This is a genomic window from Clostridium sp. AM22-11AC, assembly GCF_003473545.1.
Lineage (GTDB): Bacteria > Bacillota > Clostridia > Lachnospirales > Lachnospiraceae > Enterocloster.
This window is the reverse complement of the sequence record NZ_QUCM01000024.1, coordinates 1-52,085: the sequence shown is the minus strand read 5'-3', so window position 1 is coordinate 52,085 and position 52,085 is coordinate 1. Positions and strand designations below refer to the sequence as shown.

General features: G+C 42.9%; 44 protein-coding genes and 1 riboswitch. Of the genes, 4 read left to right on the top strand and 40 right to left on the bottom strand.

The genetic code is table 11. The features are described from left to right. Window positions 1-107 precede the first annotated feature (107 nt). From trpA to DW251_RS15420, 5 genes are all read right to left on the bottom strand, one after another. Window positions 108-884, bottom strand: coding sequence for a tryptophan synthase subunit alpha (trpA, locus tag DW251_RS15440; protein ID WP_021871441.1), 777 nt, complete (start codon window positions 882-884; stop codon window positions 108-110). Then, window positions 877-2,067, bottom strand: coding sequence for a tryptophan synthase subunit beta (gene trpB, locus DW251_RS15435; RefSeq protein WP_118301669.1), 1,191 nt, complete (start codon window positions 2,065-2,067; stop codon window positions 877-879). Before trpB ends, trpA begins: the two co-directional genes overlap by 8 nt. Before the next feature lie 479 nt (window positions 2,068-2,546). Then, the gene (locus DW251_RS15430) at window positions 2,547-3,896 is read right to left on the bottom strand and encodes a M20/M25/M40 family metallo-hydrolase (protein ID WP_118301668.1); all 1,350 of its coding nucleotides are present in this window, start codon (window positions 3,894-3,896) and stop codon (window positions 2,547-2,549) included. An 11-nt stretch (window positions 3,897-3,907) separates the two neighbouring features. Continuing rightward, window positions 3,908-5,266, bottom strand: a complete 1,359-nt coding sequence (locus DW251_RS15425; protein ID WP_182433639.1) for a M20/M25/M40 family metallo-hydrolase — start codon at window positions 5,264-5,266, stop codon at window positions 3,908-3,910. Window positions 5,267-5,496: 230 nt separating this feature from the next. Then, entirely contained in the window at window positions 5,497-6,408 is a 912-nt protein-coding gene (locus DW251_RS15420; protein WP_021871437.1) for a LysR family transcriptional regulator, read from the bottom strand. A 205-nt stretch (window positions 6,409-6,613) separates the two neighbouring features. Between DW251_RS15420 and DW251_RS15415 the strand changes: the two genes are divergently transcribed. Continuing rightward, window positions 6,614-8,026: a Na+/H+ antiporter NhaC family protein gene (locus tag DW251_RS15415; RefSeq protein WP_118301665.1), complete on the top strand. Its 1,413-nt coding sequence runs from the start codon at window positions 6,614-6,616 to the stop codon at window positions 8,024-8,026. 105 nt (window positions 8,027-8,131) lie between these two features. On the opposite strand, the gene DW251_RS15410 is transcribed toward DW251_RS15415, so the two are convergent. The 3 genes from DW251_RS15410 to DW251_RS15400 form a co-directional block, all read right to left on the bottom strand. Further along, a complete protein-coding gene (locus DW251_RS15410) occupies window positions 8,132-9,565 on the bottom strand; it encodes a hypothetical protein (protein ID WP_118301664.1) in 1,434 nt (477 codons plus the stop codon). A gap of 163 nt (window positions 9,566-9,728) precedes the next feature. Continuing rightward, window positions 9,729-11,738 carry a molecular chaperone HtpG gene (gene htpG, locus DW251_RS15405; protein WP_118301663.1) on the bottom strand — a complete coding sequence of 670 codons (2,010 nt, stop codon included), beginning with the start codon at window positions 11,736-11,738 and terminating at the stop codon, window positions 9,729-9,731. A gap of 143 nt (window positions 11,739-11,881) precedes the next feature. Beyond that, entirely contained in the window at window positions 11,882-12,235 is a 354-nt protein-coding gene (locus DW251_RS15400) for a hypothetical protein (RefSeq protein ID WP_118301662.1), read from the bottom strand. A 403-nt stretch (window positions 12,236-12,638) separates the two neighbouring features. On the opposite strand from DW251_RS15400, the gene DW251_RS15395 reads away from it, so the two are divergent. Continuing rightward, window positions 12,639-12,845: a DUF6061 family protein gene (locus DW251_RS15395; RefSeq protein WP_118301661.1), complete on the top strand. Its 207-nt coding sequence runs from the start codon at window positions 12,639-12,641 to the stop codon at window positions 12,843-12,845. A 104-nt stretch (window positions 12,846-12,949) separates the two neighbouring features. On the opposite strand, the gene DW251_RS15390 is transcribed toward DW251_RS15395, so the two are convergent. The 9 genes from DW251_RS15390 to DW251_RS15345 form a co-directional block, all read right to left on the bottom strand. Next, entirely contained in the window at window positions 12,950-13,714 is a 765-nt protein-coding gene (locus DW251_RS15390) for a protein-ADP-ribose hydrolase (RefSeq protein ID WP_118301660.1), read from the bottom strand. Continuing rightward, a complete protein-coding gene (locus tag DW251_RS15385) occupies window positions 13,711-14,655 on the bottom strand; it encodes a Sir2 silent information regulator family NAD-dependent deacetylase (RefSeq protein ID WP_118301659.1) in 945 nt (314 codons plus the stop codon). Before DW251_RS15385 ends, DW251_RS15390 begins: the two co-directional genes overlap by 4 nt. A gap of 2 nt (window positions 14,656-14,657) precedes the next feature. After that, window positions 14,658-15,266: a 4Fe-4S binding protein gene (locus DW251_RS15380; protein ID WP_118301658.1), complete on the bottom strand. Its 609-nt coding sequence runs from the start codon at window positions 15,264-15,266 to the stop codon at window positions 14,658-14,660. After that, window positions 15,263-15,886 (bottom strand): ECF transporter S component, encoded by a 624-nt coding sequence (locus tag DW251_RS15375; RefSeq protein WP_118301657.1) that lies wholly within the window; start codon window positions 15,884-15,886, stop codon window positions 15,263-15,265. The genes DW251_RS15380 and DW251_RS15375 overlap by 4 nt, the downstream gene beginning before the upstream one ends. Before the next feature lie 74 nt (window positions 15,887-15,960). Next, window positions 15,961-16,073, bottom strand: a riboswitch (FMN riboswitch). 22 nt (window positions 16,074-16,095) lie between these two features. Beyond that, the gene (locus DW251_RS15370; protein WP_005337265.1) at window positions 16,096-16,491 is read right to left on the bottom strand and encodes a pyridoxamine 5'-phosphate oxidase family protein; all 396 of its coding nucleotides are present in this window, start codon (window positions 16,489-16,491) and stop codon (window positions 16,096-16,098) included. A 212-nt stretch (window positions 16,492-16,703) separates the two neighbouring features. Next, the gene (locus DW251_RS15365; RefSeq protein WP_005337264.1) at window positions 16,704-17,138 is read right to left on the bottom strand and encodes an Rrf2 family transcriptional regulator; all 435 of its coding nucleotides are present in this window, start codon (window positions 17,136-17,138) and stop codon (window positions 16,704-16,706) included. 203 nt (window positions 17,139-17,341) lie between these two features. After that, window positions 17,342-17,884: a cyclophilin-like fold protein gene (locus tag DW251_RS15360; protein WP_118301656.1), complete on the bottom strand. Its 543-nt coding sequence runs from the start codon at window positions 17,882-17,884 to the stop codon at window positions 17,342-17,344. A gap of 2 nt (window positions 17,885-17,886) precedes the next feature. Then, window positions 17,887-18,429: a flavodoxin family protein gene (locus DW251_RS15355; RefSeq protein ID WP_118301655.1), complete on the bottom strand. Its 543-nt coding sequence runs from the start codon at window positions 18,427-18,429 to the stop codon at window positions 17,887-17,889. 113 nt (window positions 18,430-18,542) lie between these two features. Then, the gene (locus tag DW251_RS15345; protein WP_347474680.1) at window positions 18,543-19,538 is read right to left on the bottom strand and encodes an alpha/beta hydrolase; all 996 of its coding nucleotides are present in this window, start codon (window positions 19,536-19,538) and stop codon (window positions 18,543-18,545) included. 120 nt (window positions 19,539-19,658) lie between these two features. Between DW251_RS15345 and DW251_RS15340 the strand changes: the two genes are divergently transcribed. Then, complete coding sequence (locus tag DW251_RS15340) at window positions 19,659-20,096, top strand: MerR family transcriptional regulator (RefSeq protein ID WP_118301653.1); 438 nt, start codon at window positions 19,659-19,661, stop codon at window positions 20,094-20,096. Between the two features lie 464 nt (window positions 20,097-20,560). Here DW251_RS15340 and DW251_RS15335 read toward each other — a convergent pair whose 3' ends face one another. From DW251_RS15335 to DW251_RS15230, 21 genes are all read right to left on the bottom strand, one after another. After that, window positions 20,561-21,772 carry a sigma-70 family RNA polymerase sigma factor gene (locus DW251_RS15335; RefSeq protein WP_118301652.1) on the bottom strand — a complete coding sequence of 404 codons (1,212 nt, stop codon included), beginning with the start codon at window positions 21,770-21,772 and terminating at the stop codon, window positions 20,561-20,563. A gap of 136 nt (window positions 21,773-21,908) precedes the next feature. Continuing rightward, window positions 21,909-22,415: a DUF5721 family protein gene (locus tag DW251_RS15330; RefSeq protein WP_118301651.1), complete on the bottom strand. Its 507-nt coding sequence runs from the start codon at window positions 22,413-22,415 to the stop codon at window positions 21,909-21,911. A gap of 236 nt (window positions 22,416-22,651) precedes the next feature. Then, the gene (locus DW251_RS15325; RefSeq protein WP_021871431.1) at window positions 22,652-25,699 is read right to left on the bottom strand and encodes an efflux RND transporter permease subunit; all 3,048 of its coding nucleotides are present in this window, start codon (window positions 25,697-25,699) and stop codon (window positions 22,652-22,654) included. A 3-nt stretch (window positions 25,700-25,702) separates the two neighbouring features. Next, on the bottom strand, window positions 25,703-26,839 hold the full coding sequence (locus tag DW251_RS15320; RefSeq protein WP_118301650.1) for an efflux RND transporter periplasmic adaptor subunit: 1,137 nt from the start codon (window positions 26,837-26,839) through the stop codon (window positions 25,703-25,705). 38 nt (window positions 26,840-26,877) lie between these two features. Continuing rightward, window positions 26,878-27,495 carry a TetR/AcrR family transcriptional regulator gene (locus tag DW251_RS15315; protein WP_021871429.1) on the bottom strand — a complete coding sequence of 206 codons (618 nt, stop codon included), beginning with the start codon at window positions 27,493-27,495 and terminating at the stop codon, window positions 26,878-26,880. Window positions 27,496-27,721: 226 nt separating this feature from the next. Beyond that, entirely contained in the window at window positions 27,722-28,300 is a 579-nt protein-coding gene (locus DW251_RS15310) for a TetR/AcrR family transcriptional regulator (RefSeq protein WP_021871428.1), read from the bottom strand. Between the two features lie 188 nt (window positions 28,301-28,488). After that, window positions 28,489-29,976: a glutamate synthase subunit beta gene (locus DW251_RS15305; protein ID WP_118301649.1), complete on the bottom strand. Its 1,488-nt coding sequence runs from the start codon at window positions 29,974-29,976 to the stop codon at window positions 28,489-28,491. A gap of 14 nt (window positions 29,977-29,990) precedes the next feature. Further along, a complete protein-coding gene (gltB, locus tag DW251_RS15300) occupies window positions 29,991-34,532 on the bottom strand; it encodes a glutamate synthase large subunit (RefSeq protein WP_118301648.1) in 4,542 nt (1,513 codons plus the stop codon). Window positions 34,533-35,112: 580 nt separating this feature from the next. After that, entirely contained in the window at window positions 35,113-35,379 is a 267-nt protein-coding gene (locus DW251_RS15295) for an HPr family phosphocarrier protein (protein ID WP_021871425.1), read from the bottom strand. A gap of 156 nt (window positions 35,380-35,535) precedes the next feature. Then, complete coding sequence (locus DW251_RS15290; RefSeq protein ID WP_118301647.1) at window positions 35,536-36,192, bottom strand: epoxyqueuosine reductase QueH; 657 nt, start codon at window positions 36,190-36,192, stop codon at window positions 35,536-35,538. A 250-nt stretch (window positions 36,193-36,442) separates the two neighbouring features. After that, window positions 36,443-37,585, bottom strand: a complete 1,143-nt coding sequence (gene rpoD, locus DW251_RS15280; RefSeq protein WP_021871423.1) for an RNA polymerase sigma factor RpoD — start codon at window positions 37,583-37,585, stop codon at window positions 36,443-36,445. Window positions 37,586-37,702: 117 nt separating this feature from the next. Beyond that, window positions 37,703-38,599: a YegS/Rv2252/BmrU family lipid kinase gene (locus DW251_RS15275; protein WP_118301645.1), complete on the bottom strand. Its 897-nt coding sequence runs from the start codon at window positions 38,597-38,599 to the stop codon at window positions 37,703-37,705. Window positions 38,600-38,640: 41 nt separating this feature from the next. Continuing rightward, window positions 38,641-39,825: an A/G-specific adenine glycosylase gene (mutY, locus tag DW251_RS15270; protein ID WP_118301644.1), complete on the bottom strand. Its 1,185-nt coding sequence runs from the start codon at window positions 39,823-39,825 to the stop codon at window positions 38,641-38,643. Further along, the gene (locus DW251_RS15265; protein ID WP_021871420.1) at window positions 39,818-40,798 is read right to left on the bottom strand and encodes a biotin--[acetyl-CoA-carboxylase] ligase; all 981 of its coding nucleotides are present in this window, start codon (window positions 40,796-40,798) and stop codon (window positions 39,818-39,820) included. The genes mutY and DW251_RS15265 overlap by 8 nt, the downstream gene beginning before the upstream one ends. A 40-nt stretch (window positions 40,799-40,838) precedes the next feature. Beyond that, a complete protein-coding gene (locus DW251_RS15260; RefSeq protein ID WP_021871419.1) occupies window positions 40,839-41,141 on the bottom strand; it encodes a DUF6637 family protein in 303 nt (100 codons plus the stop codon). 59 nt (window positions 41,142-41,200) lie between these two features. Next, a complete protein-coding gene (gene argF / locus DW251_RS15255; RefSeq protein ID WP_118301643.1) occupies window positions 41,201-42,190 on the bottom strand; it encodes an ornithine carbamoyltransferase in 990 nt (329 codons plus the stop codon). Window positions 42,191-42,265: 75 nt separating this feature from the next. After that, complete coding sequence (locus DW251_RS15250; protein WP_118301642.1) at window positions 42,266-43,426, bottom strand: patatin-like phospholipase family protein; 1,161 nt, start codon at window positions 43,424-43,426, stop codon at window positions 42,266-42,268. After that, window positions 43,401-43,703: a hypothetical protein gene (locus DW251_RS15245; protein ID WP_021871416.1), complete on the bottom strand. Its 303-nt coding sequence runs from the start codon at window positions 43,701-43,703 to the stop codon at window positions 43,401-43,403. Before DW251_RS15245 ends, DW251_RS15250 begins: the two co-directional genes overlap by 26 nt. Before the next feature lie 30 nt (window positions 43,704-43,733). Further along, window positions 43,734-44,519, bottom strand: a complete 786-nt coding sequence (locus DW251_RS15240; protein WP_021871415.1) for an RNA methyltransferase — start codon at window positions 44,517-44,519, stop codon at window positions 43,734-43,736. A 1-nt stretch (window position 44,520) separates the two neighbouring features. Further along, window positions 44,521-46,491 carry an NAD(+) synthase gene (locus DW251_RS15235; RefSeq protein WP_118301641.1) on the bottom strand — a complete coding sequence of 657 codons (1,971 nt, stop codon included), beginning with the start codon at window positions 46,489-46,491 and terminating at the stop codon, window positions 44,521-44,523. A 375-nt stretch (window positions 46,492-46,866) separates the two neighbouring features. Further along, window positions 46,867-47,775 (bottom strand): YitT family protein, encoded by a 909-nt coding sequence (locus tag DW251_RS15230; protein WP_118301640.1) that lies wholly within the window; start codon window positions 47,773-47,775, stop codon window positions 46,867-46,869. 489 nt (window positions 47,776-48,264) lie between these two features. On the opposite strand from DW251_RS15230, the gene DW251_RS15225 reads away from it, so the two are divergent. After that, a complete protein-coding gene (locus tag DW251_RS15225; protein ID WP_118301639.1) occupies window positions 48,265-49,686 on the top strand; it encodes a spore germination protein in 1,422 nt (473 codons plus the stop codon). Window positions 49,687-49,784: 98 nt separating this feature from the next. On the opposite strand, the gene galT is transcribed toward DW251_RS15225, so the two are convergent. Beyond that, window positions 49,785-51,311: a UDP-glucose--hexose-1-phosphate uridylyltransferase gene (gene galT, locus DW251_RS15220; protein ID WP_118301638.1), complete on the bottom strand. Its 1,527-nt coding sequence runs from the start codon at window positions 51,309-51,311 to the stop codon at window positions 49,785-49,787. 105 nt (window positions 51,312-51,416) lie between these two features. After that, window positions 51,417-51,956, bottom strand: coding sequence for a phosphatase PAP2 family protein (locus tag DW251_RS15215; RefSeq protein WP_118301637.1), 540 nt, complete (start codon window positions 51,954-51,956; stop codon window positions 51,417-51,419). Window positions 51,957-52,085 lie beyond the last annotated feature (129 nt).

The window sequence follows — 52,085 nt, the reverse complement described above, 5'->3', positions numbered from 1 at the left end:
GCAGGTCGTGCCTTTTTGTGTACTAGGGAGTTCCAACGGAATTTCCTAGTACACAAAAAAGGCTGCTGCAAAAGGATTTCTCCCTCTGCAGCAGCCTTTGGGGCGCCTTATGCTTCCCTTACAGCCTGTTTCATTTCCTTTACATATTCCGCTACATAAGGAACGCAGTCTTTTCCATATTTTGCGATCCGTTTTACAACGGCACTTCCTACAATGGCTCCGTCTGACAGCCCAGCCATCTTCTTTGCCTGCTCCGGCTCAGAGATACCAAAACCTACTGCGCACGGAACATCGGTGACCGCACGGATCTGCTCTACTAAAGCACCGATATCTGTCTTGATCTCGCTTCTTACACCGGTAACACCTAAGGAAGATACTACATAGATAAATCCTGTCGCTTCTTTTGCTACCATTGCAATTCTGTGGTCAGAAGTTGGTGCGATCATGGAGATCAGGTCCAGACCATATTTCTTGCAGATCGGTTCAAATTCTTCTTTTTCCTCATATGGCACATCCGGAAGGATCAGACCGTTGATGCCGATCTCTGCAGCCTTGGAGATAAAACGCTCAGAGCCATAGGAAAATACTACATTTGCATAGGTCATAAACACAAGCGAGATCTTTACTGTCTTTCTGATACGGACAACCATATCAAAGATCTTATCTGTGGTAGTTCCTGCAGACAGTGCTCTTACATTTGCTTCCTGGATCACAGGTCCTTCTGCTGTCGGATCAGAAAACGGGATCCCCAGTTCGATCAGGTCTGCACCTGCCTCTGCCATAGCGCATACCAGTTTTTCAGTAGTCTCCAGATCCGGGTCTCCACAGGTTAAAAACGGAATAAATGCCTTGCCATCTTTAAATGCATCTCTTATCTTAGTCATAAATATTCTCCCCTCTGTAGCGTGCGATCGCTGCGCAGTCTTTGTCTCCTCTTCCGGAAATGTTGATAACGATGATCTGGTCTTTTCCCATAGTCGGCGCCAGCTTCTTTGCATAGGCAACTGCATGGGCAGACTCAATGGCAGGAATGATGCCTTCGGTTCTTGACAGGTATTCAAAAGCATCTACTGCTTCATCATCGGTTACAGGTACATAGGTTGCACGGCCGGTATCATGTAACATAGCATGTTCCGGTCCGATGCCCGGATAATCAAGTCCTGCGGAAATAGAATATACAGGAGCAATCTGTCCGTATTCATCCTGGCAGAAATAAGATTTCATGCCATGGAAAATTCCCAGACGGCCGGTAGCAATGGTCGCTGCTGTTTCCGGTGTATCCGCGCCCCGTCCTGCTGCCTCGCAACCGATCAGCTTAACAGACGGATCGTTGATAAAGTTATAAAATGCGCCAATAGCATTGGAACCGCCGCCTACGCAGGCAAGCACTGCATCCGGAAGCTTTCCTTCTTTTTCCATCAGCTGTTCCTTGATCTCCTTGGAGATAACTGCCTGGAAGTCTCTTACGATAGTCGGGAACGGATGTGGTCCCATAACAGAACCAAGGCAGTAATGGGTATCGCTGATGCGGTTGGTCCACTCTCTGAAGCATGCAGAGCAGGCATCCTTTAAGGTTCCGGTACCTGTAGTTACAGGGATAACGGTTGCTCCTAGCAGTCTCATACGGTATACGTTTAAAGCCTGACGCTCGGTGTCTTCCTTACCCATATAAACCACACATTCCATTCCCATAAGAGCTGCTGCTGTAGCGGTTGCAACACCGTGCTGTCCTGCGCCGGTCTCAGCGATGAGGCGGGTCTTGCCCATTTTCTTGGCTAACAGCGCCTGTCCTAAAACATTGTTGATCTTGTGAGCGCCAGTATGGTTTAAGTCCTCTCTCTTTAAGTAGATCTTGGCTCCGCCCAGGTCTTTGGTCATCTTTTCTGCATAATACAGACGGCTTGGACGACCTGCATACTCATTTAACAATTCAGTCAGCTCCGCCTGAAACTGAGGATCATCTTTGTAATGATTGTAAGCCTCTTCCAGTTCGATCACTGCGTTCATCAGTGTTTCCGGAATATACTGGCCACCATGGATTCCGAAACGTCCTTTTGCATTTGACATATTTTTTTCCTCCTCTTGCCTTTCATGTACCATTTGTACACTTATCTGTGTCTGTTGTACATTTACCTGTGTTTTTTCCTTCTTTTCCTTCATCTGACGGGGCAGTTGTCAATGTTTCGTGCAAACACGGACTTTGACCGGCTGCTCACGCAAAAAAGTCCCTGACGATATAAATATCATCAGGGACGGAATAAACCGCGGTGCCACCTCTGTTTCACATAAGCTGTGCGCTCTGCGTAGTACAATCATACTACCGGCTATTAACGTCAGCCCCACGTCGCAGAATACTCGAAGTCACCTTCTTTGACTGCGCCCTCAACGGTCCATTTGACAATCTGGGTTCTATCGGACTTCCACCAACGCCGACTCTCTGTGAGGCCATAACTGCCGTTATCTCCGTTTCAACGGTTTTCTAATGAAGTTGTCTGGAGTATATCACTGTGACGTGGTGATGTCAAGAGGTGTTTTTCAGATTTTCTTTAGTCCTTTTCATTAATTTCAGAAACTGCCTGCAATGCACACACTGTCAGCGCAATTCCATCCATATACTCTTTAATGGATAAATGTTCATTTGGCGCATGATTATCTGAATCAGCATCACTCCATCGCACCTGAATAGCCGGTAGCTTTAAAATATTAGTCCACAAATAATCAGGGGCTGATGATGGTCTGCATGGGTAAATTACATATTCACCATAAATATCACGACAAATCTCTTCAACAGCCGGCAGATACGGCGTGTTCACATCTGTTTTTGAAGAAGGGATATAACCATCATTTTCAATTTTTACATTATCATATCCCATCATCTCAACGTGCCTCTTAATACATTGAAATACCTTCTCAGGATCCTGATCTGGTACTAAACGGCAATCGATCAATGCTTCCGCTTTTGCAGGAACTACTCCATTAGCTCCTGTTTTGATCCAGCAAATATTAAATGTAGGCTGTCCTAAAAGCCTTGGATAAAAGTCCTTGCCATAATTAGATGACTTTGCCTCATAAATTGTATTCAAACTGTCCTCTGACTTCGGCAGTTTATCCATGATCTCAATTTCTTTTTCTGTAAAAGGTAATATTCCTTCCTCAAAACCAGGTATCAGAATCTTATCTTTTGACTTGCACTTTCCCAATATCTCCACCAGCTGCCACGCAGCGGAAGGCAGTACCGGTGCATAACGGGCATGAACATTCCTATTCATCGTTTCAACTGTAATATGAACAGACAAATCTCCCTTTGCTCCCAGCGCAATGATAGGCAACCCACTAGGATCCTTTGGACCATCGCTGAAAAACACCAGATCTGCTGCCAATTCCGTCCTGTGCTCTGCCAGAAATTCTTCCAATCCTCTACTGCCGCATTCCTCATCCCCTTCAAATACAAAAATAACATTTACGGGAACTTCCATTTTTTTTCTGACAAAGTATTCCAAAGCTTTTAAATGCGCCATTAAAGGTGATTTATTATCAGCACTTCCTCTTGCATAAACTTTTCCATCACGTACTGTAGGAACAAACGGATCTGAATGCCACAATTTTCGTTCTCCAGCCGGTTTCACATCGTAATGGGCATAGATCAGAACTGTCTTTTTTTCCGGATCATTGCCAAACCTCCCTACCAGGACCGGAGCGGGTTTTACAGAATATTTTATCACTTGAATTCCAATTTCTTCCATTTTTTTCTGGATCCAGTCACAGCAAGTTTCAATTCCTTCCCCTGTTTCACTAACACTTATATGACGGATCAGTTCATACCAGTCTTCCAAAACCTGATTCTCATAATATTTTAGATATTCCTTAATATCTGATAAAAGTTTTTTGTTTTTCATGTCCACCTCTTTTACATTTCACTGATTTCTTTTAAAACTGTAGCTGTAAACTCAGTCCCTTTGATATAATTGGATAAAGTTAAATGTTCATTTGGTGCGTGATTATCAGAAGTAGCATCACACCAACGCACCTGGATCGTAGGAAGCCCCAGAATATTGGTCCACAAATAATCCGGTGCCGTTGATGGCCGATTAGGATATACCATGTACGGACCAAATACATTCTGGGTCGCTTTCTCCACCGGAAGCAGATACGGAGTATCAACCGGTGTTTTGGCAGGCTCTGTAATTCCATGACAAATGACTTCTACATTATCATATCCTAATTTTTTAATATATCGTTTCAGATTATCCAATATTTTATTGCCGTCCTGGGCAGCTACAAGACGCATATCAATTTTTGCAATTGCCTTTGATGTAAGAACAGTTGCTGTTCCGTTTCCTGTATATCCAGAACTGATTCCTGATATATTAAAGCTTGGGGTTCCATTTAATTGTATATAGTAACCCTTATCTGCCGGATAGATCGGATAGGCTCCATAACTTCTAAATAGATTTTCTCTCACGTCCGGCAGTTTATCGTATATAGCTTTTTCAATTTCTGTCGGCTGTACAACATCATCATAAAAGCCTGGGATATGGACAGTACCATCCTCTGTCTTTAATTTATTTAATAGCTGAACCATTTGCCATGCTGCACTCGGCAAAACAGGTGCATATTGGGAATGCACATTTCTGGTCATAGTTGTCAACACTAATTCTACATATAGCATTCCCTTTACACCAAGAGCAATAATCGGCTGGTCATTATGGTTTTTAGATCCATCGCTAAAATATACCATATCAGCTTTTAATAATTCTTTATGTGAGCGAAGAAATTCTGGCAATCCTTCACTATTACTTTCTTCTGAACCCTCAAAAATGGTTTTTATATTAACAGGCAATTCCCCATATTCTTTCAACCAAAATTCAATTGCATTTAAATGAGCCATTAATGGTCCCTTATTGTCTGCTGTTCCACGTCCGTACATTACCCCTTCTATAATTGTTGGCTCAAATGGCGGTGTTCTCCACTGAGTAAGGTCACCCTGAGGTTGTACATCATAATGAGCATATATCAAAACTGTCTTTTTTGAAGGATCTGCTCCAATTTTTCCAATAATCACTGAATGTGGCTCGATTGGATAAGTCTGTACATCCATACCAATTGCTTTCATCTTTTTCACTATTAGTTCACAGCATTTAGATACTCCTTCACCAGTACTGCTTACACTAGGCTGAGCTACAATCTCTGATAATCCTTCTATAAGTTTACTTTCATTTTCTTTTAAATACTCCCTTAAGCGATCTGAAAAAGACTTATGTTCCATTATAAATCCTCCTTTTTTAATAACATGTCTTCTCAAAACCATGTAATCCATTCAAAAAAAGCCAGACCTTATTCAGGACTGGCTGCACTACAAAAAAGAGAATATTATGCAATTCTCCTTTTCACATTCTATTCATTTCACTGTCTCATTTATCTAAAGCTTCTCACATATTTTCTTTTTTGTCAATCTTTTTTATCTTCAATTATTGCCACTCACCATCTATACCAACATTACTTTGATAATACAAAGCGGATCATGTCCAAAAAACGGGTGAAAACCGGATATTGTTTCATTTTTTCCGGATAAAAAGCCATATAATCCACCGTAATCGGAGGATTTCCTATAAGAAAACAAGCAGGTTTGCGTTCTTCGTTAAAATATGATAGATAGCTTTCAAAAATAAAGCCAACCCCTGCGCCTGCAGTGACCAGGCGTAAAATAGTCTCTGTTCTGGTATATATCTCTATTGTTTCTGGTCTCCATCCTAAAGAGGCAAAAAGTTGTTCTGCATGTTCCCTCAATGTATATGCTTCCGGCAGCAACATAAAATTTTCATTTTTAAACCAAGATAAATCGATCCAAGGATATGGCTTGGCAGATTTAATTCCATATGCGTTTAGCAAATGATTCTTTGGAGTGATAAACAGCAACCGGTCCTTCATCAAAAATTCCGCACTTATTCCCGGTATCTGCCTCATATGATTATGAAGTAAAAGATCAATTTCTCCCCTTTCCAGCATATTAAACAAATTTTCACCATGATTTTCGTTAAAAACAACATCCAATTTAGGAAATTCCTGTTTAACTGCCATAGTCAATGGCGGCACAACATGAGGAGCTCTGATCTGCTGGATTCCTACTCTAATACATGATAAATCCCGTTTTTTCAACACCTGAAGTTCTCTATCAAATTCTTCTTTTATGCAGAGCATCTTTTTAGCCTTATTAATATAAAGCTCCCCAGCAGGAGTTAATTTCATAGGAACTGCAGAGCGGTCAAATAACTTTACATCCAAATCCTTTTCCAAATGATTTAAGAATGTAGTTAATGCCGGTTGACTAATTCCCAGTTCTTTTGCCGCTCTTGTAATATTACTATGACGTTCCAAAGAAAGCATATAAATTTGTTCTTTTAAATTCAAAGACCATTTTCCTCCTCTCTGCCAAATATGCAAAATTTTCTCAGTATAATCAAACATTATGGGAAGCATTCTGTTATAAACAGATTTTATCTTTACAATTCTTTGTTTATTGATTATACTTCACTCAACATTTTCCTGCAACAGGAAGCTGTTTCTTTTCATTTCTGTTCTCATTTTCTTAATTTTTACTAAAGGGGGAATTTTTATGCTATCAGAAAAACAAAACGTACCTAAGAAAAAGTTCAAAGTGCCTCATACCTTTGTCATCATCATTGGTATCGTATTCATTGCCTCAATACTCACATGGATTCTACCGGCGGGAGAATTTGCCCGTGTTGAAAATGCTCAGGGAATTAAAGTAGTTGTTCCTGATCAGTTTTCATTTATTGCTAAAACCCCTGTAAATCCACTTTTAATTCCTAATTATATTATAGACGGTTTTTCCAGCAGTGCCAAACTGATTTTTATGGTCATCATGTCTGGTGGTGCTTTTAATGTTCTGGTTGAAACCGGTGCACTTCAGGTACTAATCGCAAAAGTAGTTGCAAAATTTGGCAATAAGGAAGCTATTTTCATCCCGCTTCTGCTCCTGGTTTTCGCTGCCATTGCTACTACACAGTCTGTAACTGTATTTATTGGATTTACTCCTGTTATCATTATGATGACAAGAGCTATGGGATTTGACTCCATTACTGGTGCTGCACTGCCACTTTTAGGTGGTGCCATTGGTTTTTCCACAGGTACTTTAAATACCTCAACTACCATTGTTGCCCAGAAAATTGCAGAACTTCCACTTTACTCCGGTATTCAATACCGTTTCTTCTGCTTCTTCGTTTTCTGGATTTTTACCAGTATTGCCCTGATCCGTTACGCACGTAAAGTCAAATCCAATCCTGCTTCAAGCCCTATGTACGAATTGGATAAACTGAGAAATGATGAAGATGTTGATGCCTCTCACGACTCTTCTCTGACTCCACGTAAGCTTCTGGTTCTTTTAACTTTAATTGGTTCCCTTGTTGTTCTGGTATGGGGTTGTGTAACACGAGGATGGGATCTTCCTGAAATATCTGTTGTCTTTATCTGGCTTGGTGTAATTTCAGGTGCTTTTGCTGGGTTTGGTCCAAGTACTATTGCTAAACATTTTGCAACAGGATGTCAAAAACTCACTGTATCTGCTTTAATCCTTGGTCTTGCAAGAGCTACATCTGGTGTTTTATCTTCAGCTAATATTCTGGATACTCTGGTTTACGGATGTACCATTGTACTTAATGCATTTCCTCCTGCACTACGTGGCATGTGTATGTACTGGGTTAATTTTATCATCAATATATTGGTAACTTCTGGTTCCGGACAAGCTGCTGTAGTTATGCCAATTTTTACTCCCGTTGCAGATATGGTCGGAATTACTCGTCAAACTGCTATTCTGGCATTTAACTTTGGCGATGGATTCTGCAATTACATTCTTCCTATGTCTACCGCATTAATGGGGAACTTAAGTGTTGCAAATATTCCTTACGATCGTTGGATGCGCTTTATGTGGAAAATCATGCTTCTCTGGTTGGCAGTAGGAAGTGCCCTGGTATTTATCGCTCAAATGATTCACTTAGGCCCCATGTAACGGCAAATATATCAAAAAACTTTTAATATTCACTATACGTTAGTAATTTCGAAAAAACGTCAAAGAGCCTTCTTTACTCTTTGACGTTTTTTATCAACTATCTGACTACGCCTGTGGCTGTCTAATACTGTCATAAACCTGTTGTACCTGGTTTTTCAGCTCATCATAGTAATCAAAATGGATCAGGACCAGTTTGGAATCAATCTGGCGTACATACCAGTCAGAGTGATGGGCGGTTCCATCACCAAAATCGTAGGAAGTCCTGCAATAGCGGAATTCATAGCCACCCAGGCTCACTTTACCTGAAGCATCTACCTTATAGCCATCTGTTCCCCCGTGACCAACTACTGCATCCATGAAACGATCCAGCTCCATGTCTGCCTCTGTAAAATCCACTGTAATACGGTAACTTAATTCAGGATCATTTACATCCACATGTTCGCCTCCAACCAGGGCATAGGTCTGGGCACTGCCATTTCCGATCATAACAGTAGCTTCCTCCGGGAAGGAAAGTGTCATATCTGCCCAGTAATTCGTATAGGTATTTCCTTCCAGTTTTCCAAGGGAATAATCCGGGGCCGCTTTCTCACTTCCGGCGATCATATTTCCCTTATCATCAAAGGTATACTGGGTCCCGTTAATGGTTCTGGTCACGGAAGTTACCATATGACCGCTTTCATCCACGTATTTCCAGCCACCATTTTCCTGTACCCAGGCACTGCGCTCAATATTTCCATTTCCATCCAGATGATAGGTAAGCCCATTTTCATCCTGTTCCCAGCAGCCTGCTGCCATCTGACCATCTGCCTTTTTATACTGCCAGTCCTCCCCATTTTTATACCAGCCTTCTACACCTGTATACGGCTTTAAAAGACCCAGAAATGCAGCAGCCCGCTGCGCCTGATCTGAGGAATAGGTCTGGCAGAGTACATAGATTTGGTCTCCTGTATTCCGGATATAAAAATCATTGACCAGCATCTTTTCCATCTGGTTGATAAAGGTCTGTGCCTGTGCTTTCTGCTTTTCAGAGAGCCCTCCTGACTCCAGCTGCCTGCGTATGGAATCCGCCATCATTTTTCCGTAATTTACTTTCAGATATTCATAATCTGCAGCTCCCAGCTTTACTGTACCGCTTTCTGTATCTGCCGGATCCAGACCGGACTCTGCCAGCTCCGCTTTTAAGGTTTCTACGCTAAAAGGCTGTCCGGAACCATCATCTGCAGGCAGGACCATGGCTGTATTGATGATATAACTTTTATTGGTTTCATCTACCATGGACGCCGCAAAATCGATTTTTCCGCTATCTTCCACAAGACCCGCTACGATCTCCCCGGAAAGAGCCGAAGAAGCGCCACTTCTGTCTACTTTATACTCTGCCGGTGCGCTAAATTCAAAGCCGCCCATACGGCTTGTTACAGTCTGACCATTAATATAGCTTAAGCCCAGCGGATCTGCAAAAGCTGCAAAAGCACCTGCTGCCGCCAGTGACATTCCAAGAGCCAGTGTCAGCACGTTTCTTGATAAGGTACGTTTTTTCATATATATTCTCCCTGTACTTTCAAATATATTCAACCCATGTACTCTCAGGATCTTTTTGTATCCGATTTTGCGAGTACATCTAACAAAAAAGCAGGGGCCGACCCAGGCAAAATACCTGTGAAACAGCCCCCGCAACTCTGTGTCGTGCTTCTTATTGTACTATTTATTCTGCTTTCTGTCCAGCCATGATCATCATAATATCATTGCTGCGGTTTACAAACCCGGTCATACGCTCCGGTGACAGCTGGCCATGTGCCAGGCTTGCCAGATCATACAGCTGTTCGCAGATCTTGGCTGTATTTTCCCCGTCTTTGTGCTCCAGAACATATTTTACCAGTGGATGATTAGCATTTAATACAAGAGTCTCGCCTGTTGCGCCGAAAGCACTCATATCCATACCGCCCATGCTGTACATCTTCATCATATCCTGCATACGTCTTGTTTCCTCAGATACAGTGATCATAGATGCAACAGATGCGTTCTTCATCTTCTCAACCTTGATATCCAGCTTATCGTTATTTAAAGCCTTCTTAAATACCTCTGTCAGCTCTTCGCTGGTCTTCTTAAAGGCTTCGTCATCTTCCTTTACTTCTTCCTTGAAAGAAGCATTTAAATCTGTATCAATACGCAGGAACTTAAGTCCTTCATGCTTCTGCTCTACATGGCTGATAAATGGATTATCAATAGCGGCAGGCATGATCACTGCGTCAATGCCTTCTTCCTTAAACATGTTGATATACTGGCTCTGCTCTTTTTCGTTGGTTACATAGAAAATGGTATTTTCATGTTTTTCCTTGTTCTCTTCCAGGCAGTCATTTAAGGTAAGATACTTGCCTTCCAGGTTCTTATACAGGATATAGTCGCCCATCTTCTCAGCAAACTTCTCGTCCTTGATATAACCATATTTGATAAATGGAGCAATATCGTCCCAGTATTTCTCATAGTTCTCACGGTCAGTCTTGCACATACCGGACAGCTTGTCTGCTACCTTCTTGGTAATATAATCAGAGATCTTCTTTACAAAACCGTCATTCTGCAGCGCGCTACGTGACACGTTAAGAGGCAGATCAGGACAATCAATAACGCCCTTTAACAGCATCAGGAACTCAGGGATAACTTCCTTAATGTTATCAGCGATAAATACCTGGTTGTTGTACAGCTTGATAGTTCCCTCTAAGCTGTCGTATTCCATGTTGATCTTCGGGAAGTATAAGATACCCTTTAAGTTAAACGGATAATCCATGTTCAGATGGATCCAGAACAGTGGTTCCTTGTAATCCCTGAATACCTTGCGGTAGAAGTCCTTGTACTGCTCGTCTGTACACTCATTTGGATGCTTATTCCACAGCGGGTTGGTATCGTTTAATGCAACCGGGCGCTTTAAGATCTTATATTTCTCTCTGGATGGCTCAACTTCTACTGTTTCCTTGGTACCATCCTCTTTTTCCTTTTCTTCTGTCTTTGCAGGTTCGATGACAGTCTCAACTACTGTATCCTTATCTGTCAGCTCATCTTTTTCAATGGTCTCATATTCCGGCTCTGCAGTCTCATTCTTTAAGAAAATGTTTACAGGCATAAATGCGCAGTATTTTTCGATAACTTCTCTTGCTCTGTATTCATTTGCAAATTCAGTGCTTTCTTCGTTCAGATACAGCTTAATAGAAGTACCAACTTCTGCCTTGTCGCCTTCGGTCATCTCAAAGTTGATGCCGCCTTCAGACTCCCAGTGTACCGGCTTTGCATCTTTCTGGTAAGACAGGGAATTGATCTCAACCTTGTCAGCTACCATAAATGCAGAGTAGAAACCAAGACCGAAGTGACCGATGATCTGATCCTCATTTGCCTTGTCTTTGTACTTCTCCATAAAGTCCTGAACACCGGAGAATGCGATCTGGTTGATGTATTTGTCGATCTCTTCTTCTGTCATACCAAGACCATTGTCTTCAATAGTGATGGTCTTATCTGTAGGATTTACACTGACCTGGATCTTGTACTCAACCTCTTCCGGTTTCTCGTACTCTCCCATCAGTTCTAACTTCTTTAATTTAGTAATCGCATCACAGCCATTGCTGATCAGCTCTCTGTAAAAAATGTCATGGTCGGAATACAGCCACTTTTTGATCACAGGGAAAATATTTTCACTTGTTATAGATAAACTGCCTTTCTTTGCCATAATATACGCCTCTTTCTTATAAATCTTCTTAATAATCTTATGTGTTATCAAAATCTGAATAAGCGGATCTTACTCACAACGTATATTGTAGTACCGATATATCTAAAAGTCAACAAAAAATTAGCACTCATTTTAGTTGAGTGCTAGCAAGCAATTATTTCAACCGCCGTTTCATCTCCTCTTAAAGACGCAATATAGCTTTTCTTCACTGCGTCTATATCTCTTACGTCCACATCATCCGCTATTGACGCAAAATCATGATCCGTTTTAAGAACCGTAGGCGCAGCATCCTCATATCGTATAACAAGTCCCTTAAATACCACTTCTTTTCTTTTTTCGTATCCATCCCGGATATATCCTGCTTTGTATACATGATACAACCTTATATTTACAGCATTAAAATGGATCCCCTGATACATTCCTTCATACGGATCTTTGACTTCCCATTCTTCCCATTTTCCTTGAAACAGCCCCAGACTTTCAAGAAATCTCTCCACAAATTCCGATTAAGATTTCACCTGTTTTAAGAAATTTAATAACTATTATATTTTGTTATTAAATTCTCCGCAAACCATTGAAAACACTGGATTTGTCGCAGGTGAGCTTTCCCTTATTGTTTCCCTTGTGTTATATCGTCCCACCAGTGTTTACGAACTCTGATAAGGGCAAATACAAGGGTGCAGGACATCCGGTGGATGTCCGCTTTGCACCGACCGTAGCGAAGCGAAGACCACAAGAGGTCCGGTGGACCTCTGCTCTGTGCCGACCGAAGCGGCAGCGGAGACCAAGAAAATTCTATAAAACAGTATAACACAAAATAAAAGTGACATGGTGAACTGATTGAAATGCTTCTGATTTTTGCAACAAATGATTGATTTAACGATAAGGAGATTTGATACGATGAGAACAATATTTGCAGAATACAATCCCAAGCGCAACAGTATTGATGTTTACACAAGTGCCGGCTATATGCTTCGCATTGACTGCTGGGAAGCTGAAAAGAATTTAAAGACTACACCTGGATCAGACTGTGCATTAAACGCACTCGCCATTGATGATCCTCTTGAATATGCAAGATTATATCTTGATGGAAATTTGCAGATGTGAGTAGATGCAGAAGATTCACTTGAACTTTAATATTTCCTGTTAAAAACATATGATAAAAGTCCCCCTTACTATTTTTGAAGGAGGACTTTTATTAAAATTAGAACTTATAACAATCCACTGTATATTTTTAAATCTTCATCCTTAAACACATTAAAGATTACCTTTTTGATTCTGCTGTCTTTGTTAAGATACTGCTTTACAGTGTTCGTTGCAATCTCGGCAGCTCGTTGCTGTGGAAAACGGAATACACCTGTAGACAAACAACAAAATGCAATGGATTCTGCACCAGTATCAGCAGCAAGCTTTAGGCACTCTGTGTAACAGCTTGCGAGCAGTGCTTCATCATCTTTTGTGACTTTCCATTGTATAATAGGTCCTACCGTATGAAGAATATATTTTGCCGGAAGATTGTAGCCCGATGTTATCTTTGCTCTGCCGGTCTCTTCTTCATGCCCCTGCTTTGCCATAATTTCATGCATTTTCAGACGCAGCTCAATTCCTGCATAAGTATGAATAAAGTTATCGATGCAGGCATGCATCGGCGAAAAACAACCAAGCATCTGTGAGTTGCAGGCATTTACGATTGCGTCACATCTCAGTGTCGTAATATCACCCTGCCAGATATATAATCTCGAATCGGATTTTACAGGTACAAGCGTGGCAACATCTGTGATTCCACGCTCTATATTTTTTTCTGAAAGATACTCATCCTGTATTTTCAAAAAATCATTACTGATTGGTCTTGGCGGTCTTGATCGGAGCAGATTTTCCTGCCCCTGCTTATCCGTAGGAATGTTCTGTCTGCCAAACCGTATTTCTTCTTTTAAAAGATACTGAATCAGATATTCTCTTCGCTCATCCTGTGTCATAATACCAGCCCCCTTATATCAGTAATTGCCTTTGCCATATCACCGCCAATACCGATTGCACGCTTCCCGAAACTTTCCGGCACAACAGCTTCGTCCATATTCAGGCGTATCAAGCTGTATGACGAGTTCTCCCGCACCATCTTTTCAAAAGGAAATCGTATAATAATAGGCGTGTTAAATCCAACTCCCAGTTCCAGAAGAACAACCTTTTTATCCTTATTCTGTTCCAGGAAATCCGCATATCTGTCAGCTGCCTCATGCCACGCTTCATCTTCCACAAAATAATTATCACAACGGAGATTCATAGCCATATTGCCGCCACAAACCGGACATTTTGGTACAAGCTCTGATGGAATCAGGCAGTCTCTTCTTGCTTCATCCATTTTACGAAACAGAGCTTCTGCATCGTAAGTCTTTGGATGACAGGCTTTCTGACACTGGATTTTTCCATAATCTCCCTGTGTTGCAAATATTCTTTTTCCATCGAATCCCGCTTTATAAAACTGATGATCCACATTGGTTGTAAGTACAAAATATTCTTTGTTCTTTACAATATCATAAAGCTCTGTATAAAGCGGCAATGCCGGAGGATCAAAGCGGTTCATCAATGCATGTTTTGACCAGTATCCCCACTTTGCCTCCTCAGACGGATATGGATAAAATCCGGCTGCATACATATCTGTCATGTAATGCCCACCGTATTTTTTTATAAATTCTGCAAAATGGTCTGTAAACCTTTTACCGCCATACTGAATTCCTGCCGCTGTCGATGCCCCGGCTCCTGCCCCGATTATAACACAGTCTGCACTTCTTATATTCTCTGCTGCCCTGTCAATCTGGTCTTCATATGCATCCTTTTGGAATACATAATCCATTGCCGGAGTACTACATAAAAAGTTTCTCCAGTCAGCATGCCCTTTTCTGATTTTCTTAAAGATCATAATTAACCTCTTTTCTCAATACACTGCTTCGGACAAATTTCTGCACATCTTCCGCAATGCAGACAATGATTCTGGTTGATAGTAACCGGAACTGAAGATATATCAATACACTTTTGCGGGCATACAGAATAACACAACTTACATCCGATACAGTCTTTTCCAACAAAATAACCTGTCTGAACAGCTTCGGTTTTCCCGATTGTTATAGTATCCCTCACAATATTTGATGGATTGCTGATATCAAAATACTCTCCCTGTGCCTCATACAACCGAAACACTTCGATTGCATCTTTCGTATCTCCCGGATAGATTTTCTTCATATAAGGATTTTTTTCAAACATAATATCAAGATTCTTTTTTCCGATGTTCTTTATTTTTCCACGCAGGGACACCGCAATTTTGTCTTTTGTTGCGGATATTGCCACATACTGCTGATCCATTAACTGGTCATAAAATGCTTTTCCCTTTGCTGTAAGGAAATACACACCTTCTTCATCATAGTACATCATATCTATGATTCTTGTCTGAGGATGTCCATCTGAACCTATCGTTGCAACTGTTGTTGAATGAATTTCATCCACAAGAAGTTTGAGATAATCCATTTTTGTCATTTCAAATTCTCTCCTTTCAGTATCGGTGTAAGTTTTTTATATATCATCATGGCAATTGCTCCAATCACCAAACCTTTTAAGATATTAAACGGCAATGCATTGAATAGCACAACGTCCAATTTTGTCTTAATAAATGGCAGAAATTCACCAAATGATGCGATCAGCTGATCCAGCGGCATAAATGTTTCAAACAGGGGTAGCAGAATAAAATAATTTACAATCGCTGCGGCTATTCCCATAACTACGCTTGAAATAACACATGCCCACATCGCCATTTTCCTAGTCTTTTTGTATTTGTATATAAAACCGGCAGCCAGTACATAGGATGCACCCATCAGAAAATTGGCAAGTTCACCAATTCCCCCCGTTGATGTTGACAGAAGCTGCAATATATTTTTTATCATTTCTATCATCACTCCTGTAACCGGTCCAAACGCAAATGCCCCAATCAGTGCAGGTAAATCTGACAGATCCATTCGTGCAAATGATGGACTCAAAGGAACCGGAAACTCAAAAAATGCCAACACATATGATATAGCTGCCAGTAGAGCTGTCATTGTTATCGTCCTTGTAGAAACCAGATTTTCTCTTGTTTTAATAGTTGCTGTATTGTTACTCATAAATCTCCTTTTTGTGAGATATGCCTGAATTTAAAACAGCCCGCAGGACGGGATTTCCTGCGGGACTTCCTTTATCATATCTTCTCTCATCCGGACTTTACCGTCGGTTATGGAATTGCACCATATTAGCTTTTTGCTCGCAGACTATACTGCCGGTCAGGAATTATACCTTGCCCCGAAGACTGTATTTTTTTGTTGATTACCTGTTATTAAAATTCATAAGGTGGATTTCCAGAGAAATCTGCGATTACACCATGAGGATTTTCAAGATAGAATACCTCAAAAATAGGATTATCTGCTGTCTGGTACTGTCCCTTAACGATTGGATTATTCATGCATCCTTCCTTTACACTCTTGTTGTCCTCAAATACTGCTTTACCATGAATACGAATCCATGCATATTCTGGCGAAGAAACAGAAACTTCTACTTCAGGATTTGCTAACATATCCTTGTAAACATCCTTTGTGTTGTTTGTACAAAACCAAAGCTTTCCATCCTGCTCAAAGCAGAACATGAATGGACGGCATTTTGCCTTTCCATCTCTTCCGACTGTTGCTAAATACTGAACTGGATTTTTCTGTAAAAATTCTACTACTTTCTGCATTTTAAATTACCTCCTTGATTTGTTGTAACATTATTTGTTACATCTTATGTTTGTACTGTAGCACTTGTTTGATGTAATGTCAATAGTTACATCAAGCTTTTTGTAACTTTTTTTATTACAACTCCCTTTAAAGGTTTTGCATTGATTACAACAAATGAAAAAGGCTCCGAAAATTGTGATGATATAATCACGCATCCGAAGCCTTCTGTATGCTACTCTTTCTCTGTATACATTGCAATATCTTTTTTCACATCAGCAAGTGTCATTTCTGAAAGCTTTTCCTCCATCGCCCTCTGTACCTCTAACAGCCTCTTATCAAGAACATGATGAATATTCTTTCCTACCGGACATTTCTGATTGGGATTCTCATGAAAATGAAATAGTTCTTCATCTGGTGAACACTCCACTGCTTTATACACATCAAGGAATGTAATCTGCTCCAATGGTCTGGTAATTGTCACACCGCCTGTCCCTCTTGCAACTTCAATAAGACCAGCAGCCTTTAATTGTTGCAATATTTTACGGACAATCACCGGATTGGTTCCAATGCTTGCTGCCATAAAATCACTGGTCATCTTCTGATCTGAAAATGTATCTATACAGGCAAACATATGGATTGCCATTGTAAATCTGCTTGAAATCTGCATTATAAACACCTCTCTTCGACAGTAATCATATCAAAAAACAGATGTAATTTCAATGGTTACATTGTAGGATTTATTATAATCCTGTATCGGTGTTATTAATTGTAATTGTGGTATTTTCTAATAATAAAATAACTGATTGTCAATTCCATAAATGGGAACTTGTCGATTTCCTTGCAATAGAAAACAACATTCTGATTTACTCACTATTTCGCAATTACTATTTTCAAAGTGATATCCCCATTTGACAAAAGTCCCGTCACATCACCTTCTGGAAGATTCATTTTCCCCAGTCTGGTATATGCCCATGAATTTGAGCCATAAAACGCTACTATTTTGTCTCCACTGTATAGAACTATATCACCGCTATGAGTAGTTATCTGCTCATCATTTTTTGTATAACTTTTTTCCAGTGAACCAACCTGCTCATTGTCGCTATACATAGACATCTGCACAACGATATCACCTTTGCCAGCTTCTTCCATAAGTTCTTGCACAGTCTGATTATCTTCCCATATAACCGGGATTTCAGTGTCATTAAAATATAACTTCATGTATTCTTTCTCATCATCAATCGCCGATTTGTCGGTAATTTCTGTTTCCTCTACAGCTGAAATTTGAGATTCAGTACTATTGTCTATCATTTCTTCGGATATATCATTTTCAAATGAAACACTTCTTTTTTCTCTGCATCCTGCAAGCCCAGATAAAACTAACACACAAAGACTAAGTAATAGTACTCTTTTCAAACTTATAATCCCTTTCCAAGTTCATATGCTTTCTTCATCACATCCGCATGACCAGCAGCTGTATTTGCAGCATCAATTCCACCGCCACTTACTATGCCTTTTAAGGATGCCTTTTCAAAACAGTCTACCCAGCCTTGCAGACCATTATAGGCTTTTTCAAATGCACTTTCATCATTCTCAGCGGCAGTTGCAATCATATAAATATCTCTGAATGAATAATCTGCCGAATATAAAGGATTCAATCTATCAAGAAGTGTTTTCATCTGGCCACACATCTCATAGTAATAAATTGGTGTTGCATAGACAATGACCTCCGCATCCTTTACCTTTGCCATAATATCTGCAACATCATCCTTCAGTACACACCTTCCATTCTTCTGACAGGATAGACAACCGATACAATATTTGATATCTTTTCCTTTCAAAGAAAGAAGTTCCACATCATGCCCCGCTTCTTTTGCTCCCTTTGCACACTCATTTGCAAGTATATCAGAATTGCTGCCTCCTCGAAGACTTGTCGATATGATCAATACTTTTTTTGCCATAATTAAATTTCTCCTTTTCCATTGTTATTTTTAATGCCCTTTGAGACAGCTCGTGCATAACCAGATGGTCTTCACTTCCTGCATCTACGATATATATTCCTCACATGTCATGACTAACCAACCCCATTTTCTTCGAAAAATCTCTGGATTTTATCAAATGGGATCACATCCAGATTATCGTAAAGATCTGTATGCACAGCCCCCGGAATTGTAAGCAGCTCTTTATTGGATGTGTACTTGCTGTTCTTAATCATATTCTCATAAGCATCTTTTCCAAAATAATAGCTGTGTGCTTTTTCTCCATGAACGATAAGGACTGCACTTCTGATCTCATTACTGTACTTTAATATTGGCTGATTCATAAATGACATACATCCAATACTGTTCCATCCATCATTGGAATTCAGGCTCTTTTTATGATAACATCTGCCTTTATAATACTCACTGTAATCTTTTACGAAGAAAGGTGCATCCTCTGGAACCGGAAGTGGAACACAACCCCCGCCTCTGGAATATTCGCCTTTACGGTATTCTTCTGTTCTGAGGGTATTCAGCGACTGTTTCTTCGCATAACGTGCTTCTTCACTGTCCTCAGAATCAAAGTATCCGTTCGCATTTACCCTTGTAATATCATACATGGTAGATGCAACGGTTGCTTTTATTCTTGTATCCAATGCAGCTGCGTTAAGAGCCATTCCACCCCAGCCACAGATTCCAATGATTCCTATTTTATCCGCATCCACATCTTCCTGAACAGAAAGGAAATCAACAGCAGCCATGAAATCTTCTGTATTAATATCCGGAGAAGCCATGAATCTTGGATTGCCTCCACTTTCCCCCGTAAAAGAAGGATCAAATGCAATGGTAAGATATCCTTTTTCAGCCATCGTCTGCGCATATAATCCGGAACACTGTTCTTTGACTGCACCAAATGGTCCGCTTACGGCAATCGCAGGGTATTTCCCCGATACATTTTTCGGCTTATACAAATCTGCAGCAAGTGTGATTCCATAACGATTTACAAATGTTACTTTCTGATGAGCTACTTTTTCACTCTGTGGAAAAGTTTTATCCCATTCAGATACCAGCTTTAATTCTTCTGTTTTCAACATATTTATCATCCTCCATATACAAAATTCTTGTAAATATACTAACAATAGTATATGATATAAATATCATACAACCTAAAGCTAACTTTAGGTCAAGCATATTTTGAAAGAAGGTTTTTTATGTATACAATCGGTCAGGTCGCTGCAATGTTTGGTATTCCTGTTTCTACCTTAAGGTATTATGACAAGGAAGGCTTTTTCCCTAATCTGGAACGTAAGGGAAACATCCGTTATTTCAGCGATAATGAATTAGAAGCGCTTCGTATTATTGAATGTCTGAAGAAATCCGGTCTTGAGATCAAAGATATAAAGCAATTTTTTGTCTGGGTATCTGAAGGCAGCTCCAGCTACGAAAAAAGGAAAGAATTATTTGAAGTCAGAAAATCAGCTGTTGAAACTGAAATTCAGGAACTTCAAAAAACTCTCTCCCTCTTAAAATTCAAGTGCTGGTATTATGAAACAGCAATGAAAGATGGTAACGAAAATGCTATAAATGCCATGTTGCCTGACAAACTTCCCCAAAATATACAGAAACTATATGACAAAGGGCATGAATGATTTTTGCTTTCTCCATCAAGCTTGAAGTTGCACATGAATAGAACAATATTCAAAGTTTCTGTTCTTAATAAATCCCGATTTTCCTCGGACAACAGACCATCCTAAATATGCAGATATGCAGAAAAGGGGCAACTGCGCCCTTTTCCTGCCTTCCGGCGAGAACAGGTCCGGGCAGCGCCCTGTGCCCCCGGAGGGTTTTACCCAACGAACTGAGTTCGTATTTTGATTTTGATAGAAATATATTTGCAATTTTCAAGGTTCATTTGAGCCTTTTTATTTGACTCAGTTTTTCATAGATTATTTGACACTACCGCCTTTTTACTTGTCAAACCTGCTACCGGCAGCTTCTTTCAGATACATGGCATCAAAAAAGATCCACCGTACTCCTATTGTACAGTGGATCAAATGAGAAAAATATTAACGATTGGTTAGGACTTTGCCGGATAGGATCCGGCTGTAAGATCTTACGGCAGGAAATCTCTTATCTTCTTACTTCTGGACGGATTGCGAAGTTTTCTTAACGCAGCAGTCTCGATCTGTCTGATCCGCTCTCTGGTAACTTTGAAACGCTTTCCTACTTCCTCCAGTGTCATAGGATGTCCGCTTTCCAGGCCAAATCTTAAAATGATAACTTCCCTTTCTCTTGGGTTCAAGCCCTGGAGCATCTGGTCGATCTCTTCTCTTAAGAAGACGCTTTCTGCCTTTTCTTCTGTGGAAGCATTGGAGTCATCTGCTACGAAATCCCCTAAGTTGGAACCGTCTTCATCACCTACCGGAGTCTCTAAAGATACTGTATCTCCAGAAGACTGCATCAGTTCTGTTACACGTTTTTCAGACATTCCCACTTCCTTGCCGATCTCTTCATTAGAAGGCTCTCTTCCCAGTTTTACAGCTAAGGCTCTCTGGGCCTTTCGGATGCGGTTCACTGCTTCTACCATGTGGACTGGCAGGCGGATGGTGCGGGACTGGTCTGCTAAGGCTCTGGTAACAGACTGCTTCACCCACCAGGTAGCATAGGTACTGAGGCGGTATCCCTTGGTATAATCAAACTTCTCTACTGCCTTCATCAGGCCGATATTTCCTTCCTGGACCAGATCCAGAAAACTCATGCCTCTGCCAGTATAGCGCTTTGCAATGCTGACTACCAGGCGAAGGTTTGCTTCCACTAACTTTCTGCCCGCTTCTGCGTCCCCTTCGGATTTGCGCTTTGCCAGGTCCTGTTCCTGCTCCTGAGTCAGCAGCGGAATGGAACCGATCTCCTTTAAATATTCACGGATGGGATCCGTACTTGCAACGCCTTCTAACAGCTGTTCCGAGGTAGCAGTTGTCTCTTCTTCCTCTTCTGCAGAAGAAGGGGTAAAATCATCGTTATCCCCGTCATCTAAGGAATCGTTGTGGCTCCATCTGTATTTATCTCCAATGATACTGGAAACAGACTCATCATTATCATCTGCATCATCTAAAAGAAGGCTGTCATCGGTTGCCCCCTCTTCCTCCTCTGTCAGTATCTGGATCCCTTTCTTCTCCAGCTTGGCATAAACAGCTTCCATTTCCTCCGGTGTTACCTGTTCCTTTGCAAAAGCATCCAGAACCTGTGTCATCTGGAGTTTGTTTTCACTGGCTGCTGCCAGCGCTGTCAGTTCAGCCAGTTTCTGCGAAAAATTGTTTTTATCCATGCCATTTCCTCCATTGCTGCTTATGTTCTCTCAGGGTCTTTCTGTGCCTGAAAAGGCAGGTACACGAAAGACTCCAAGAGGACATTTGTACGCTTTCAGAATTTTTATCCTTTTACAGACAATCTTCTTCCTGCTCTTATCCTTCAGTTGCCTCTGTACATGGAATCTCATGGGACTGTAAAAACTGTTTAACTGCCTTATCCCACTCAAGATCCAGAGTTTTGTCCATGGTGAAAAAGTTTAATGATGTTCCGGTGATACAGTACATTTTCCCGTCATCGTAACGTATGTTCAGATACAGTCCCTGGATCTGGCTTCCTTCGATCCCGGCACCTGTTCTGGCTGCAAACTTCTCTGTGCCTGCCTTTGGCAGCTGCAGCACGATACGAAAACTTCCGGGAAGCTTTTTTCCCTTGATCAGTGAAAAACAAAAAGGCCTTAAGGTCTTCCAGGATGAAAACTCTTCTATATGGTTTTCTTCCCGTTCCTCCTCTGTGTAATAGCCCTGTTTTACATGTCCGTCAATGGAAAAACTGTTGTAGGTGGTAATGTTTACTTCCTTTACCAGAAATGCATCAAAATCCTCCCGTACAAACAGCTTGGTAGTAAAGGACTTTACATCTTCGGCCTTTAATGCGATCATCTGTATTCTCCCGTCTGAAAATTTCCAAATTCTTTATCAATTATACAATTTTTCAGTTAAAACGTCAATCAGGTTTATACAAAAAGCATAAGGGAAAGACTGGTGTCCGCGCCTGTTGGTGCGGGACTGATGCAAGAAGCACATGGGAAAACCGTGTCCGCAGAGCCCAAATATATAGCAAAAGAGAGTGAAACTGCAAAGTCTCACTCTCTTTAGTATGTTACGTATCTTTTATTTTAATCAGAAACCATAGGCACATCTTCCCCAACTGCCTTACGTCCCATATTGTGGACCAGTCTGTAATAAGTTGGAAGAAGGATCAGTGTCAGGATCGTTGCTGCGATCAGACCACCTACATCTACCAGTGCAAGGCCCTGCATCATGGCACCGGATTTACCGTAAGCAACTGCGTTAGGAAGCATGGAGATCACGGTTGTTCCTGTTGTCATCAAAATAGGTCTCATACGGATAGCACCAGCTTCTACCAGCGCCTTATCCAGAGGCATTTCTGCAAGGAACTGGTTTACCGTATCTACATACAAAATACCATTGTTTACTACCGTACCAACTAACATCAGGAAACCTAACATAGATACCATACTGATGGGACTGTCTGCCAGGAACAGAAGTCCAAAGGATCCTATCAGTGAGAATGGAATGGTCGTCATGATCATCAGTGAGAACTTAGGTGACTCAAACTGGATAGCCATTACAACAAATACCAGGAAAACGCCGGTTATAAGAGCGCCTCCTAAAGCACCGATCTCGCTTCCCATGCTCTCATCCATGGCATTTGGCGCCATTTCTACCTCATTTGGCATATTCCAGTTACGCACAAATTCCTTCACATCTTTTTCAGCTGTTTTCTTATACTCAGACTGTGGCTCCATCGTAATAGATACCTGGTACTGCTTATTCTTACGCTGGATCTGCTGCGGACTGTCTTCGTAGTGGATCGTCGCCAGATCTTCCAGAGGAAGGGTTGTTCCTGTAGCTGTGGTGATCATCATTCCCTGCAGTTTGTCAATGCTGTCATATTTATCTGCATCAAATTCTACTCTTACATCTGTATCTTCACCGTTTACACGGACTGTGGTTGCCTTGATACCACTTAAATTGCTGTAGATCAGAGATCCGATGGACGCAGGTGTAAGACCTTCTGCCTGTGCTAAAACAGGATCTACATTTACCTTGATAACAGGTGCCGCATTTTCAATAGAAGAATGTACCTGCATTACATCTTCTCTCTTACGCAGTTCTTCTACCAGTTCATCAGAAGCTTTCTTTAAAGCATCGTAATCGGTACTCTGTAAGTCAACTTCGATCTGATTGGTACTGCTCATGGAGGAAGAAGTGGTACTTCCCTGTTCCATTGTTACAGAAATATCTTTGTAATTTTCTGTTTCACGGGTCCATTTGTCGATGACTTCATCTGTGGACATTTTACGGTCATCCTTTAAGTAAGCACTTAAGGTAACGCTGCTGCCGCCCATGGTACTTAAACCACTGGAACCGTATGTCAGCAGATAATGATCGACTTCTTCGTCATTTGCCACCATATTTTCAATCTGGGACACTGTGTCATTAACAGCAGCAACAGAAAGACCCGGTTTTGTTTTAACAGTTACATCTACAATACCTTCATCTGTAGAAACCATCAGCTTTACATCCAGTCTGGAAGCTAAGAAGAAGGAAAATACAAGCAGTAAAATACTGGCACTGATAACTGTCTTTGTCTTCGGGATAATACCAGGCATGATATTACGGTAAATTTCCTGGCATTTACGTATAAAACCGGCAACAGGTGCATTTTCCTTTTCTACCGGATGCCACTGATAATAACACAGCGGTACGATGGTGACCGCAGAGAATAAGGACGCGATCAAACTGAATACGATCGTGAAACCTAACTGCTTAAACATTTGACCGGACAGACCGGAAAGCATTGCCAGCGGGATAAATACAACGCAGGTAGTGGCTGTACCACCTACAATGGAAGTGATCATAATACGGCTTCCTTCAATAGCCGCATCAAAAAAGTTTCTATGTTCTTTTGCACGGAAACAGCCATCCAATACGTTGATGGAGTTATCTACCATCATACCTACACCAAGTACCAGGGATGTCAGTGAGATTACGTTTAAGGAAAATCCCATAAGCGACATGGCAATCAGGGTCAGCATGATTGAAATAGGGATAGAAGTACCTACAATAACAGAGGCACGTATATCTCCGTAGAACAGCCACAGAATGATCATAGACAAAATGACCGCCATGATCATAGTCTGGAATACGTTGGTAATTGATTCGGTGATCATATCACTGGAATCATTGACCACGGTAAATGTAAGTCCCGGATAAGTCTTTTCCAGTACACTTACCTGCTTTAAAACATCTTTTGATACATCAATAGCAGTAGAACTCTGCTGTTTTTTAATGGATACAGATACAATGTCCTGACCATTATAACGGCCAATAGAATCTGCATCTTCCAAAGCATTGGAAACAGTTGCCACATCAGAAAGATGGATCACATCTCCATTTGCCAGCGGGATCGCTACATTTTTCAGTGCTTCTGTGTTGTCAAAATCATTTCCGACGCTGACAGACAGATTCTGCTTTCCTACGTTTACATCACCTGCAGGAATGGTAAAGTCTGCAGCACCTACAAACTGTGCAATACGTGACATGCTAAGGCCATACTGCGCTACTTTTTCAGGATCCAGCTTGATGCTGATATATTCTTTCTGGCCACCTGCCAGAGAAACTTCACCAACAGAACCTAATTTTTCCAGTTCCGGCTTGATATTGTTTTCTACATATGTATAAAGGTTTCCGTCTACCTGACCACCTACAGCCAGTGTGATAACAGGCTGGGAGTTCATATCCATTTCCATGATATTTGGCTCATTTGCGTCATCAGGCAGGTCACTCTTAATACCGTCGATCGCTTTCTTTAAGTTGATGTATGCAGTATCAATGTTGGTACCGTAATTATATTCAACTAAAACGATGGCTACGTTATCCTGTGAGAAGGAATAAACGTTTTTAACATCATCCAATGACGAAACCGCATCTTCTTGTTTGGTTGCGATCAGGTCCTTGATATCATCAGGGCTTGCTCCTGCGTAAACAGTGCTGACAACCAGCATAGGGAATTCCATCTCAGGAGTCAGCTCTACCTTGGTCCCTAACAGGGACTGGATACCAAAATATGCAATGGTCAGCAAACACATGATAATGGTCACAGGCTTGCGTACCGCAAATTTTGTCAGATTTAACATCTTTTATTCACCTGCTTTCTGTGTTTCTTCTCCAGCATTTTCTGCAGCGCTTTCTCCCTGGGCTGCATTTTCATTCTGTCCATTGTCACTGTCTATAAGAACTTCCTGTCCATCTACCAGCTCATTGCTCCAGGTTGTGATGACCTGGTCGCCTGCAGTCAGTCCGGACTTAACCTCCATGGTCTGTGCATCATAAATACCGGCTTCTATCATAACCTTCTTTGCAGCGCCATTGTCATAGCAGTATACAAATGCCTTTCCATTATCATAGTTTACAGCATCTACAGGAACGGTCAGTACATCTTTTACCTGATCCATAACCACAGTCAGTTTTACTTTGGTTCCGCTTGTAAGGCTTTCTGCATTGTTTACAAATGCCTTTGCGTCATACAGGCCGGTTGCGGAGTTTACCATACTGCCGATTTCTGTTACATTACCTTCGTAATCAGTACCGTTCTTTTCAACCTGGACCGGATCATTTACCTTCATATTGCGAAGGATCTTTTCTGTAACACCAAATTTAACCTGAAGCTGGTCACCACCGGAGATTACGCAGATCTTGGTGTCTGTTCCAATATGATCATGTGGTTCTACATTTCTGGACTCGATCACACCACTGATCGGTGCTGTTACTGTAGTGTATTCTACCTGCAGGTCATACTGGTTCTTTGCAGACTCGTATGCCAGCTGGGCGCTGGTTGCAGAAGACTGTGCCTGATCAAACTGCTGCTGTGAAATATAGCCAGATGCATACAGAGGCTGGATACGTGCCAGTTCTCTTGCTGCATTGTCTGCTGCTACAGAAGCGGACTGCATCTGAAGCTGTAAAGCAGTCAGTGCGTCAGAGTCGATCTTACAAAGCACCTGACCAGCTTCTACCTGATCACCAGCCTGGAAGTTTACCTCCAGAAGTTCTCCGCCGATCTTTGGCTGTACAACTGCCTTGGAGATTGGTTCAATCGTACCGGTCAGATCGGTATACAGAGTGATATCTCCTGTTTTTGGATTTTCAACAGCTACGGTTGGACGGGTTTCATATTCTTCTTCTTTTTTGTTGCCACCGGCAATACGGACAACAATACCCGCTGCTACCAAAAGAACTACCGCTCCCGCGATGAGTCTTTTTACATTTTTTTTCATTTTCCTGTGCCTTCCTTTCTTTTTCTCAAACTTTCGGATCACTCTCTGATCCCTTTGTCTAATATTGTCAGCTGGTGCCATGCAGCCTCCTTTAACTCTGCCAAAGGAGCATAGTGCTCTACATAGCGCATGGAAAGCTGGACCATAGCCAGCAGTCCCATATCAACAGCATATGCCAGTTTTTCCGGTGTCAGTCCCGGATATCTGCTCTGGTCCATATGACCATAACATTCTTCTATGACCTGACGCCACTTGGGACTTGCCTTAAACTGTAAAGCCCCCATCTTGCTTTTCCTTGTGAAATCCTCTTCTTCCATGACCCGTTTATAGACTTTCCATACTTCTCTGGAAATGTCATTTTCCAGTGCCTGACTCATCCAAAGCTTCATGCTTTCATAATAGCTTCCGTCTGACACTCTAAACGCTTCTGTCAGTTTGCGTAATATCACATCTACCCAGGACTCTGCAATACAACCTAACAGATCTTCTTTATCTTCAAAATACAGATAAAAGCTGGCTCTGGATATACCCGCTTTCTGGATCAGATTGCTGATGCGGATCTCTGAATAAGGGATATTCATAAACTCCCTGCACATGGCTGTGAGGATCGTCTGCTTCTTACTTTCCGTAAGATTTATGAACTTTTGTGTTGGCATCCTGCTTCATCTCCTGTTCTTCCCCAGGCTGCTGTCCCAAATGCACACTTTCATGTGCCAAAGGAGACCGGGGAAATTTTGCCTTCTCTCAGTCACAATTAATCATTATATGGATTTTTGTTTAAAGAGCAATAGACAAAATAAAACCGAATGCACAGTTTTTGTACATTCGGCTATTAAGTGTACTAATTTGTTAATTTATTATCATTTATTTTGATACATTTTATCAATTACGGAAGCGGTTTGCGCTTCGCTCTAAAGCCCGTTCCAATCCACCGCCAAAAAGATAATTGGCCCGCATCAGGATATCTGACAGTGACTTTTTATCTGCATTTTCCCTGCTTAACCATTCATGCATAATTTCTCCAACTGCATGCTGGCACATAGCACAGATCATCTCTCTGTCTTCCGGCTCTGAATCAATACCTTCTCCCACTCGGTCAATCACATAACGGAAAAAACGGCTGGAACCGTCATCTAATATCTTGTGTACTTCCTCACTTTTTGCGGAACGGAGAATATTTTCAAATATGGTCCTGTGGTTTTCCAGGAATTCTACTGCCTTTTCACAAATATGATCCTGGTCTTTTTCATTTTCCTGCTGAAGAAATTTGAATATTTCTTCCAGGGAATAATCTATATATGCCTTAAAAACCTGATAAATGTCCTGGTAATGATAATAGAAGGTATTACGTGAAATGCCGCACTGGTCTGTAATGTCTTTTACCGTTATCTTCTCTAAGGGTTTCACAGACAACAGATTTTCAAATACCCTCATGATCACAAGTTTCGTAAATGCCGCCATGTCCTGCCGCTCCTTTTGTGTCCAAAGTGTGAACCTGAACTTTTATTATACGTTAGAGCGGCGGATATGGCAATAGACAAATTTTGGATTTTTGTCATATTGGTAACGCAAAACACCCCGCCTGACGGCGGGGTGCTGCTGCAGAATTGGTGTTACACATCCGCCAACAGGCGGAACTCTTTCCATATTTAATGCAGATTGGTGTATCCCATCAGACTGCGGTCTACCTGACCGGCTACTTCTCTTCCCTCTCTGATCGCCCATACAACCAGTGACTGGCCTCTGTGCATATCTCCGGCTACAAAGACTTTGTCTACATTGGTCTTGTAGCTTCCTGCTTCTGTGGCTACATTGGTTCTTGCATTGCGCTCTACTCCAAAAGCATCGGCCACATAATCCTGGCATCCTAAGAAACCGGCTGCGATCAGTACCAGATCTGCAGGCACTTCTTTTTCACTGCCTTCTACCGGCACCATCATGGTACGGCCTGTTTCCGGATTTTTCTGCGGTGTAAGACTGACTAAGATCACCTTGCAAAGCTTTCCTTCCCCGTCTTTTACAAACTCCTTTACAGTAGTCTGGTAAATACGTGGATCAGAGCCAAATACGCTGATGGCCTCCTCCTGACCGTAGTCCGTCTTTAGGATCCGTGGCCACTCCGGCCATGTATTATTCTCAGTTCTCTTTACAGGTGGCTTTGGCATCATCTCCAACTGGGTCACAGAAGCGCAGCCCTGACGGATGGAAGTTCCCACACAGTCATTTCCTGTATCACCGCCGCCGATGACAATTACATGTTTGTCTTTGGCAGAGATATAATTTCCATCCTCTAAATTGGAGTCTAAAAGGCTCTTTGTATTTGCCTTCAGATAATCCACTGCAAAATAGATACCAGCAGCATCTCTTCCAGGAACATCAATATTTCTTGGATTAGAAGCGCCGCATGCCAGGATAATGCTGTCAAAATCACGAAGGATCTTGGCTGCCTTATAATTTCTTCCCACATCTGCATTGGTAATAAAGATAACTCCTTCTTCCTTCATTACATTGACTTTACGGTCGATGACCCATTTCTCCAGCTTCATATTTGGGATGCCATACATTAACAGGCCACCTACACGGTCACTGCGCTCAAATACAGTTACGCTGTGTCCTCTTTTATTTAACTGGTCTGCTGCTGCCAGTCCGGAAGGTCCGGAACCGATCACGGCCACTTTCTTACCGGTACGCACTGTAGGTGGTTTTACCTTTGCATAGCCTTCTTCGTATGCCTTTTCAATAATAGCGTGCTCATTTTCCTTAATAGATACCGGATCGCCATTTAAACCGCAGGTACATACAGCTTCACAGGGTGCAGGGCATACTCTGGAGGTAAACTCCGGAAAACAGTTGGTCTTTTTCAAGCGGTTAAATGCCTGCTGCCAGTTTCCTGTGTATACAAGGTCATTCCACTCCGGGATCAGGTTATTTAAAGGACAGCCGCTTACCATGCCGCACATCATCATGCCGGACTGGCAGAAGGGAACGCCGCAGTCCATGCAGCGTGCGCCCTGTAATTTCTGTTCCTCTTCACTTAACGGAATGTGGAATTCATTCCAGTTTTTAATGCGCTCCTTTGGTGGAAGCGCCTTTCCATTTTCACGTTCATACTCTAAGAATCCTGTAATCTTTCCCATTTTTCAGCGCCTCCTTAACCTCTGATGTTTGCATAAAATGCTTCGATCTGTGCCTGCTCACTGTTTAAGCCTTTTTCTTCCATCTGCACAATGGCATTCATCATGCGGCGGTAGTCGTGAGGCACGATCTTCTTAAACTTAGGCAGATACTCGCTGAAATGGTCTAAGATACGTTTGCCCTTTTCAGAGTTGGTGTATGCTACATGTTCCTGGATCAGGCCTTTCAGCTCTAATACATCATATTTATTGGAGACATCTTCAAAGGAAACCAGTTCCTTATTTAAACGCTTATAAAAACTACGGTCTTCATCTAATACATAGGCAATACCGCCGCTCATACCAGCTGCAAAGTTCTTTCCGGTAGGTCCAAGGACTACTACACAGCCACCGGTCATATATTCGCAGCCGTGATCGCCGGTTCCTTCTACTACTGCAGTAGCACCGGAGTTGCGGACACAGAAACGTTCACCGGCAATTCCGTTGATAAATGCCTTGCCGCTGGTAGCACCGTAAAGTGCAACGTTTCCTATTATAATGTTGTCCTCTGCCTTAAACTGAACACCCTGAGGAGGATATACGATCAGCTTGCCGCCGGATAAGCCTTTTCCAAAGTAGTCATTGGAGTCGCCGGTCAGTTCCAGAGTCAGGCCCTTAGGGATAAATGCGCCAAAGCTCTGGCCGCCGCTGCCGTTGCAGCTGATGGTAAAGGTATCTTCCGGCAGACCATCCGGGTACTTTCTGGTGATCTCAGAACCGAAAATGGTACCTAAAGTACGGTTTACATTGCTTACATCTAACTGGATGCTCTTCTTCTGTCCATTATTTAAAGCACTCTTTAACTTCTTTAATAAAATGCTTTCATCTACTGTCTCATCTAATTTAAAGTCATAGACCTCTTTTGCATTATAACCAGCCAGTTTTACGCCCTCATATGGGTTGTCCAGGATACGGCTTAAGTCTACTTCTTTTGCACGGCTGTATTCAATATCATCTTTTCTCTTTAACAGGTCTGTACGTCCTACCAGCTCATCTACTGTACGTACACCCAGTTTTGCCATATATTCACGCAGCTCTTCTGCAATGAACTTCATAAAGTTTACAACATACTCCGGTTTGCCCTTGAAACGCTTGCGAAGTTCCGGATTTTGGGTTGCAATACCCATTGGACATGTATCCAGGTTGCACACACGCATCATAACGCAGCCCATAGTTACAAGAGGAGCTGTTGCAAAACCAAATTCCTCTGCACCTAACATACAGGCAATGGCAACGTCACGGCCGGTCATTAACTTACCATCTGTTTCCAGTACCACTCTGTCACGCAGTCCGTTCATGATCAGGGACTGATGTGCCTCTGCAACACCAAGCTCCCATGGAAGACCTGCATTGTAGATAGAGTTTCTTGGAGCCGCACCTGTACCACCGTCATAGGAGGAGATCAGGATAACCTGTGCGCCTGCCTTTGCAACACCTGCTGCAACAGTACCAACACCAGCCTCAGAAACCAGTTTTACAGAGATCCTTGCTCTTGTATTCGAGTTCTTTAAGTCATAGATCAGCTGTGCCAGGTCCTCGATGGAATAAATATCGTGATGCGGTGGCGGGGAGATCAGGCTTACACCTGTAGTTGAATGTCTGGTCTTTGCGATCCATGGATATACTTTCTTTCCAGGAAGCTGTCCGCCTTCACCAGGCTTTGCGCCCTGTGCCATCTTGATCTGGATCTCCTGGGCGCTTACCAGATAGCGGCTGGTAACACCGAAACGACCGGAAGCTACCTGCTTGATAGCAGAACAGCGGTTATTGTCAGCAGGACCGGGAACCAGACGCTCCAGGCTCTCACCACCTTCACCGGTATTTGACTTACCGTGGATCCGGTTCATGGCAATAGCCAGTGTCTCATGGGCTTCCTGTGAAATGGAACCATAAGACATAGCGCCTGTCTTAAAGCGGCGAACAATGGAGTCTACACTTTCTACCTGCTCAATGGGGATACCGCCATCTTCCGGATAATTAAAGTCCATCAGATTTCTCAGATGATAGGTCTTTCCTTCATTATCCAGTGTATCTGTATACTGCTTGAAAATGCTGTAATCGCCTCTTCTGGTTGCTTCCTGAAGGAGATGGATAGTAAGAGGATTGTATAAATGCTCTTCCTGTCCTGAACGTGACTTATGGCTTCCTACACTGTCCAAAGTCAGGTCTACATCCAGTCCTAACGGGTCAAAAGCTGCAGAATGAAGCACATCCACATCATTTTCAATATCCTTTAATGTAACACCGCCAACACGGCTTACAGTATCCGTAAAATACTTATCCACTACTTCCTTTGAAATACCAATTGCTTCAAAGATCTGGGATCCCTGATAAGACTGGATGGTGGAAATACCCATCTTGGATGCGATCTTTACAATGCCGTGAAGCACTGCCAGATCGTAGTCTTTTACTGCTGCATAATAATCTTTGTTTAACATACCAGTCTCAATGAGATAATGGATGGACTCATGAGCCAGATACGGGTTGATAGCACAGGCGCCGTAACCTAACAAAGTTGCAAAATGATGAACCTCTCTTGGCTCGCCGCTCTCTAAGATCAACGCTACACTTGTACGCTTCTTGGTGCGTACCAGATACTGCTGAAGGGCAGAAACAGCCAGTAAGGATGGGATCGGCACATGGTTTTCATCAATATCACGGTCAGAAAGGATAATGATATTGGCACCGTCTTTATGTGCACGGTCTACTTCCAGGAACAGACGGTCAATGGCCTTTTCAAGGGAAGTGTTCTTATAATAAGTGATGGGGATCACTTCTACCTTAAAACCAGGTTTTTTCATGTTTTTGATCTTTAACAGATCGGTTTCTGTAAGGATCGGATTTTCTACACGGAGGATCTTGCAGTTTTCCGGTGTCTCCTCCAGGATATTGCCCTCTTCACCTACATATACAGTAGTGGAAGTAACGATCTCCTCACGGATGGCATCGATCGGCGGGTTGGTAACCTGTGCAAATAACTGCTTAAAGTAGTTAAATAATGGCTGATGCTTCTTGGAAAGCACTGCTAACGGAGAGTCAACACCCATAGCTGAAACAGCTTCTGCACCGTTTAATGCCATTGGAAGGATCATGGTGCGGTACTGCTCGTAAGTATAGCCATAAGTCTTCTGTAAGCGGAGACGCTCTTCTTTTGTAAGTGTAGGAGCTGCCTGGTTCGGTACTTTCAGATCATCTAATTCTACCAGGTTGGAGTCCAGCCATTCGCCATATGGATTTTTCTCTGCATAGCGCAGCTTTAATTCCTCATCGCTTACCATTTTTCCTTCTACTGTATCTACCAGAAGCATTTTTCCAGGACGAAGGCGGTCTTTTTTAATAACCTTTGTCTGGTCAATATCAATGGCACCAACCTCGGAAGAAAGGATCATATAGCCGTCATCTGTAATATAGTAACGGGATGGACGCAGGCCATTTCGGTCAAGGATTGCACCTACCACATCACCATCTGTAAACAGGATGGATGCAGGTCCGTCCCACGGCTCCATCATAGTTGCATAGTAGCGGTAGAAGTCCTTGATCTCGGAGTCCATGTATTTATCATGTTCCCATGGAGCAGGAATAGTTACCATAACAGCCAGCGGCAGGTCCATACCACTCATGACCATAAATTCCAGGGCATTGTCCAGCATGGCTGAGTCAGAACCTTCCTGATTAATAATAGGAAGGACTTTGTGCATATCGTACTTAAAATACTCAGACTCCATGTTCTCTTCACGGGCCAGCATCTTATCTACGTTGCCGCGGATGGTGTTGATCTCGCCGTTGTGAACGATAAAACGGTAAGGATGAGCTCTCATCCAGCTTGGATTGGTGTTGGTACTGAAACGGGAATGTACGATGGCAATGGCAGACTCATAATCCTTATCCTGAAGGTCCGCAAAGAACAGACGCAGCTCGCTTACCAGGAACATACCTTTGTATACAATGGTCCTGCTGCTTAAGGATACTACATAGGTATCTTCATTACTCTGTTCAAATACACGGCGGACTACATACAGCTTTCTGTCAAAGTCCAATCCTTTCTTTACGTTGGCAGGTTTTGCAACAAAGCCTTGGACAATGTAAGGCATAACGTCTACTGCTTTTTTGCCTAATACATCCGGTGTTGTAGGAACATCTCTCCATCCAAGGAAGGTAAGTCCCTCTTTCTTGACGATGATCTCAAACATCTTCATGGCCTGTTTTCTGGCAAGTTCATCCTGTGGGAAGAAGAACATACCAACGCCGTATTCTCTCTCACCGCCTAAGGTAATACCAGCCTGTGCTGCTGCTTTCTTAAAGAAACGGTGGGAGATCTGAAGCATGATACCGACACCGTCACCGGTCTTTCCCTCTGCGTCTTTACCTGCTCTGTGCTCTAAGTGTTCTACAATGTGGAGTGCCTGGTCAACTGTTTTATGTGTTTTGATGCCTTTGATATTGGCAACTGCACCGATACCGCAGTTATCATGCTCAAAACGAGGGTCATACAGTCCCGGCAGTTTCTGTTTGGGATCCATAGTGTTCTTCCTTTCTTTACGTGCCTCAGGAAATGGGATCTTCCTCTAAGCTTATGTCACAGGAAAGAACGATATGGGGGATGTTCTTTCACAGTTGGGGTAAGACGTATAAGCATCAGCACTTTTTTATTGAGCAGATAATACTACTATTTTTCTCATTTGTAAACAATTGATTTTCGTGATATTGTCAGATAATTAGATTATTTAATGTTGTTATTATTTTTGTTAGAATATTTTGAAGTGTTTTGCATTTATTATCTCTATTGTTCGTGTAAAATCAGCCCTTTGACACACTTTATTTTCTTAATTTTTCACTTTCTATTCTTAAGCGAAACGGAGGGGCATCATAATTGTTTACGGAAAGCAGACTGTGCACGTACAAATAAGAATGTGCCTTGGCACATTCTCGCGCCGAGCGCGGTCGCTTGCGACAAACTTCATCATCGCGCGAGTGCGCATCGTTGGCAGGTCGTGCCTTTTTGTGTACCAGGGAGTTCCAACGGAATTTCCTAGTACACAAAAAAGAGCCACACCTTACAAGGCATGACCCTTCTTCTTTTATTGCATTCCGGAGTAAAAATTACATCTCACCTAAGCCGCTTTCGATTGCCTGGCTGATGGTCTTCATAGCTTCTTCTTCATCCTCGCCATCGCAAACCAGAGTGATCTCTGTTCCGCACTTGATACCAGCTGCCATTACGTTTAATACGCTCTTTGCAACAATCTTCTTTTCACCGCAGATAATGGTGATATCGCTCTTAAACTTCATAGCTGTCTGGGATAAAACGCCTGCTGGTCTTAAATGTAAACCGGATGGATTAACTACTGTTAAATTCTTGCTGATCATAATTATACTCTCCTTATCGCATTTTTATACGCCGGTTCCCGGCTTTCCGCCGGACCTTATAAGTAAATTTTATTACATCTGAGTGGTGATGTCAAGTTAATACAGAGATAATATTGTTAAGCTTATAACAGTTATATCAGCTATCCTTCGCTGCCATTACTGCTCTTTCGACTGCTGTTCTCTAAGTTCAGCTTCCCGCTTTGAGAACACACACCCGCAGTAATTCTGCCTGTACAGATGATGTTGGGCAGACAGTTCTACAGACCGCTTGTATCCGTTCTTTTTCTTAAAATCAGACTTAAGATAAGGCACTCCGTATTCTTCTCCTAAGCGGATACCGATCTCATTTAACTTCTGTGCGTTCTTTAAAGGGCTGATGGAAAGTGTGGTGGTAAAATAATCAAAGCCGCCTGCTTTCGCTACAATTGCCCCTTCCCTAAGGCGCTGTTCGTAGCAGATAAAGCAGCGTTCTCCCCCTTCTTTGTCTTCCTCATGGCCTTTTACTGCCCTGTAAAACTCCTCCGGCAGATATTTTCCTTCCATGAACTGTACCGGATGAACAAAGTCCATTTCCCCGATCAGGCGCTTCTGCTCCCTTACACGGGCCTCGTATTCCTCTTTTAGGGAAATATTGGGGTTGTAATATAATAACGTGATCTTAAAGTATTTAGAAAGGTATTCCAACACATAGCTGCTGCAGGGCGCACAGCAGCTGTGAAGGAGAAGCATCGGCACCTTTCCCTCTTTTGTAAGCTGTTCTATGGTCTGATCCAGTACCCTCTGGTAATTTTCTTTCTGCTGCTGTGCTGCCATCTATGGCCTCCTGTGTTCTATCGCTTGTTCGCCTGATGGCGAAGCTGTAGTTTTCATTCCCTTAAAATCCAGTAAAAAAGGACCGCTCCTTAAAGCCGCCCTTTTTAAGTGTTCTATTTCACTGTGCCCAATTTCACTCAGGTTCACGCGCTGCTGCGCTCCACTGCCTGCTGACGCAGCCGCTTGTTTTGCCATGCATGTCGAAAACGCGCCAGTGACGCGTTCGAAGGCTTCCTTCGCTCATTATATCCTACAGGAAATCACGGATTCTCTTGCTTCTTACCGGATTGCGAAGCTTGCGCAGTGCCTTTGCCTCGATCTGACGGATACGCTCTCTGGTTACGTTAAATTCTTTTCCAACTTCTTCCAGTGTCCTTGGATGTCCGTCTTCCAGACCAAAACGAAGCACGATGACCTGACGCTCTCTCTCTTTCAGATCTCCTAAAAGTGCGTCAATGTGCTCTCTTAACATAACAGACTCTACATTTCCCTCCGGAGTCACTACATTGCTGTCAGCAACGAAATCTCCCAGGTTGGAGTCATCTTCCTCACCAATTGGTGTTTCAAGGGAAGCTGGTTCTCTGGCGATCTGCATGATCTCCATAACCTTATCTTCTGTCATATCAAGTGCTTCTGCCAGCTCTGCAACAGAAGGCTCATAGCCCAGTTCCAGTGTCAGCTTACGCTGCATCTTTGACATCTTGTTGATGGTCTCTACCATATGCACCGGTACACGGATGGTTCTTGCCTGATCTGCCAGTGCTCTTGTTACGGACTGACGGATCCACCATGTTGCATATGTACTTAACTTATAACCTTTTGTATAATCAAACTTTTCAACGCCTTTGATCAGTCCTAAGTTTCCTTCCTGAACCAGATCCAGGAAACTCATTCCACGACCTGTATAACGCTTTGCAATGCTGACTACCAGACGCAGGTTCGCCTCGATCAGTCTTTCCTTGGCAGCTTCATCCCCATCTGCCTTGCGCTGTGCAAGCTCCAGTTCTTCGTCTGCTGTAAGAAGAGGTACAGTACCGATCTCTTTCAGATACATACGGACCGGATCTTCCGTTCCAATACCCTCTAAAAGATCTACTGCGTCAAGATCGATATCCTCATCTTCCGCATCTTTCATAAAGCTGTCGTCATCTAAGTCAAGATCAAGCCCGATATCATCCAGAGCAGGATCTGCATTCAACATTGCTTCGTCCAGTACGGGAACTACATCGATATTACGGTTCTCCAGGTAACTGTAAATCTGATCCATCTGCTCCGGAGAAAGGTTATCTCCGACAAAAAAATCGTTGATCTCGCCTGCATCCACAGTATTATGCTTGGATTTTGCATGCGCAACCAGCTTTTCCAGCTTTTTTAAAAAATCGTCCTTTTCCAATGATAAACGTCCTTTCGCTTAAAGGTAAACGTGGATACTCCCACAACTTATCATTATATACCAGTTTTTTATTTTTTTCAACATCAATCGACAACTTTTTTTAAAGTGACTGAACTGTTACATTTTATATGGAAGAAGGAAAGGGATCCTCTCTCTCAGGTTTTCAATTGTAACCTCTGTCCTTGCGCCTCCGTATTCCCCATCCAGTACCCAGTCTACGCTTTCTTCTGACGTAAAATGAATAGCGGAAGCCTTAAATTTATAGACATATTCGTTTGGCTCTTCCACCAGGAACATATAAGAAATAATGTTGCTTAGATCTAACGGAGTCTTTGGCATCCGGATCAGCAGGACCTCAAAAACACCGTCATTTAAGGATACGGACTGATTTACCAGCCCTTTAAAGCCGCCTACGCTTCTTGTATTAGTCACCATTCCGAATACAAAATCCTCTTCTAAAACATGATCGTCCCACTCTACCCGCATGTGATAAGGCTTGATGGAAGCCAGACTCTTTACGCTTTCGATCATATACGCCTGATGCCCTAACAGATTTTTCCGGTCCTGGGGCGTCTGGTAAGATACCTCCGTAAATGCGCCAAATGCCGCAATATAAATAAAACTGCGGTCGCCACAAAACATTCCTGCATCCACCGGTACCGGGAAACCATTTACGATCTCCCGGGCTGCTTTTTCCATATTTTTGGAAATTTTTAAACTGGAGGCAAAATCATTGGTAGATCCGGCAGGAATATAGCCTAAAGAAGGGGTCTTTTTCAGCTGTAACATTCCTGATATAGTTTCATTTAAAGTACCGTCTCCACCGCTGCAGACGATCACATCTACATTTTTTCCAAGGTGCTCCACTGTCTTTCTTGCATCTAACTGGCACTGGGTCACATGTACATGAATATCGTACCCGGCTTTTGAAAAAATATCCAGAATTCGCAGCAAATGACTTTTGATCTGCTCCTTCCCGGAACGTGGATTAAAAAGAAACAGCATTTTTTTCATCCTGCATCCCTCGCTTTCATTGTGTCCATTCTTTCTGTATTTTATCCAAGTAGTCTTACGTAAGCTCCAAAAGCAGACGGAACGGAATACTCTTCCTTTAACGCTGCCCTGTCAACCATAAAAAAATGCGTGTTTTCTAAAAGTTCCCCTGGTTCTTTTTCATTTTCCCAGGCGATCTTTACTCTGTACCCCACCATATCCCACTGTACATGGGAAAAGATATGTTTTGCTGTCCCCAAAGGTTCCACTGTAATGCCGGTGGTTTTCTCCTCCTGTTTCCCATCACCTTCCCAGATCCAGCTTTTTATCTGCTCTGCTGCTTCCTCTTTTGTCAGATGCCCTTCTATATTGGGAAGTTCATAAAGGGAAGCCAGAAGGCCCTTCGGCGGCCGTTTGTGGATAGCTACTTTTTCATTCCATTCTACTAAAAAGACCGTTTTTTCTTCCATTCTTTTAGGCTTGGGAACCGATTTTACAGGTATCTCCTTCCACAGTCCCTTTTTCTTTGTAATACATAAAGACTCCAATGGACATTCCCTGCATTTTGGCTCTCCTCCCGGAATACACACCAGGGCACCGATCTCGATCAGTCCCTGATTATAGCTGCTGGCTGCATCTTTTGGCATAACAGCCGCTATTTCCTGTTCCATGGCAGTTTTTACAGACGCCTTTTTTATATCAGAATAGTCACCCTGTAATCTTGAGATCACACGGAGCACATTTCCATCCACTGCCGGATTGGGAACCCCGTAGGCAATGGAAGAGATTGCCCCGGCTGTGTAGCTGCCAATTCCTGGAAGTGTTAAAAGTTCTTCCTTAGAAGATGGAATGCAGCCGTCAAACTGATCCATGATCTGAATGGCCGCTGCTTTTAAATTTCTGGCCCGGTTATAGTAACCAAGGCCTTCCCACATTTTCATTAAATGATCATCCTGCGCCTCTGCCAAAGATGCCACATCGGGAAATGCTGCCATAAACCGTTCAAAATAAGGCTTTACAGCCTCTACTCTGGTCTGCTGGAGCATGATCTCTGATATCCATACTTTATAAGGCTTCGGATCCTCTCTCCAGGGCAGGATACGGGCTCTGGAATGATACCATGAAAGCAGCGGTTTTTCCACTGCCTGTAAGCGTTCTTTCCTGCTTAAAGGTTCATCCTCCCGTTCCAGGATCTGCAGATCATCATAAAAATGCAGACTGCCCCCATACTGTTTTTCCTTACACATATCCGTAGATCCCTCTTACAGATACTTCCCCTGAAAGAACATGAACGACTTCCCCATTCTCCTTTTCTACTAAAAGGCAGCCTTCTTCATCGATCCCAAGGGCTTTTCCCCGATATTCACCCTTTGGATCTAAAACGCAGACTGTCTTTTCCATATTGACTAACATTTCATCGTATGCAGAAAGAAGTCCTGACATATCACAAGTCTTTTCAAATATCTCATAATATTCTTCAAAACTTTCTGCTACTGCACAGATCACATCACTGCGTTTTACGCTTCTTCCCAGTTCCAGTTTCAGGGAAGTTGCCTTGTCCCGGATCTCTTCCGGAAATTCCGTTGCATTTACATTGATACCGATCCCGGGCACTACATAGCGGATGGCATCTTCCTCTGTGCTCATTTCTGTTAAAATACCACAGATCTTCTTTCCATTTACTACTGCGTCATTAGGCCATTTGATCATGGCACTTAAGCCCGTGGCTTTCTGTACCCCTTTTACCACTGCCATTCCCGCTACCAGCGTCAGCATAGACGCCTGGGATGGGGTAAATGTAGGACGCAGGACGAAACTCATATAAATATCTGTTCCATGAGGGGAATTCCACACTCTTCCCCTGCGGCCCTTTCCTGCTGTCTGGCAGTCTGCCACTGCAAGAAAGCCGTGGGAAGCACCTTTTTCTGCTGCATCCCTTGCCCGGTTGTTGGTGGAATCTGTTTCATAATAATATTCCAGCTCTTTTCCAAGCCACTTTGTATCAAGGACCGAATGAAGCTCTGCCACTGTAAGCACATCTGCTTCCTCCACAAGGCGGTAGCCTTTGTTGCGCACTGCCTCGATCACATAGCCCTGTTCTTCCAGCTGCCGGATGGCTTTCCATACAGCAGTCCTGGAAACTCCCAGGCTTTCACAAAGTTCCTGTCCTGATACATAATCTTTTTCTTTTTTTAATATCTTTAAAATCTCCGCTTTCATTCTCTTTCTGATCCTGTTCTTTAAAATCGCTGAAAATCGTCTAAAACCATAAACTGAGAGCGCTTAACACGCCAAGAAGCCCAAGGCCTGCACAGAGTACCATCTGAAACGCCCCCATGCGGAAACGTTTCTTGTCCCTGCCACAAGTCTTAAGCTCGAAGACTCCGTTTATTCCATTTAACAAAGCTGCCAGTAAAAATACCAGAGGGAAAAGCATTTCATTTCCCTCCGGATTAATAATAGACAGCACTGCAAATATTACGATCGCGATTCCCAGGATCAAGTGCGCCACATCTAAAAACACACCGGCGCGACGCTCATTTCTTCCTCTCTGGCCCTGCATATCTCAATCTCCTGTTTTCCAGGATGCTTCTTTCGGCTTTTTGCGCCCTATTGCTCAGATCATTCGCTTAAAGTAGCTAACATAACTGCCTTGATGGTATGCATCCTGTTCTCAGCCTCATCAAATACAACAGACTGGCTGGATTCAAATACTTCATCTGTTACTTCCAGTTCTGATACACCAAAACGTTCTCCCATTTCCTTGCCGATTTTGGTCTTTAAGTCATGGAAGGATGGCAGGCAGTGAAGGAAAATAGCCTGAGGACCAGCTGCATCCATTACTTCTTTTGTTACCTTGTAAGGAGTCAGGTCTTTAATTCTCTCGGTCCATACTTCATCTGGCTCACCCATGGATACCCATACGTCTGTATCAACAACATCAGCTCCCTTAACAGCCTCTGCCACATCCTCAGTAAGAGTAATGGTAGCGCCGCTGATGGCTGCAAATTCCTGGCATTCTTTTACTAATGCTTCATCTGGGAAATACTTCTTTGGTGCGCAGGCAACAAAGTGCATACCCATCTTTGCGCAGGCGATCATCAGGGAGTTACCCATATTATAACGCGCATCGCCCATATACACAAGCTTAACTCCCTTAAGGTGTCCTAAATGCTCTCTGATGGTTAAAAGATCTGCTAACATCTGGGTTGGATGATCTTCGTTGGTCAGACCGTTCCATACAGGTACGCCTGCATATTTAGCCAGTTCTTCTACGATTTCCTGGCCAAAACCTCTGTATTCGATTCCCTCATACATACGGCCTAATACTCTTGCTGTATCAGCGATGCTCTCTTTCTTTCCTATCTGGGAACCTGATGGATCCAGATAGGTAGAACCCATTCCAAGGTCATGTGCAGCTACTTCAAAGGCACATCTTGTTCTGGTACTGGTCTTTTCAAAGATCAGAGCTACATTTTTTCCCTTTAAGGTATCTACTAAAATGCCTTTTTTCTTTTTTTCCTTTAATTCTGCTGCAAGGTCAAGCAGGTATGTGATCTCTTCTTCTGTATAATCTTTCAGTGTTAAAAAATTTCTTCCCTTTAAATTCATAATCGTTTCCTCTTTTGAAATATTTTAAAAATTTATATTTATGCAACTTTTATGCATAATATACCACTTGTGTTTTTACCTGTCAAGAAAAATCCGCTTTCTTTTTCTCTGTATGATAAGAAGCAGTTCCTGGGGTGTGTATATTTTAAAGCGGCTGATCTTATACTGCCTTGCCAGATGCTCCAGCAAACTTAAATATAATTCCCTGTAATCCCAGTCCTCTTTTAAGTGTAATGCCTTTGCCAGCTTGGGAAACCACTCCTCTGTATATCTGCGGCAGGAAGCCATCTGGGCTGTAAAAAGTTCTGTTTCTGAAAGCTGCGGCCAGATATCTGCCAACAGTTCCGGCGCCTCTGCCAAAAGCCTGTTAAAATAGTAGATCTCGCTTTCCGGGGCATCCAGATAAAAAGCTCTTCCTTCCAGTCCATAAAGCATCCGTTTGGCATCAAAATAACCAAGGACCATGTTTTTCCTTGCCCGTCTTCTGTCAAATTCCAAAAGACCGCCCAAGTCCTGTCTGGGGGCTACGTGATAAAGATGCACATCATCCGGTACTTTCAGGCGGCGCTCCGTATCAACACCATATCCATAGATGCGAAATACCAGGATGTCCTTGTATCCCTTTTCTATTAAAACATCAATAGGAACATTATTCACCCCACCGCCGTCCATATAATATTTGCCGCCCAGCTTTTCCCGACGAAAGCCGATGAGATACGCACTTGCCATCAGCATATCTGCGATCTCGCCATCCGGCACTTCTTTTACATTGACTACCATGGGCTTTCTGTCACTTAAGGAGTAAGTAACTACATACAGCTCTTTTTCAGAGTTTCGTATTTTTTCCTCATCAACCACTTCTTCAATGAGGCTGCGCAGGGGTGCAATATCAAAACCTCTGTCCTTTAATACCTTTTTAGCAGCAGGGATCAGTTCTGACAGCCCCAGGGCCGCAATATCCTTTAAACCGGAGGTCTTTAACTGTTCCACCAGTTCATCATCTACATCCATAACTCTGGAATAGCGGATGGTCTCCCATATTCTTTCCGCCTTTTCAAAGTCATCCATGGCTATAAGAGCGCCATTTAAGGCTCCTACAGAAGTTCCTGCGATCCCTTTTACATGGATCCCCGCTTCTTTTAACGCTTTCCATGCACCGATCTGGTAAGCCCCCTTGGCGCCACCGCCTTCCAGTACAAGACCATATTCCTTATTTGTATCCAGCTTCAGCTCCATGTCCGCCCACCTTCTTTTTTGTTTTTGCAGGAAAATCTCCTGTTTTTAAGTTTTTCAAAAAATTTCCCAGAAACGCCAACGGCCTTATAAGCAGAAATGCTGCCAGGGAAGCCAGGACAAACATAAGAAGCTGTTCCTCTATCTGTCTTCCCAAAGCAGCCAGAACAAAGGCAGCTACTGCCCCGCAAGCAAACCACAAAGACACCAGGCACCGGCAGATACATTCTGCACCTAAAAAGAAGAGAAATGCAAGAAACCAGCCACAAATACCTGTCATTTTCCTGCACTCCCTTCTTTAAGATGTACTCTATGAATTCCGTCTCTGTCTTGCGGCCTCAAACATTAAAACAGAAGAAGCCACTGCTGCGTTTAAAGACTCTACCTGGCCTGCCATCGGGATCTTGATGTAGGTATCGGCAACAGCCGCCATCTCATCGGTCAGCCCCTTGGCTTCATTTCCGATCAGGAACCCTGTATCCTTAGTATAGTCTTCCTGGTCATAATTATGCATGCCTTTTAAATGAGCTGCATACAGACTGATCCCTGCTTTTTTCATCTGCTCACAGGCTTCTTTCAGATCAGAGGCATACACAAATGGTACACGCAGCACAGATCCCATAGTAGAACGGATCACCTTTGGATTGTAGATATCCGCTGTATCGCTGCTCATGACCACACCGGTAATACCTGCGCCTTCTCCAGCGCGGATAATGGTACCCAGATTTCCCGGATCCTGGATATTTTCCAGGATCATTAAAAGTTTCTGTGTCTTTGTCTTCTTTAAGATATCTTCCAGGGTACACTTTTTCTGCTTTGCAACTGCTAAAACGCCCTGCGGGGTCTTTGTATCTGCCATATAATGCATTACTTCATCTGTAACAAACTCAAACTTAAAGCCCCGCAGCCATTTTTTATTTTCTTCCTGTTTTCCAAAGTTTTCTGTAATATATAAGATCTCCACATCATCCGGCTTATATTCCCGGCACATGCGCAGTCCTTCCGCTACATATAAGCCTTCTTCCCTGCGGGCTTTGGCCTTATCCCTCAGGTTGATGACCCGTTTTACCTGCTTATTGGAGGTACTGTTTATCATATTATCTTTCTCCTTTTTCTATCATCTCCAGCTCTTTTAACCACAGACGGCTGCAGGCATCACTTGGCATACGCAGATCACCTCTTGGGGAAACAGCTACAGAACCTACCTTTGGGCCATCCGGCAGACAGGAACGCTTAAACTGCTGTGCAAAAAATCTGCGGTAAAATGTTTTCAGCCACTTTAAAATCGTCTCTCTGTCATAACTTCCCTCAAATGCCTGAAGCGCCAGACGGAAGATCTTTGCAGGGCTGTAGCCAAAACGGAGTACATAATACAGATAGAAATCATGTAACTCGTAAGGACCTACCAGGTCCTCTGTTTTCTGGGAAATTTTTCCATCTTCCGGAGGCAGAAGTTCCGGGCTTACCGGTGTATCAAGGACATCTAAAAGCACATCGGAAAGTTCCTTTTCGCCGCAGGTATCTGCATAATAACGTACCAGATGGCGGACTAATGTTTTCGGCACAGATGCATTGACACCGTACATGGACATATGATCGCCGTTGTAGGTTGCCCAGCCAAGAGCCAGCTCAGACATATCACCGGTACCGATGACCATACCGCCTACCTCGTTTGCAATATCCATTAAGATCTGGGTACGCTCCCTTGCCTGTCCGTTTTCGTAAGTTACGTCGTGCTTTTCAATATCATGGTTAATATCCTTAAAATGGCCGGTAACCGCATCACGGATATTGATCTCAGTTAAAGATGCTCCTGTTTTCTTTGCCATGGTACATGCATTGGTATAAGTACGGTCTGTTGTTCCGAAACATGGCATAGTGATGCAGTGGATATTCTCTCTTGGGATCTGCAGCATATCAAAAGCACGTACTGTTACAAGAAGTGCCAGTGTGGAGTCCAGACCGCCGGAAAGACCGATCACTGCATGTTTGCAGTTTGTATGTGCCAGACGCTTTTTCAGTCCCATTGCCTGGATCGAAAGGATCTCTTCGCAGCGGCGCTCTCTCTGGCCTGCATCATGAGGCACAAATGGAGCCGGATCAATATAACGGAGAAGTTCGTCCCTCTTCTGTCCTGCTTTTTTACTGTCTTTCTTTGCACTGTCTTCTGTATTTAATTCAAAATATACGGTTTCGTAGGATGCGGATCTGTTTTCCTCATCCCTGAAAGTAGTCATACGGCGGCGCTCGCTGATGATCCTTCCAAGATCCAGGTCTGCACAGATGCAGGCATTTTTAAACCGGTCAGACTGTACCAGACAGGTGCCGTTTTCCGCAATGATATTCTGTCCGCCAAATACCAGATCCTGGGATGACTCCCCTTCTCCTGCATTTGCATAAATATAACCGCACACCAGCCTTGCAGACTGTCCGCAGATCAGGTTATAACGATACTGGTCCTTTCCTGTCGTTTCATCACTGGCAGAGCAGTTGGCGATCACTGTTGCACCTGCCAAAGCATGGGAAATACTTGGCGGGCATGGTACCCATACATCCTCGCAAAGTTCTGCTGCCAGCACTAGTTCCGGCATGGTGCGGCAGGCAAACAGCAGGTTCATGCCCATAGGTACCTGAACGCCTTCCCAGTCTGTCATCTCCACTTTTTCCATTCCCGGATTAAAATGGCGCAGTTCGTAAAATTCAGAATAATTTGGCAGATGTTTTTTAGGAACGATACCTAAGATACGGCCTCTGTTTAACACAGCTGCCACATTGTAAAGTTTTCCTTTATGCATCCAGGGCATTCCTACAAAAAGGATCATGTCCTTGCTTTTAGATGCCTGTAAAATGCGCTTTAATTCTTTTTTAGCTTCTCTTAACAGAGACTCCTGTAAAAATAAATCAGAACAGGTATACGCTGTTAAACACAGCTCCGGAAACGCCATAACCTTTACACCTCTGGCGCTTCCCTGTTCCATTAATTCTATGATCTGTTCGCTGTTATACTGCGGGTCTGCCACATGGATGTCTGGCGTTGCCGCTGCTACCCTTATAAATCCGTCTTTCATTGTGTCCTCCGTGTATTCCTTCGTTACCGGGTCACTCACGGATCCCGCACTGACGTGCTCTACTGCCTGCTGCCGCAGGCGATCCGTTCGTTAATGGCGCAAGAAAAGCAAATGCTGCATTGTGCAGCGCTTGCTTTTCTTTTGCGCTCATTATAGCACAATTCTCCACAAAAACATAGTCGCTGGCGCTGCCAGCACAAATTCTTCTTGACTATTTGTTCAATCTGCTGTATACTCAGAGTGTTCAGAACGCCTGTTCTGTACATTTTATAAAGCCCTGCACCACTACTACCACACTTGCCAGGGCTTTATTTTTTTGCCTTAAACGCCTGTTTCACCTGCTTTTGCAGTTATTTTGGGTCCAAAAAAGGACGCCTACTCCATAGGCGCCCTGTAAAAATGTCCAACAAACTGTTCTGTTTTCAACACATTGATGATCACATGCTCATCTGCCTCCTGCATCACATGAACGGCATCTGCTATTTCATAAGAGGAGATCACCGTATTTAAAAGATACATCTTTCTTCCGCTGTATCCCCCTACTGCTTCCACACAGGAAATACCATGGCGAAAATGTTTGATATAAAGCGCTACCACTTCCGGTCCCTTTTCTGTTGTTGCCTGAAGTGTCACCAGATCGTAGCGGTGGTGGAAAGCTGAGATCATATGCGTGGATATAAACTGGAAAATAATGGAATATCCCGCAAATTTCCATCCAAAGATCACACCGTATACACAGTACATTAAGGCATTTCCAAAGAATACATAACTCCAGATGGACTTTCCTGTTTTATTGGATACATACAGCGCGATAAAGTCCGTACCACCGGTAGATGCATTGCCCCTCAGTGCGATCACAATGGATGTACCATAGATCACGCCCCCGAAGATCACATTTAAGATCTCATCTGTAAAAATAGGCTGAAATGAAAATATCTGCAAAAATATACTTCCAAATACGACCTGAAGCAGTGACACCACTGTAAACCGGACACTGATCCCACGACAGCACATAAGAGCTACCGGGATATTTAAAAGGATCATTGTCACCTGCATGGGAATAGTCAGTCCTTTTAAGCTTCCCACACGTTCGATCAGCATGGCCGCACCGGAAAAACCACCGGAAATGATCTCTGCCGGTCTTACAAACACCTGGATGGCCCAGGCCTGGATAAAAGCAGAGAGAAGCACTGCAGCCATAGTGATCACCAGGCGTATTTTCTTATCTTTTTGCAGAAGTTTTATCTGTTCAAGTATCGTTTTCAAACTGCTTGTTTTTCCCATATTATCCCGTCCTCCCGCCACTCTGTTTGTATTTCTCACAGATACAAGAAGAGCTGCCCTTCCCCCACAGAAGGCAGCTCTTAGTCACGATCAAAAACCGTCACACTATAAAATATTGCTGGCATCCCCATACCAAACAAAAACCTGTAAGGCACTCCTTTGTGCTGCTTACGAATGTTACTATAGCATCGTTTCACAGTTTTGTCAATCTTTTTGTGCATTTTAGCAAATACCTTTTATTTTTTTAGGTATTATCCTATAAAATTCGTCGGTTTTTGTCGATTTTTGTTTTGTTCCCCACTGGCAGATGTAACATATCCCTTAAAGACCTTACATAGTTTTCTGACTTCCGGATATACTACTCTACAAGTCTGACAATTACGGAAATGTTTGTGTGTTATTTCACATAATTGCCAAGTTATTCACATTTTGTCTTTGTATGGCAGACATTTGTCCTTTTGTGGTTTTGTCAGCAGAAAGGAGTTTTCCATGTATTTTACGGACCAGCTGGAAGAAAATATGACCTGGCTGAACCAGGCCCTTCATGTGGATAAAAATTTTGACGTTGTCTACCGCGTCCTTACTATTGCAGATAAAAAAGCCTGCTTATACTTTATTGACGGTTTTACAAAAGATGACTCTCTCTTAAAAATATTACAGGGCTTTTCTTCCATCAAGACTGACGATATGCCGGAAGATGCCCACAGCTTTTCTAAAAAATATTTGCCCTATGGTGAGATCGGTCTTTTATCTGACAGCCGTGAAATGATCATACAGCTGCTTTCTGGTGTTTCCTGTCTTTTTATTGACGGCTACAACAAGTGTCTTACCATCGACTGCCGTACTTATCCCGCCAGAGGAGTCAGTGAACCGGAAAAAGACAAGGTCATGCGTGGTTCCAGGGATGGTTTTGTAGAAACGCTGGTATTTAATACAGCTCTCATCCGCCGCAGGATCCGGGACCCCAAGCTGACCATGGAGATCCTTACTACAGGAGAAAGCTCCCACACAGATATTGCCATGTGTTATATGGAAGGCCGGGCAGATAAAAAACTGATCGAGAAGATCAAAAAGAGGATACAGAATGTAAAAGTAGATGCCCTTTCCATGAACCAGGAAAGTCTGGCAGAGTGTATTTTTCCGGGAAAATGGTTTAATCCGTTTCCCAAATTTAAGTTTTCGGAACGGCCGGATACCTCTGCAGCCTCTATTTTAGAGGGAAATATCGTGATCCTGGTGGACAATTCTCCTTCTGCCATGATCCTGCCCTCTTCTGTATTTGATATTATTGAAGAAGCAGACGATTATTACTTTCCGCCGGTTACAGGTACCTATCTGCGTTTAAGCCGCATGCTGATCTCCCTGCTCTCCATGCTCCTGACACCTACCTGGCTGATGCTGATGCAAAATACGGAGCTGATCCCCCACTGGCTCCGGTTTATCCGGCTTTCTGACCCCTGTAATATTCCTCTCATCTGGCAGCTTCTCATCCTTGAATTTGCCATCGACGGTCTGCGCCTGGCAGCGGTAAACACCCCAAATATGCTTACCACTCCCCTCAGCGTTATCGCAGGTATCGTGCTGGGAGAATATGCGGTAGAGTCCGGGTGGTTCAACTCCGAAACCATGCTGTATATGGCCTTTGTCACCATTGCCAACTATTCCCAGGCCAGCTTTGAACTTGGCTACGCCATGAAATTTATGCGCATCATCATACTGATCTGCACTGCCATTTTCAATATCTGGGGCTTTGTGATCGGCATTATCTTCTCTTTCTGCGCCATCATCTTTAACAGGACCATTGCAGGAAAAAGTTATATTTACCCTCTGATCCCATTTCACTTAAATGAGTTAAAGAAGCGGTTCCTGCGCGGGCGGCTGCCTCACAAGCTGGAAGAGGATGAAAACTAACCGCCTAAAAACAGCACTGCACCCAAAGGCAATCTCCGGACGTATCACCGGTATTTCTCAAAACAACAGGTCCCGCCACCAGGCAGGACCCTTTATCTCTACTCTTTATGAAAATCAACTGTATTCAGGAAACGCTCAAAAGCCTCTCTTCCCTGCGGTGTGCACTTATAAACACCGGCATCTTCCAGAACTTTGGCAAATACCTGACCCACTTCTTCTTTTAAGATATCTTCCGCATTGTCTTTTGTGATCTCAATGCCTTTTTCTTTGTATACAGGCAGGAAGCTGTCCACCCAGTCCGCATGTTTTTCAATATCCGGATTGCTGCGGATATCTTTGCCTTCTACTATGTACTCCGCCAGTTCGGCCAGTTCTTTTTTCAGTCTGGATGGCAGCACTGCCAGTCCCATTACTTCGATCAGACCGATATTTTCTTTCTTAATGTGGTGCAGTTCCTGATGTGGATGGTAAACGCCCAGTGGGAACTCTTCTGTAGTAATGTTATTTCGCAGCACCAGATCCAGCTCATACATATCCCCGTTCTTTCTTGCGATCGGGGTAATGGTGTTATGAGGTTCTCCCTCTGTTTCTGCATACACGAAAGCTGCCTCATCCGTATAGCCTCTCCATGCTTTTAACACCTTATCCCCCAGATCGATCAGAGAGTCGCAGGACTTAGAACGCAGACGCAGCACAGACATTGGCCAGTAAACAATACCTGCTTCTACATCCTCGTATCCTTCTGCCTTATAATACTTCTCGATGGGTGCTTTTGCCATTGCAAAGGTATAATGGCCGCCCTGGAAATGGTCATGGCTTAAAATAGATCCGCCTACAATAGGAAGATCTGCATTGGATCCCAGGAAATAATGCGGAAACTGGCTGATAAAATCAAACAGCTTTCTGAATGTAGCCCGCTCGATCTTCATTGGGATATGCTGGCCATTGAACACGATACAGTGCTCATTATAGTAAACATAAGGTGAATACTGAAATCCCCACTTGCTGTCATTAATGGTGATCGGTATGACACGATGGTTATTTCTTGCCGGATGGTTCACTCTGCCTGCATAACCGATATTTTCCATACAAAGCTGACACTTTGGATAACCGCTCTGCTTTGCCAGTTTCGCTGCTGCAATAGCCTTTGGATCTTTTTCCGGTTTGGATAAGTTGACTGTGATATCCAGTGTACCGTATTTGGTATCTGTGGTCCATTTCATATCCTTGCTTACACGGTATCTGCGGATATAGTCGGAATTCCGGCTCAGGTTGTAATAGTAATCGGTGGCAGTCTCCGGCGAAACCTGATATTTCTCCCAAAATGTTTTTGTTACTTCACTTGGCCTTGGCATCAGGCAGTTCATCAGTTTTGTATCAAACAGATCCCTGTATACAACACTGTTTTCCTGTAAAAGTCCTTTTTCGACTGCATAGTCAAGAAGTACCTTCAGGATCTTCTCCAGAGCTGCGCCTGTAAGTTCCCCATCTTTCTCCGGCTCTTCGTATTCATCCATTTTTAATACTTCCAGAATCTGATTTCTGGCATAAATGGCATCATCTTCTGTGATCAGGCCCTTCTCTAACCCGTAACGTACCAATTCTCTGATTGCTTCGTAAACCATCTGCGTATCCCCCTTTTTATTTGCAAATCCACCAGGCCGTTTAATGCTCTGCGGATAAATTTGCTGATATTTTCATTATAATCACAGGGGATACATAAAACAATGTCATTTTCTTTCGATGTTTATTGAATTTTTCCTGTATTTTATCCTGTCTGCAGCCTGTACACAGACATATCCCATCAGTGTTCCCAAGAGAATACCGCCTGCAATATCCGTCGGATAATGTACATAAAGATACATTCTTGAAAAACCGATCAATGCTGCCAGTAGAAGAGCCGGTACTGCCACTTTCCTTTTCTCCCTGAAACGCAAAACAGACGCTGCCGCAAAGGAAGCAGACGTATGTCCTGAGGGAAATGAATATCCACCTGGATTCGCAATAAGAAGCTGTACAGCCTGATTTACATCGCAGGGGCGTACCCTGGCAAATAAGGGCTTTAAAATGTGATTTCCGGTTATTTCCGTAAGAAGAAGGGCTGCTACACAAATAAAGCCTGTTTTCCGTTTTTCCGGGATCAAAAGAAAGACAAGTGCCATAAGACACCAGACAAATCCCTTATCTCCCAAACGGGTGATACATACAAAAAGAGTATCCAGAAGGGGACTATGAAGTTTCTGGATCCCGTCTAAGATCATAAAATCCATTCTCTAAAACCTCCTGTATCATGTCCATTACCTTCAGGATACTCTTTAAGTTTAAAAAAATAATCTTTTTTATTTAAATAATTTACTAAAACTTCCCACACCAAAACAGGGCTTCGCACCTTGAAAATT

Coding starts and splice junctions, on each gene's coding strand:
- trpA (WP_021871441.1), bottom strand. CDS start 884: ATGACTAAGATAAGAGATGCATTTAAAGATGGCAAGGCATTTATTCCG.
- trpB (WP_118301669.1), bottom strand. CDS start 2,067: ATGTCAAATGCAAAAGGACGTTTCGGAATCCATGGTGGCCAGTATATT.
- DW251_RS15430 (WP_118301668.1), bottom strand. CDS start 3,896: ATGAAAAACAAAAAACTTTTATCAGATATTAAGGAATATCTAAAATAT.
- DW251_RS15425 (WP_182433639.1), bottom strand. CDS start 5,266: ATGGAACATAAGTCTTTTTCAGATCGCTTAAGGGAGTATTTAAAAGAA.
- DW251_RS15415 (WP_118301665.1), top strand. CDS start 6,614: ATGCTATCAGAAAAACAAAACGTACCTAAGAAAAAGTTCAAAGTGCCT.
- DW251_RS15410 (WP_118301664.1), bottom strand. CDS start 9,565: ATGAAAAAACGTACCTTATCAAGAAACGTGCTGACACTGGCTCTTGGA.
- htpG (WP_118301663.1), bottom strand. CDS start 11,738: ATGGCAAAGAAAGGCAGTTTATCTATAACAAGTGAAAATATTTTCCCT.
- DW251_RS15395 (WP_118301661.1), top strand. CDS start 12,639: ATGAGAACAATATTTGCAGAATACAATCCCAAGCGCAACAGTATTGAT.
- DW251_RS15390 (WP_118301660.1), bottom strand. CDS start 13,714: ATGACACAGGATGAGCGAAGAGAATATCTGATTCAGTATCTTTTAAAA.
- DW251_RS15385 (WP_118301659.1), bottom strand. CDS start 14,655: ATGATCTTTAAGAAAATCAGAAAAGGGCATGCTGACTGGAGAAACTTT.
- DW251_RS15380 (WP_118301658.1), bottom strand. CDS start 15,266: ATGACAAAAATGGATTATCTCAAACTTCTTGTGGATGAAATTCATTCA.
- DW251_RS15375 (WP_118301657.1), bottom strand. CDS start 15,886: ATGAGTAACAATACAGCAACTATTAAAACAAGAGAAAATCTGGTTTCT.
- DW251_RS15370 (WP_005337265.1), bottom strand. CDS start 16,491: ATGCAGAAAGTAGTAGAATTTTTACAGAAAAATCCAGTTCAGTATTTA.
- DW251_RS15365 (WP_005337264.1), bottom strand. CDS start 17,138: ATGCAGATTTCAAGCAGATTTACAATGGCAATCCATATGTTTGCCTGT.
- DW251_RS15355 (WP_118301655.1), bottom strand. CDS start 18,429: ATGGCAAAAAAAGTATTGATCATATCGACAAGTCTTCGAGGAGGCAGC.
- DW251_RS15340 (WP_118301653.1), top strand. CDS start 19,659: ATGTATACAATCGGTCAGGTCGCTGCAATGTTTGGTATTCCTGTTTCT.
- DW251_RS15335 (WP_118301652.1), bottom strand. CDS start 21,772: ATGGATAAAAACAATTTTTCGCAGAAACTGGCTGAACTGACAGCGCTG.
- DW251_RS15330 (WP_118301651.1), bottom strand. CDS start 22,415: ATGATCGCATTAAAGGCCGAAGATGTAAAGTCCTTTACTACCAAGCTG.
- DW251_RS15325 (WP_021871431.1), bottom strand. CDS start 25,699: ATGTTAAATCTGACAAAATTTGCGGTACGCAAGCCTGTGACCATTATC.
- DW251_RS15320 (WP_118301650.1), bottom strand. CDS start 26,839: ATGAAAAAAAATGTAAAAAGACTCATCGCGGGAGCGGTAGTTCTTTTG.
- DW251_RS15315 (WP_021871429.1), bottom strand. CDS start 27,495: ATGCCAACACAAAAGTTCATAAATCTTACGGAAAGTAAGAAGCAGACG.
- DW251_RS15310 (WP_021871428.1), bottom strand. CDS start 28,300: ATGGCGGCATTTACGAAACTTGTGATCATGAGGGTATTTGAAAATCTG.
- DW251_RS15305 (WP_118301649.1), bottom strand. CDS start 29,976: ATGGGAAAGATTACAGGATTCTTAGAGTATGAACGTGAAAATGGAAAG.
- gltB (WP_118301648.1), bottom strand. CDS start 34,532: ATGGATCCCAAACAGAAACTGCCGGGACTGTATGACCCTCGTTTTGAG.
- DW251_RS15295 (WP_021871425.1), bottom strand. CDS start 35,379: ATGATCAGCAAGAATTTAACAGTAGTTAATCCATCCGGTTTACATTTA.
- DW251_RS15290 (WP_118301647.1), bottom strand. CDS start 36,192: ATGGCAGCACAGCAGCAGAAAGAAAATTACCAGAGGGTACTGGATCAG.
- DW251_RS15275 (WP_118301645.1), bottom strand. CDS start 38,599: ATGAAAAAAATGCTGTTTCTTTTTAATCCACGTTCCGGGAAGGAGCAG.
- mutY (WP_118301644.1), bottom strand. CDS start 39,825: ATGTGTAAGGAAAAACAGTATGGGGGCAGTCTGCATTTTTATGATGAT.
- DW251_RS15265 (WP_021871420.1), bottom strand. CDS start 40,798: ATGAAAGCGGAGATTTTAAAGATATTAAAAAAAGAAAAAGATTATGTA.
- DW251_RS15260 (WP_021871419.1), bottom strand. CDS start 41,141: ATGCAGGGCCAGAGAGGAAGAAATGAGCGTCGCGCCGGTGTGTTTTTA.
- argF (WP_118301643.1), bottom strand. CDS start 42,190: ATGAATTTAAAGGGAAGAAATTTTTTAACACTGAAAGATTATACAGAA.
- DW251_RS15250 (WP_118301642.1), bottom strand. CDS start 43,426: ATGGAGCTGAAGCTGGATACAAATAAGGAATATGGTCTTGTACTGGAA.
- DW251_RS15245 (WP_021871416.1), bottom strand. CDS start 43,703: ATGACAGGTATTTGTGGCTGGTTTCTTGCATTTCTCTTCTTTTTAGGT.
- DW251_RS15240 (WP_021871415.1), bottom strand. CDS start 44,519: ATGATAAACAGTACCTCCAATAAGCAGGTAAAACGGGTCATCAACCTG.
- DW251_RS15235 (WP_118301641.1), bottom strand. CDS start 46,491: ATGAAAGACGGATTTATAAGGGTAGCAGCGGCAACGCCAGACATCCAT.
- DW251_RS15230 (WP_118301640.1), bottom strand. CDS start 47,775: ATGGGAAAAACAAGCAGTTTGAAAACGATACTTGAACAGATAAAACTT.
- DW251_RS15225 (WP_118301639.1), top strand. CDS start 48,265: ATGTATTTTACGGACCAGCTGGAAGAAAATATGACCTGGCTGAACCAG.
- galT (WP_118301638.1), bottom strand. CDS start 51,311: ATGGTTTACGAAGCAATCAGAGAATTGGTACGTTACGGGTTAGAGAAG.
- DW251_RS15215 (WP_118301637.1), bottom strand. CDS start 51,956: ATGGATTTTATGATCTTAGACGGGATCCAGAAACTTCATAGTCCCCTT.